Consider the following 57,671-nt stretch of genomic DNA (forward strand, 5'->3'; position numbering starts at 1 on the left):
CACCATCCGCGCTGCAGAACCCACGGTGGTGGTCGAATTCTCGCGCCTTGCCGCGCTCAAGCTGCTGGCCACTGCGCCCTCGGCCAACCGTGCGGTCAACCGCATCTCGATCGAGCGGCAGGTGCTGCAGATCTTCGGTGCTGGCCTGACCCCGGCCGACATCGCCGAACTGGTCGAGGCCGCCGAAGTGGTCTCGGTCCCCGCGGGCGAAGTGGTGGTGGAAGAAGGCGCCGACGACAAGGACATCTATATCGTCCGCGTCGGATCGATGGTGGTGGAGAAGGACCTCGGCGGCAAGCCGGTCTTCCTCTCCTACCTTCCTGCCGGCTCCTATTTCGGCGAAATGGCAGTAATCGACGGGTCGAAACGCTCCGCCAGCGTCCGCGCGGCGATCAAGAGCGAGGTGATCCGCTTCCCGGGCGAGATGTTCAACGCATTGCTCGACGCCAAGCCCGATATCCGCACCCGTGCGCTCAAGGACATGGCGGCGCGGCGCGAGATCAACGACTTCGTCGAAAGCCGCAAGGCGAGCTTCGGCGGCGCGGTCGACATGTATTCGCAGACCGCGCAATTCCTCGTCGAGAACGGGCTTGGCGAGGCAACCGACGTGCTGCTGATCGACGAGAAGCTGTGCGTCGGCTGCGACAATTGCGAGAAGGCCTGCGCCGACAGCCATGACGGCCTCAGCCGGCTCGACCGCGAGGCGGGGCGGACCTATGCGCATCTGCACGTGCCGACCTCGTGCCGGCATTGCGAGCATCCGCACTGCATGGCCGACTGCCCGCCCAATGCGATCAAGCGCGGTTCCGATGGCGAGGTGGTGATCGACGAGACCTGCATCGGCTGCGGCAATTGCCAGCGCAACTGCCCCTATGGCGTGATCCGGATGGATGCCAAGCCGCCGCCCAAGCCCGGCCTGCTCAGCTGGCTGCTGTTCGGCGCGGGGCCCGGCCCCGGCGAAGCCAGCTATGCATGGCGCACGCGCAAGGCCGCCGAAGTGGGCGAGACCGCCAAGCTGGCGATCAAATGCGACATGTGCAGCGGGATCGAGGGCGGTCCCGCCTGCGTGCGCGCCTGCCCGACCGGCGCGGCGATCCGCGTGAGCCCCGAACGCTTCCTCACCGTCGCACGGCTCGAAGAAGGGGCCGACTGATGGCAACCGTCTCCTCCAGCGACGATGCCACGGGCCATGCCGAGATCGAGCAGCGCCGCTCGGCCAATCACGAAAGCTTCCTCGCCCACCGCGCCTATTACTGGGCCCGGGTGGCGGCCTTCCTCGGGCTCTTCGTGGTGCTCACCTATGTCCTGATCGACGTCGATCCGCGGCACAATGGCGGGAGCTGGTACGGATATACGCTGGGCACACTGGGCGCGGGGCTGATCATCTGGCTGGCGTGGCTGGGCATTCGCAAGCGCCGCCCGACGCCGGGCAGCTGGAGCCTCAAGGCGTGGACCAGCGCGCATGTCTATCTCGGCCTGTCGCTGGTGATCATCGGAACGCTGCACACCGGCTTCCAGCTTGGGTGGAACGTCCATACGCTGGCCTGGGTGCTGATGATGCTGGTGATCATCTCGGGTGCCTATGGCATCGCGGTCTATGCCTCACTGCCGCAGGCCCTGTCCGAAAACCGCCGCGAGATGACGCGCGAGCAGATGATCGAAAGCCTCGCGGCGATCGATAAGCAGCTCGAGGCCGCTGCTCAGCCGCTGTCGCGCGACGATGCCGACCGGGTGATCGCCGCACTCGAACAGGATGTCTTCTCTTCCGGGATCGCCGCACGGTTCCGCGGATCCAGCCGCCGCGATGCGACCCGCGCGGCGCTGCAGCATATCTCGACCGGGCGCGCCTATGATGACGACCTGCATGACCTCGCGCAGCAGAAGGTCCGCTCGCTGCTCGGCAAGCGCGCCGCACAGATCGACCAGATCCGCCGCCAGATGCAGACCAAGGCGCTGCTCCAGATCTGGCTCTATGTGCATGTGCCGCTGACCATCGCGCTGCTCGCGGCCCTGACGGCGCATGTCGTCAGCGTGTTCTATTATTGGTGACGGGCGGATCATGACATTCCTCATCCGCACCATCGACCTCACCGCCACCGGGCGTGAAATCGTGCGCGACCGCGTTGTCGAAGGCGACACGCTGGCAATCGGCCGCGCAACGACCAACGATGTCGTGGTGGCCGACCTTGCGGTCGAACAGCACCATGTCTCGGTCACCCGCACCGACCGCGGCCATTTGGCGATCGAGGCCGCGGGCAGCCGCGATTTCACTTTCGACGGGCACAAGCGCAAATCGGTGAGCATCGACCCGGCGGCGGGCGGTGCGCTGACGCTCGGCCTCTATACGCTGACCTTCGGGCTAGAGGCGGACGGGCGCACGCTGGTCACGGTGACGCAGGAAGAGCGCGAGTTCGGGAATCGCGATGCGGTGCGCGGCTTCGATCTTGCCAGCGTCATGCCGAGCAAGCGCGCGGCTGCGTGGATCGGCGTGCTGGTGATCCTCATCGCCTTCCTCGCCGTGCCGATCTGGACCAATCTCGCACGCGCGGACAAGCAGCCCGGCGCGCATGGCGTGGACCAGGTGGCATGGGACGACAGCTGGAGCACGGGCAAGCTGAGCCTCGCGCACCATTCGCTCGAGAACAATTGCGAGGCCTGCCACGTCGAACCCTTCGTCTCGGTCCGCGACGAGACCTGCCTGTCGTGCCACGAAAATATCGGCGGCCATGCCGAGATGGACCGGCTCGCTGCCTCACGCGGGCCGATGGGTACGGGCGAAGCGCTGCTATGGGACGTCGCCGGGGTCTTCGGCAAGGAAGGCCCCGAAGCCTGCACCACTTGCCATACCGAGCATGAAGGCGCCGGGCGGATGGAGCCTGCGGCGCAGCAATTCTGCTCGAGCTGCCACGAGGCGATGGACACGCGGCTAAGCGACACCGCGCTCGGCAATGCGCATGATTTCGGCACGGACCACCCCGAACTGCAGGCGCTGGTGTTCACCGAGGCCGGCAGCGATCGCACCGCGCGCGTAACGCTCGACGGCAAGGCGCGCGAAAACAGCGGGCTGCGCTTCCCGCATGACATGCATCTCTCGGAGACCAATGGCGTCGCGCGGATGGCGGGGACGCTGCCCGATTATGGCGAAGCGCTGGTCTGTGCCGATTGCCACCGCCCGACCGCCGACCGCATCGGCTTCCTGCCGGTGGAAATGGAAAGCGATTGCGAAAGCTGCCACAGCCTCGTTTACGACAAGGTCGGCACGACCTTCCGGTCCCTGCGCCATGGCGATGTGGCGCAGATGCGCGCCGACCTGGTCGCGATGGACCGCGCCCCGCGCGAACCGATCACCAGCGGGCTGAGGCGCCCGGGCGAGTTCAAGCGCGGCGGCCGCTATTTCCAGGATTTCGGTGCGCCTGCGCGCAACTATCTCGGCGTCGCCCGGGCGCTGTCCGAGGATGGCGTCTGCGGCGAATGTCACATCCCCACCACGGTCGACGGGCAGCCGAGCGTGGTGCCGGTGTTCCAGCGCAGCCATTATTTCCTCAATGGCCGGTTCGATCACAAGGCGCATGAGCAGGAGGAATGCAGCAGCTGCCACGCCGCCGACACCTCCGCCAGCGCTACCGACCTGCTGCTGCCGACGCTGAACAGTTGCCGCGAATGCCACCAGGGGGCCGACGCGGTGACGGCGGATGTGCCGTCGACCTGCGCCATGTGCCACAGCTATCACCCGCCGACCTTCCAGCGCCGCGAGGACGGCCCGCAAAGCCCGGTGCCCGATCGGGTGGCCCGCCTGTCGCGGCAGCGCGAGGGCAGCGAATGAGGGTCGGTGTGGCATCAGGGGGAGAGACGCTTTGCTGATCGCTCAGATGACCGATGTCCATATCGGTTTCGATCCGGACGCGCGTCCGGAAGAGCTCAACCGCATCCGCTTCGGCGCGGTGCTCGAACGGTTGGCAAAGACCCCGCACACGCTCGATTTCCTCGTTCTGTCGGGCGATCTCACCGACCATGGCGACCGCGACAGCTTTTCCAAGATCGCTGCGATGCTGGCCGATATTCCCTGCCCCATGCTGCCGCTGGTGGGCAATCACGACGACCGCGAGGAGCTGCTCCGCGCGTTTCCCGACACGCCCTGCGAAGGCGAATTCCTGCAGTATGTGGTCGAGCAGGACGGGTTGCGGATCATCTGTCTCGATACGTTCGAGCCGGGCCGTCATGGCGGCGCCTTCTGCGAAAAGCGGCGCGACTGGCTACGCGCGGCGCTGGCGAGCGGCGGCGGCAAGCCCTGCGTCATCTTCATGCACCACCCGCCGATCGTCGCCGGCATCGACTGGATGGACCCTGCGCCGGACGAGCCATGGATTGCCAACTTCGCCGCTGCCGTGGACGGGCACCAGGATACGATCCAGGCAATTCATTGCGGGCATCTGCATCGCCGCGTCGCAGCGCGGTTCAAGGGCATCCCGCTCGGTATCACGCCTTCGGTCGCGCCGCTGGTGGCGCTCGACCTGCGCCCGATCGACGAGCATGCAGCGGACAATCGCGCGCTGATCACCACCGAGCCGGCCAGCTACGCGCTGCATTACTGGGACGGCACGGACCTGGTGACGCATTACGAAAGCTGCGGTGAATGGGAAGTGCTCGCGCATTATGGCGAGCATCTCAAACCCATGGTGCGCGAGATGAAGGCCGAACGCCGGTAGTCTGGCCAAGCCCCCTGATGGGGCAACGCCCAGCGATGTGGCTTCCTGATCGGGGGAATATTCCGGGGCGCTCAGTCGCCCGGCGCCGCCCGGTCCGGGTCCAGCCACGGTCCGCGCCCGCCGACCCATGCGCCCATGTCGGGCTCGTCCGAAACCTTCCACGGCACGCCGGCGCGGGTGAGGAACAGCTTTTCCATCTCCTCGCGGTTGAACGGGCGTGATCCGAGCCGCCCGAAGACCGCCATCTGACCGCCGGTCTCATCGACCCCGCGGTCGCGGTCGATCCCCTTGCTGAGCGCGCGCGCGGCCCCCTTGGTGCGCGCCCAGGCGATCAATTCGGGCTTGGGCGCGGGGCTGAAGCCATAGAAATTCGGCTGGCTGTCGGGCGTGGTCAGCTGCAGCACCTTCAACCCGTTGCGCCCGTCGGCGACATAGGCGAACAGCGTGGCATTGGTCGAACCGACGATGACGTCCTCGGCATCATTGAGCGTCCCGCCCAGCGTGACCTTCTGGTAGATGCGGGGCGATAGCGGGCGCGTCACATCGAGGATCACCAGCCCGTCCTGCTTGGCCGCGACATAGGCATAGGTACGCGCGACATAGACCCGCTGCGCATCGGCCAGCGGCACACTCGCCTGCGGCATGGCGACCGGATTGCGCATGTCGGTGACGTCGAACAGCTTCACCCCCTCGGCATCGGTCACCCAGAGATAGCGGAACTGGATGGTCGAGGCGCGGGCATCGGTAAGCGCGCGCACGGCCATCAGCTGTGGGTCTGTCGGGGTTGCCAGATCGACCACCACCAGCCCGGCATCGGCGGTGATGAAGGCGATGTCGCCGGCGAGCGTCACATGCCGCGCACCCGCGAGCACGCCATCGGGGTTCCACGCCGTGCTGCCATCGGCAAACCGCGTGCGGTCGAGCTGGTTGTTGCGAAATTCGCCATCGGCCATCGTCACGATATCGACCAGCACCAGCCCTTCGACCGCGTCGGTGACCACCGCATAGTCGTAGATCGGCCTCATCGGCTGTTCTTCATTGACCTGCAGCAGCGTCATCGGCGTACCGTCGGCATTGAGCACCGGATTGCCCGCGGCATCGTTGACGGGGGTTGCCGCCATCGCCCGGTTGCGGTCGGGCCGGACCGGCTGGGTGGTCGCCAGCGCCATGCAGGTGGCATTCTTGGTCTTCACATGCGTGTCGTGCCCCATCGCGCTGAACGGCGCGGTGAGGATGCGTTCGGAGACGCCCTTATTGGCGATCGAGGCGACATCGTAGACGCGGAAGCCGCCCTTCCCTTCGGCGACGAACATGTATTCGCCGCGCAGCTGCAGACAGCCGACGCCATCGCGCGTGCCTTCGTGGACATTGGCGAATTGCTCGAATGGCTTGGTCTCGCCGCTGGCATCGCCATCGAAGGTCTGGCCGCGAACCCAGTCCTTCAATTCGCGATCATTGTCCTCGACATGCATGCGCCAGTAATCGGGATAGGCGTATTTGTGCAGATAGCTGCCCAGGACGGTCTGCGGTTCGTCCCATTCGGTCACACGCACCGCCTCGAAGCCGGTATCGAGCCCGACCCAGGCGTTGAGTCCGACGAAATTGACGAAATTGGTGCCGAGCAACAGCAGCTGGCTCATGATCGCATTGTTATCGTCCGCCGCCGACAGATGGCAGTCGGTGCAGGTCTTGGTCTCGGTCAGGCGCACCGTATGCGGGAAATGCGGCGCGAAGGCCTGGCTCGAATAGCCCGAGGCCGCGACCGGGGGCTGCTGCACATAGATCCGCTCGCGGTTGATATTGGTCGAGGACAGCACCAGCGCGCTGGTCGAACGGATCGGCGCGACCTGGTTGCCCTTGGTGGTCTGGTGGCGGCCTAGCTGGAACATCTGGTCGCGCGCCACCTGCGGATTGTAGGTCGCGAAATTGCGCGTTTCCTCGGTCCCGTAATGGTGCGACTTGGTTTTCCAGTTCGCCTCGATCGGCAGATGGCACCCGCCACAGCTGGTGGTCCATGACAAATGGCAGGTGAAACAGGCCATTTCCTCGGTGCCATGCGCGCGGTCTTCGGGCGCGATGCCGGTGCCGAATTCGAACAATCCGGTTTCCGCGCCTTGCTTGCTCATCAGCTTGGCGCGCGCGGCCTTGGCGTTGAATTCGTGCGAGACGGGATCGACGCTGTCGCGCACGAGACTGACTTTCCATTCAAGCTCGGGATCGACGATCGAACGCTGGACGAGCACCCGCCGGCCATCGTCGCCATAGGTCCATTCGAACCGCCGCTTGCCATCCGGATTGCGCAGCAGCGAGAGATCGTTGCCCTTGGGCGGCGCAGCGGGGCCACTGGTCAGCAGCGTGGGATAGGCGTCGGGTGTGCCGTGGCAATCCTTGCAGCCGATCTCCACCGCATTGGCGACCTCGGCATAGATCAGCCCGTTACCGTGGCTGTCCTGCGCGAAATGGCAATCGGCGCATTGCAGGCCCTTTTCGGCATGGATGTCCATCATGTGGACGGTCTTGCCCGGATTGATGCCCGGTTCGACGAACTTGCCTTCGCCTTCGCGCCGCCACTTCTCCGGATCGTCGGGCGGGACAATATTGTCGTCCTTGTCGAGCAGATTGCCTTCGCGATCGCGTTTCAGGATCGCGCGAAAATTCCACCCGTGCCCGTGATAATCGGCGAACTGGGTGTCCTTGAGCTCGGGATTGAGGTCGTAGACATTGCGCAGGAAGTCGAGATCGGCCCACTTGCCCTTGGGGGCGGCGGCTTCGGGGTTGCGATCGAGCACCGCGTGCACTTCTTCGGCGGTGGGGTATTTCTGCTCCTTGGGCCACATATGCGGCGCATCGCTCTCGTAATCCCACATCGTGTAGCCGAGGTAGGAATTCAGGAAGATGTTCGGCTGGTGCATGTGGCAATTCATGCATTGCGCGGTCGGGATCGACCGGGTGAAGGTATGCCGGATCGGATGGCCGCGTTCCTTGTCCGGGCCATCGCCGGGCCGATCCACCGCGTGATCGTCATGCCCGGGCTGCTTGACCGCACCATGGCCCGCGTCGTCGCCTGCGCCGTGACCCCCGCCATGCGCGTCCCCGCGCGCGCCTTCGTAAAGCCCGGCGATGGTTGGATCGACAGTCGCGCTCTGCCCGTCGCGGCCATATTGCGCATAGGTCAGCGAATGACGCGGCTCGCGGTCGTTGGCATAGACCACGTGGCAGCTCGCGCAGCCCGAATGGCGGTAATCGCCCGGCTGGTCGTTGGTCCCCATGAACCACATGAAGGGATCGTTGAGGCGCGTCTTGTGAATGTTGAGCACGGGAATCGCAACGCGCAGGCCCGTGCCCGCACCGCGGTTGGACTGCTTGAGATCGGGCCGCCCGGGCTCCTCGAGCCGCTGGATCAGCCCGGTGGGATTGGGAATGCCAACCTCGGGAAATTGGCTGGCGACATTGCGCCCGCCGCGTTCGAACACGCGGAACACGTCACCCGGCGGGATCACATGCCAGGTCGGCAGCGGGTAGAGCGCCGCCAGCGCGCCGCGCGCCTCCTGATTGTCGGTCACACTGGCTACCGGCGCACCGGGGCTTTCGATCTTCGCGGGCTCGCCCTCGCGCGTGTACGCTTCGCCGAGGATGTAGCGTTTGAAGGGCAGGATGCCGTTATTGTAGGACGCGCCGCCCCACAGCATCGCGCCGGTCGCCATGATCGAGCGTTCGGAGGCCTCGATCGTCTCGATATGGCAGGCGCCGCAGGCTTCGCGCACCACGCGATAGTCGCTCGGGTTGACGAAGCGGATGAAGACCGGGTCTTCCTTATTGAGCAGGCCATAGCTGCGCTTGGGATTGGCCGACGAGGGCCAGTGCCAGCTTTCGGGATATTTGGGCAGCACATGCGCCGCATCGCGCGCGGCAGTATAGGCGGGGTCGTCATGCGGCAGGTCGCTGTCGCCGAAGACTTCTGCATTGCCGCCGTGGCAATCGATGCAGCCCAGCCGCACGGCGGGCGTTTCGTGCATCGTCGATTGGTCGGTGCGGACATGGCAGGAAACGCAGCCCGCCGATTTCGCCGCCATCTGCGCCTCGGTCTGGACCCGCGGCGCAGGCGCGGCGGTGACGAGGCTGTAGTCGCGCTTGACGGGGTTTTCCTTCTCCGCCGCGCGCAGGCCCACGGCCCCGGCGAGAAGCATGACCGCAATAGCCAGCAGGAGGCGGGAAAGACTGCGCATCAGTAGGTCAGCACTGCGTTGGCGAGCACCGAATAATAGGCACGCGGATTGCCGAGCGAGGTGAACAGGTCGTCGAAACCGTCACCGGAAATCAGCGTCGCCGCGGACAGGCGAAAAACAATGTTCTGCGTCGCCTTGGGCCGCCAGATCGCGGCGGCGGACAGGTCCCAGCCGATCGCCTTGGGGATCGAGCCTTCGTTGCGCAGCGCCTGCAGCGTGGCCGTGTTCTCGAACCACAGGTGGTTGGCATTGGCGGAAAGGCGAAACTCGGGCGTAATATCGAAATCGGCGCCGGCGCCCAGCAGCATCAGCCCGGGATTGTTGAAATTGGACTGCCCCTGTTCCTTCGAACTGCGCAGCGAATTGAGGATGCCATTGCGCCCGTTGACGCTGATCGCGCGGCCGCCGCCGGCAAAGGGGATCGTCTGGCGGATCCAATAGGACGTATCGGCCCCGGCAAAGACGGGATTTTCGAAGATCGCGTCATAACCGGTCTCGACATCGTCATAGGGATCGTCGTCGCCGCTGCCATAAGCGGCGGACAGGCGGAAGCGGATCCAGTCGCGGTCGTAGCTCGCCTCGAGCGCGGCGAAATAGGCGCTGATGTCGGCGGGCCGGTCGGTGAAGAAGGAATTGCGGTCCTCGCCGAAGACATAATAGGCGCTGCCCGTCAGATTGATGCGCCCGATCCGGCCGTCGGCATTGTAGCCGAGGTAGAAGACATCGTAATCGCGCCCGCGCAGCGACCCCAGCAAGGCGGGGCGCACCGGGAAGCCATTGTCGTCGATCTGGACGTCTTCGGCTTCGCGATTGGCATTCCACACGAAGGTCAGCTGGCTTGTCAGCGCGGGGATCAGGAAATCCTGCCGGTACGCGTTGACGTAGAACACATAATCATCGCGCGGCGTCTGCAGCACCGCGTTGAGCCCGCTATTGGTGTCTTTCTCGAGCCGCCAGAAACCGCCGAAATTGTACTGGAAGCGGTTGTTGTCGCGCGTTCCGAAAAACCGCACGCCGAGCTGGTTGTCGTTGAACAGGAAGCCGCGGAAGTCGGCCTGGAAGGGCTGGATGCCGATCCGCACGCTATCGAAATCGTAGCGGTCGGAGACATTGCGGAAGTGATAGTCGAAGAAGGCTTCCTGCACGCCGACGAAGTGGTCGAAACGATGCGAGGGCTTGCTCGGTTCGACGAACAGCACGCGCCGCTCGGGCACATCGACATAGTTGAGATTGGCCGCCAGCGTGACGCGGTATTCGACATCGGGCGGCTTGTAGGCGGTGCTGCCCTTGAGCAGCGCGGCGCCGACGATAAAGCTCTGCGACAGGACATAGCTGGTGTCCTTCCCGAAAACGTCGATGCTGTCGGGCCGCTCGGTCGTCTGCACTCCCACCGGGATTGGGAAGGTGCGCGGTTCGAACACCGTGTCGCTTATCGCATTGACGATGAAGAACCAGTCGTCGCCGGTGATCGGCAGCCACGGCATCTTGTCCGGATTGATCGGCCGGTCGCCCTTGTAGGTGTTCTGGTTATAGGGGTCCCACCAGCGTTCGGTCACCAGGCCGAGACTTTCGACCAGCCGCCAGCGGTCGGGGATCGGGACCTGGTCGATCGGAAACGCCTCGGGCGGCGGCGCGCGCACCGCGCCCTCATTTGTCTGCGACACCGGATCGGGCAGCGGCCCGGTATAATCGGGACGGCGGCGACCATCGATGATCGCCGGGTCGACCGCGGCGGGTTCGCCCGGTTCGGGATTGACCGCCGGCGGCGCTTCGGCAGGCGCGGGCTCGGGCGGCAGTTCCGCCTGGGCAGCGAGCAACAAAGCCAGCGGGGTAAGCGCGACTGCTGTCATCACAGCCCCTCGCAGACATTCTGGCGGGGATCGTCGAGAAACGGCGCGAAGGGGCAATTGACGTAGCGCAGCCGCACATTGCGTCCGTTGACGTTGACCACGATCCGGTCGGCGCGGATCTCGAAGCGCGCATTGCCGATACCGCCCGTGCGCTGCCCGCCATTATGCAGGCCGAGGAAGCTGACCATGTCGTCCTGGTCGATTCCGTCACCCGAAACCCCGATACCGCCGACGAGCTGGTCCCCGCGATAGATCGGTACAGAACCGGGGAAGATCTGGATGCCATTGGCCAGCCGCTTCCCGCCGCCCGGCGCATCGGGTACCTGTGTGCAGGTGCGCGGCGTATCGGGACTGGCCCCGCCCGAAATCACGAAGCCGAGATGCTGGACGAGATTGGGGACGATCAGCTCGGTCTGCAGCCCGGTCATGAACGGGCTGAACTGGCCCGGCAGTTCGACCGATAGCGGGCCGGCCACATCGCCCACCTCGCCATCGGGGAAATAGGGCCGCGACAGATTGCCGCCCGACCGATCGGCAAAGGCAAAGGTCCCGGTCAGCGCGTTGGCATCGCCGAGGAAGCTGCGCACCCGCTGGACATAGCGAGCGGCTGCTGCCCCGGCGGCCTGCAACTGCGCCGCCGCAACGCGGTTCGAGAAGAAGGCCGCGGTGCGCGCCTTCTGCAGCGATACGTCGGTGCCGAAGATCGGCCCGTCGGGCGAACGCACAATGCCGAGCACCGCGCCATGCGTATCGACGACGCTGATGGTCGCCTGCATCCGGCTGTCGAGCGGGCGGCGGATCTGCGCACGCGCGCGGCTGAGGACGGTGAACGCCTCCTCCATCATCGCGCGCACTTCGGCGGCGCTCAGCGGATCGGCAATGCTTGCGGCGTCGGTCCCCGCGCGGATCGGGAAGCGCGGCGTCCCCGCCGCGTCGACCAGCACATAGGCATCGCGATTGGCAAACTCGCCCGCGGTGCTGCGGCGGATGCCCGAGGCATTGGTGCCATAGGCGGTCCCCGCGCGGATCGAGCCGTCATTGTAGCCGAACACCGGCACAAGCGTACCCGAGGGGCCGTTGACCGCGCCGAAACTGCGCTGCAGCGGTCCCAGCTCGCTGGCCGGGATATCGCTATAGCGCAGGCTGGTGCCGTCGACCGGGATGCGGTCCGCCTCGATTTCTCGCGGCGGGGTGAATCCCTGCGTGCCCGCAAGTGCCGCGAATTCCTCGGCGGCGCGATCCACATCGATCGTATCGGGATCGAAGCCGTAATCGCCGTCGCCCGCAACGCCGATGCCGCCGACCACAACGCCGTCCTTGTACAGCGGGAAACCGCCCGGATCTGCGGCCAGCCCCAGCGGCGAGCGCTGCGGGCCGATCATCCCGTCGCTCATCCGCGTGGAAAGGTCCGAACAGGGCAGCTGGCTGAACTGCACGCCGAACAGCGGCCCGCTTTCAAGCCCCACGGTCGAGGCGGCGGGCGGGAAATGCTCCTGCACGATCTGGCTGGCAGTGCGGGTCGAAAAGGCATTGCCCCCGCTCGAGAGATAGGCCCCGGTGATCGCCTTGGCGATGGCGGCGGTGGCGGTGGGCACCTGGACGCCCTGCAGCCCGACCTCGTCACCCGGCGCGGCGCGCCCGGCGATCGTGCGCCGGCTGATGCGGGTGTTGCCGGGCGTGCCGGTCATGGCGAAGACGCCGAGGACATTGCCCACCCGGTCGACCACCGCCACGGTGGCGGGGAGGCCGCGTGCCTGCGCCTCGCCCACGGCTTGCGCGATGATCTGCTGGACATCGCCGACCGACAGCGCGCGCTGCGCCGGATCGGTGAACAGCCGCCCCCCGGTGGTCGGCGTAGGACTGGGTGTCGGAGACGCCGTGCCGCCTCCGCCGCCGCCCGTCGATCCGCCATCGCCGCCGCAGGATGCCAGGACCAGAGCAAGGGCCCCCGTCAGGCAGCCAAGCGCGCGCCGCCGCATTATCGCAGGCTCCCGATCGCGGATGTCGCGCTGGCCAGCGCGCTGCGGAATGCGGCGGGACGATAGGTCTCCGGCGCGGCCACTGCGGCATAGGCACGGTTGATATTGGCGCGGATCGCAGCCGCCGCGCCGACCGTCACGCGGCCTTCGCGGACCAGCGCATTGAGCAGCGTATCGACCGCCATCACCGCCTGGACCGACCCGGCGTAATCGGTAAAGCGCGGCGCGGTCGCCTGCGAGGCGATCGCCGCGATCACCTGATAGGCATCATTGCTGCCGAACGAGCGCGCGGCCAGCGCATTGGACAGCGCCTGCGCCCGCTCTCGCAAAGCAATCGCGGCCTGTTGCGCGCTGCCCCGGTCGCGGGCCATCGCGCGGTGGAATTCCACGCTCGCGTCACCGAAAGCCTCGCCAGCGCCGGGCGCCAGCGCCCGGCCCACTGCGGACAGCATGATGATGTTTTCATCGTTGAACGGCGCATTGCCGAAGGGGATCGGGCGGCCGGGATTGGTCTCGAAAGTCAGCCGCCGGGCGGGCCCGTCAGTGATCGCGCGGTGGCAGCTGTGGCAGTCGTAGAAATAGAATTCGGGGAACATCCCGCGCATGCCGAAGCCGGGCCGCGCGAACAGATCGGTCGCCCGCGCAACCGCTTCCGCCTGGCCCACCGCCCATAGCCGTACGCTGTCGCTGCGCCCCTTGCGGCGGGCATAGTCGGCATCTTCGGTGTGATGCTGCTGCAGCGAGGAGAAAAGATCGAGCTCGAACGAAATCCGCGGGTGGCCCGCAGCCATCATCGAATGGGTGACGAACTGGCCCGTATCAGTGCTGCCGTAATGGCAATCGAGACAGATTTTCGCGCGCACCTGCGGATCCTCGAGCGGCACCAGTCCCGCGCGCACATTGGAAGCATGGCTGGCGGCCTTCTCGTAATGGACCTGCAGCCAGCCCTCTGCCGCGCCATGGCAGCTTTCGCAGCCCACCCCGTCGCTGGTGTGGAAACGCGCGCCGCGGCGCGATTGCGGGACATAGGTTGCATGGCAGCCGAGGCAGGCGGGCGCGGAGGTCGCCGCCCCCAGCCCCAATGTCTGCGCGATCTGGCGCCCGCGGCGGCTGGCGAGCACCGAATAGGCGCGGCTGTGCGCCCCGCTGGCCGAAGACGGGGCCTGCCAGGTCGCGATCTCGTCCTGCCGGACGACCGCACCATTGCCTTCGGAGCGGCCATGGCAGGTCGAGCCGGCACAGGTCGCCACGCCTTCGAAGTTTGCAGTCGAGGACTGGGCGTTGGCGGCGGAGGAATCGGGGCTCGCGGGCGCAACAGCGGCCAGCGCAAGCAGCAGCGCGAGCGCAAACGCCCGCACGGCTCCGCCCCGTCCCCCTTGCCAGCGTGCTGCCCGGCGTTTCATCGGCCCTCCCCGATTGCCCTAGTCTGCTGCTGCCGCCCCCCGCAGCAGCCGCCATGCCCCGTACCGCGGGGCCACCGGTAGATACCTAGCTCGCCAGTTTCTCGCTCAAGAGGTCAAGCTGGCCCATGCAGCCGAGATTGGCCAGCGCGACGGCCAGATCTTCGGGATCTTGCGGCGTTTCGTCCAGCGCAATGAATTCGAGGCGCTGCTTCGCCCCGCCCGCCGGACCCGACAGGTCATAGAGCCGGTTCTGCGCCAGCGGCAGTTCGTCGGCGCTGAGCGAAGCGGTGGCGGAGCCGTCCTCGAAGGTGAAATGGAGGTGGAAATCCGAAATCGCCGAACCCAGCACCCAGGTTTCCCCGCCTTCGATCGAGGGACGCCAGAAGGTAATGGCATCGCCTGCCGGGAGGCAGACCTTGCCCGGACGGCTGATGTCGATGTTCCACAGATTCGAATTGGTGGACGATCCGGTAGCCCCGCCGCGCACCGCCCCCGTCCGGACGCGGGCGCCCGACTGCTGGCGGGTCAGCATGGCAAAGGCGGTCCGCTTGCTCGCGCCGCGTGCCCCCACCCGGTGCGTGCCCGGACCCGAGATGACGCGTGTCCCGCTGCCGGTCAGCACAGTGATGCTGTCGCCGGTGCGGAGCGTAACGCTCGCCGCATCGTCGAGCTTCTTGCCTACCGGATAGGTTTCGGCAGACGGCCCGCTGGACTTGACCACCACCCCGGCCTGCGCGGGTGTCGATCCAAGAAAACCGAGCGCTGCAAACGAGAGCGCGGCCCCTGCGAGTATGTTCTTAACCGAGGACATAAGCCCCTCCATCATCCAGGTTCTGAATTCGATATAACAGGTTTTCCAGCGCCGTGTCAGCCGGATGACGGCTGACGACATCGGCGATGATCTCCGCTGCCCTAGCATCGTCCGTCCCGACCAGCTTGTATGCATCCGCCAGCAATGCCCGATCGGCAGCGGGGAAATCGGGTACCGGCTCCATCAGCTCGACGGCGCGCGCGCGTCCGCGCAGGACCACGCGGCCCATCGGACGCCACCAGTCGAGCCCCGCCCGGTCGGCGAATTCGCGGCTGGCCATGACGCTGGATGCCAGCGCCTTGTTGGCCGCCTCGAGCCGTGCGGCAGTGTTCATGCTGTCCCCCAGCGCGGTATACTGGATGCGGTTCTCGCCGCCGAAATTGCCGACCACCGCCTCGCCAAAATGCAGCCCCACGCGGGTTTTGCCGATCTTGGGTAGCCCGGCGTCCATTGCCGCGACTTCTTCGCGAAACGCCTCGCCCGCCTGCCAAAGCGCATAACCGGCGCGGGCGGCGCGCTCGCCATCGTCGGGCCGCGCGATCGGCGCGCCCCAGAAGGCGACCACCGCATCGCCGACGAATTTGTCGATCACGCCGCCATGATCGAGCACCACGTCCGACAGCATGTCGAGATAGCGGTTGAGCAGCTTGGCGACCATTTCCGGCTCGATCGCATGGCTCATCTTGGTGAAGCCCTCGAGGTCCGAGAACAGCACGAAGAGTTCCTTCTTCTCGCCATGGAGCGAGAGCAGCTGCGGGTTTTCGAGGATTTCCTGCGCCATTTCGCGCGGGAGGTATTTGCCCAGCGCGCCTTGCGCGAAATTCCGCTGCACCGCGCCGCTCGCGCGCGCGGCCGACACCACCGCGGTAAAGGCAATGATCCAGCCGAGCAGCCAGCCGGCAGCGGGCACGCCGAGCGTATCGACCCCCTGCCATTCCATCACGAAAGGCACGCCGATAAAGGTGCCGAACTGCGCCGCGAGCAGCAGGTAGATGCGCCAGCTACCCCATTCGAGCAGACCGGTGAGCACGGCAGTGGCGACCACCAGTATCGCCATCAACCATAGGGTGAGCCCCCCCACCTGCCCGCGCCGGTCGCCGTCGAGCATTTGCGCGATCATATCCGCATGGACGCGCAGCCCGGCGGGATTTTCGCCGATGACGCTGGAGAGGGTGGTCTGGACGCGGTCGTAATCGATGATGTCGCCGCCGACGAGGATATAGCGCCCCTCGATCTGTTCGCGCAGCATGGCGCGCACCTCGGGAATTTCCATCAGCACTGGGTCGAGGAAATTGTCGATCTGGAGACGTCCGTACATCGGCTCGTTCTCGAACGCGGGATGGCGATAGCGGAGCGCCCCTTCGTAGCCTGGCAGCGCCAGCTCGCCCTCGCCCGCGGCACGGAGCATGGCGCGGCCCAGCACCGGCGGCAGGTCGGGTTCGATGCTCGGCCATTTGCGCGTCACGCCATTGGTGTTGTCGAGCCGGATGCTGGCGGGGGTCGCATTCGACCCTTCGAGCTGGGCGAGGAACTCCTCGAGATAGACCTGCTGGTCGTAGACGATATCGGCTTCGTTGGTCGCGAAATTGGCATAGCCGACGAGCGTCGGGGTCTGCATGCCGCGCAAGGTGGCGAGCAGCTCGGCATCCTCGTCCTGCGGCTGGTCGAACAGAATATCGAGCCCGATCGCCTTGGGCTCCATCCCGTCGATGATCTGCAGCGCGCGCGACAGCATCCCGCGATCGAGCGGCGAGCGTTTGCGCGCAGCGATCAGCGTCTGGTCGTCATAGACCACCATCGTAATGCGATCGTCCTGCTCGATCTTGTCCGCCAGGATGGAGCTGCGCCAGTCATAGAGCGCGCGTTCGGCGTCGCCCGTACCCGGCGTGGTGATGTCGACATTCTCGGCGCCTTCGATACGCCATTCGTCGGGGACCACCTCGTGCGGGATGTTCCAGCTGTAGCGCGCGATCAGCAGCGCCATGAGCACCAGCACCGCGGTCAACACCAGACGACGCGGGCCGGCCTCGCGCACATTGCGCCAGCCACGGATCAGCAGATTGTCGTCCCTGTCCTCGCTCAACCCCCGCCTCCCCGCGGTCCATCGAACGACCCATTTTTATTGTGTTATCCGGCGGTTGTAGAGCAGTAACGCAATGCCGCAACCCCCGTTAGCGTCATGCCATATCGGGATCGTTCCACGCCAGCACCGGCTTGCGCGCGGCCTGCGTTTCGTCGAGCCGGCGGCGCGGGGCGTAATGCGGCGCGGTCTTGAGCGTTTCGTCACCCGCCTTGGCCTGCTCGGCTACGCTGCGCAGTGCCATGATGAACTGGTCGAGCGCCGCCTTGCTCTCGGTCTCGGTCGGTTCGACCAGCATCGCGCCGTGCACCACCAGCGGGAAGTACATCGTCATCGGGTGATAGCCCTCGTCGATCAGCGCCTTGGCCAGGTCGAGCGTCGAGACGTCGTCGGCGAAGCCTTTGTCGCTGAACAGCGCTTCATGCATGCACGGCCCGCTGTGGCCGAAGGGTGCATCGAGCACGTCTTCGAGGCTGCGCAGGATGTAATTGGCATTGAGCACGGCGTCTTCGGACACTTGCTTGAGACCATCGGCACCGTGGCTGAGGATATAGGCCAGCGCGCGGGTGAACATGCCCATCTGACCGTGGAACGCGGTCATGCGGCCGAAGTGTTGCAGCGGGCCGCCGAAGTGCTCCTGAGCGAATTCCTCTGCATCCTCTTCCTCGACAAGATGGACAACGCCGTCCTTAGTGCGCGCAGTGTAAGGCAGCGGGCCAAAGGGCGCGAGCGCTTCAGATAGTACCACGGGGCCCGAACCCGGGCCCCCGCCGCCGTGCGGTGTCGAGAAGGTCTTGTGCAAATTGATATGCATCGCATCAACGCCGAGATCGCCAGGGCGAACCTTGCCGACGATCGCGTTGAAGTTCGCCCCGTCGCAATAGACGAAACCGCCGGCCTCATGGACCGCGTCGGAAATCGCCTTCATGTCGCGCTCGAACAGCCCGCAGGTGTTGGGGTTCGTGATCATCACGCCCGCGACATCGGGGCCGAGCCGCGCCTTCAGCGCCTCCAGATCCACGCGGCCTTCGGGCGTGGCGGGGATGTCCTCGACCTTGTAGCCCGCGAAGGCGGCAGTGGCGGGGTTGGTGCCATGCGCGCTCTCGGGCACGAGGATGACCTCGCGCGCATCGCCCCGCGCCTCGAGCGCGGCGCGGATGCACAGGATGCCGCACAATTCGCCATGCGCGCCCGCCTTGGGGCTCATCGCGACGCCGTGCATGCCGGTAAGCTTGACCAACCAATATGCGAGTTCGTTGACGACTTCGAGTGCACCGCGAACAGTGTCGACCGGCTGCAGCGGATGGACGTCGGCAAATCCGGGCATCCGCGCAATCTTCTCGTTCAGTCTGGGGTTGTGCTTCATGGTGCACGAACCCAGCGGGAAGAGACCGAGATCGATCGCATAGTTCTGACGCGACAGGCGCGTATAGTGGCGCACGGTTTCGGGTTCGGAGAGACCAGGCAACCCAATGCGCTCGGTTCGCTCGAGACCTCCGAGACGCGACGGCGGGGCGGGGCTCGGCGGCGTCGGCTGCTCCACACCGGCAAGGCCTAGTTTGGTCGCGAATTCGAAATCTACGCCGGTTGTTTCAATATGACCGATTTCGAACAGCAGCGGTTCTTCGAGCATCAGCGCGCGATTGCCGGTGGCAGTGTCGGGACCGCTCATCGCATTGTGACCTTCGACGGGCGTGCCGGGCTTCCAGCCCGATGCATTGGGCGCGTTCATGTCTGCACCTCCTCGAGTGCGGAGGCCAGTGTTTCGATGTCCTCCTCGGTGGTGGTTTCGGTAACCGCGACGAGCAGGCCGTTCGACAGGCTTCCGATGTCGGGGAAAAGGCGGCCCAGCGAAACGCCTGCCAAGATGTCCTGCCTAGTCAATTCGCGAACTATGCTGCGTGCATCGCCATCGAGCAGGATCGTGAACTCGTTGAAAAATGCATCGTTCAACACTTCGACGCCCGGCACCTTGGCCAGGCGTTCGGCGGCGATGCAGGCGAGGCGATGGTTTTCCATAGCGAGGCGCCTCAAACCCTTCTCGCCGAGCAGCGTCATGTGGACATTGAACGCCAGCGCGCACAGCCCCGAATTGGTGCAGATGTTCGAGGTCGCTTTTTCGCGGCGGATGTGCTGTTCGCGGGTCGAGAGCGTCAGCACGAAGCCGCGCTTGCCCTCCGCATCGACCGTCTCGCCGCACAGGCGCCCGGGCATCATGCGGACATGCTTTTCATCGCGCACCGCGAACAGGCCGAGATAGGGCCCGCCGAACTGCAGGCCCACGCCGATCGACTGGCCCTCGCCCACCACGATATCGGCGCCCAGCTCGCCGGGCGACTTGATCGCTCCCAGCGCCACCGGCTCGGTGTTGACCGCGATCAGCAGCGCGCCCTTCTCATGCGCCGCCTCGGCAATACGCGCGAGGTCGGGCAGGCGACCGAGGATGTCGGGGTATTGCACCACAACACAGCTCGTGTCCTCGTCGATCCGGGCGATCAGGCCGTCGTCGTCGGGCTTCGGCGTCAGGCTCGGAGGGGCACCGGCGATCTCGTCATCGGTGAACTTGGCCATCGTCCGCACAACTTCGGCGTAGTGCGGATGGAGAGCGCCCGAGAGCACGACCTTGCGCTTCTTGCCGCGCGCCACACGGCCCGCCATCGCCACCGCTTCCCAGCAGGCGGTCGAGCCGTCGTACATCGAGGCGTTCGCCACCGCGCAGCCGTAGAGCCGCGCAACCTGCGTCTGGAATTCGAACAGCATCTGCAGCGTGCCCTGCGCGATTTCAGGCTGGTAGGGCGTGTAGGCGGTCAGGAACTCGCCGCGCTGGATGATGTGGTCGACGCTGGCCGGGATGTGATGCTTGTAGGCCCCTGCCCCGAGGAAGAACGCCGCATCGGCTGCGGCAAGGTTCTTCTTGCTCAGCCGCCGCATATGCTTTTCGACCGCCATTTCGCTGGCGTGCATCGGCAGGCCTTCGATCGGGCCGGAGAGCCGCGCCGCCTCGGGCACATCGGCAAACAGCGCATCGATATCGGGCGCTCCGATCGTGTCGAGCATGGCCGAACGGTCGGTATCGGTCAGGGGTAGGTAGCGCATCGTGGTTCCTTCACGCCCCGCGGGGCATCAGCGGATCAAAGCCCGTCGCAGAAGCTCTTGTAGGCGGCCAGGTCCATCAGACCGTCGAACTCCGACTTGTCGCCGATGGTCATCTTGAAGAACCAGCCGTCTTCTTCCGGAGCGGTGTTGACCAGCGCGGGGTCGTCTTCGAGCGCGTCGTTGGTTTCCATGACCTCGCCGCTGATCGGCGCGTAGACATCGCTCGCCGCCTTGACGCTTTCGACCACGGCGGCATCCTTGCCCTTCTCGATCACGCTGCCGACATCGGGCAGTTCGACGAAGACGATGTCGCCCAGCTGGCCTTGTGCGTAATCGGTGATCCCGACGGTGGCGGTGTCGCCCTCGACGTCGATCCATTCATGTTCATCGGTAAAATAGCGGGCCATTTCGATCATTTCCCTCTGTGGTAGCGATGGGGGACGAAGGGGAGCGAGGCGACCGTGGCGGGGAGCCTCTTCTTCCGCACCTCGACTTCGAGTTCGGTGCCTTCGGCGGCAAGCGCGGTCTCGACATAACCCATGGCGATGGGCCGTTCGAGCGTGGGGGAGAAGCCGCCGCTGGTGATGCGGCCGACCTGCGTATCGCCCGAATAGACGAGCGCGCCTTCGCGGGCGGGCATCCGGCCGTCGATGGCGAGGCCGACGCGTTTCTGAGCGGGTCCCTCGGCGAACGCCTTCATCACGGGTTCGTGACCCATCCAGCCGCCTTCCTCGCGCCGGCGCTTGGTCAGCGCGAAACCGAGATCGGCTGAGACGGGGTCGGTTTCGGTGGTGATATCGTGGCCGTAGAGCGGCAGGCCCGCCTCGAGCCGCAGGCTGTCGCGTGCGCCCAGACCGATCGGGCGCACTTCGATTTCGGCGCACAGGCGATCGGCGAGGCTTTCGGCGAATTCGGCGGGGACCGAGATTTCGAACCCGTCCTCACCGGTATAGCCCGAACGCGTGATCCGCAGCGGCCATTCGCCGAAGTCGTGGACCACGCTTTCCATGAAGACCATGTCGTCGATGACATTGCGCATCACGCGGTTGAGCGCGGTCGCGGCATTGGGCCCCTGCAGCGCGATCAGCGCGTGCTCGTCCATATGGGTGAGCGTGACATCGTCATCGAGATGTTCGCGCAGATGGGCGATGTCGTCCCATTTCATCGCGCCATTGACCACGAGGTAATAGGCCGGTTCGCCCCAGCGTCCCTCGGTGCCCGCTTCCTCGTCGCCTTCGATCCACGGCGTCGCATTGGTGACCATGAGGTCGTCGAGGATGCCGCCGTTCTCGCCGATCAGCAGCGAATAGCGCACCTTGCCAGGCTTGAGCGATGCGATCGCCCCGGGGAGCAGTTTTTCGAGTTCCGCGGCGGCCTTGTCGCCGGTGACCATCAGCTGGCCCATATGGCTGACGTCGAACAGGCCCGCCTGGCTGCGGGTCCAGCCGTGTTCGATAACGATGCCTTCGTACTGGATCGGCATATGGTAGCCCGCAAAGGGCACCATCCGCGCGCCCTTGCGGCGATGCCACGCATCGAGCGGCAGCGTTTCGGTTTCGGCGATCATGTCTTCGGTGTCGTCGCTCAAGTCCCGTCCCTCACAAGCATGGGGCGCGCCCTCGCGGTGCGCCGAAAACCATGCCCCCTCTGTCGGGAAACCTGAGAGACTGGCGCACATATGGGTGCGCTTACCCCTTCGGTGGCCACGCGCAGGCGCGCGGCGCTTTCCAGAGTGCCGATGGAGCGCACGGTCCGTTTAGCCTGAGAGTTTCCGGGGCGGTTGCTCCTTCGGCGCCGGATGGACGTCGCCATCCGGGCTCTCCCGTGCGCGCCTGCCGCAGAATCGCTCCTGCCGCCGACCTGTGCTGCACTGCGATATTACCGCAGCGCGGTCAATCCAGGTTTGGCCGCAACCAGCGTTCCGCCGTGGCGATATCCACATTGCGGCGGGCGGCATAGTCTTCCAGCTGGTCGCGCCCGACGCGGGCCACGCCGAAATATTGCGCTTCGGGATGGCCGAAATAGAACCCGCTGACCGCGGCGGTGGGATACATGGCGAAGTTCTCGGTCAGGCTGATGCCGGTATTCGCCTCGGCATCGAGCAGTTCGAACAGGATCGGCTTGAGGCTGTGATCGGGACAAGCGGGATAGCCCGGCGCGGGGCGGATCCCGCGATATTGCTCCTTGATCAGCGCTTCATTGGTCAGCTGCTCCTGCGGGGCATAGCCCCACAGATCGGTGCGCGCATGCTGGTGCAGCCGTTCGGCAAATGCCTCGGCGAACCGGTCCGCCAGCGCCTTGAGCAGGATGTCGGAATAATCGTCCTTGTCGGCGAGGAAGCGTTTCGAATGCTCCTCGATCCCGTGGATGCCGACCGCGAAGCCGCCCAGCCAGTCCCCCGCCGGGTCGATGAAATCTGCGAGGCACATATTGGCGCGGTCGCGCGATTTCTTCACCTGCTGGCGCAGGAAGGGCAGCGTCACATGCCGCTCTTCCTCGGCCAGGTGCAGAGTGACATCGTCGCCATCGCGCGCGCAAGGCCAGAAGCCCGCGACCCCGCGCGGGGTAAACCATTTCTCGGTCACGATGCGGTCGAGCATCGCCTCGGCATCGGCCTTGAGACTGCGCGCGCTTTCGCCGACCACCGGATCATCGAGAATCTTGGGATAGGTGCCGTGCAATTCCCACGCGCGGAAGAACGGCGTCCAGTCGATATAGCTGCGCAGTTCGGCAAGGTCCCAATCATCGAACACATGCACGCCCGGGTGCAGCGGAGGGGCGGCCTTGTCGGACAGGAACGCGTCGTAGAAATTCGCCCGCGCATCCGCGAGACTGAGCAATTCGCTCTGCCCCTTGCCCGCACGCGTATCGCGGACATGGGTATAGTCGGCAGCGGTGGTGTCGACGAATTCATCGCGCTGCGTGTCGGACAGCAGCCGGCTGACCACGCCGACTGCGCGGCTGGCGTCGAGCACGTGGATGACCGGCCCGGGATAGGCGGGATCGATGCGCAGCGCGGTGTGCACCTTGCTGGTGGTCGCCCCGCCGATCAGCAGCGGCATGGTCATTTCCGCGGTCTTCATTTCCTCGGCGACGGTGACCATTTCGTCGAGCGAAGGAGTGATGAGACCCGACAGGCCGATCATGTCGGCATCGTGTTCCTTCGCCGCGGCGAGGATCTGCGACCAGGGCACCATCACGCCCAGGTCGATCACTTCATAGCCATTGCACTGCAGCACCACGCCGACGATGTTCTTGCCGATGTCGTGCACATCGCCCTTCACCGTCGCCATGATGATGATGCCCTTGGCGCGGGCGCCTTCTTCCTTCCCCGCTTCGATGAAGGGGATCAGATGCGCGACCGCCTTTTTCATGACGCGCGCCGATTTGACCACTTGCGGCAGGAACATCTTGCCGCTGCCGAACAGGTCGCCGACGACATTCATGCCGTCCATCAGCGGGCCTTCGATCACTTCGATCGGGCGGTCGAACCGCTGGCGCGCCTCTTCGGTGTCGGCCACCACATGCGCGTCGATGCCCTTGACCAGCGCGTGTTCGAGCCGGCGTTCGACCGGCCAGCCGCGCCATTCCTCGGCGGCCTTTTCCTCGGCCGCGGTCTTGCCCTTGTAGCTTTCGGCAAGGTCGATCAGCCGCTCGGTCGCATCGGGGCGGCGCATCAGGATCACATCCTCGCACGCTTCGCGCAGCTGCGGATCGATCTGGTCGTAGACGTCGAGCTGGCCCGCATTGACGATCGCCATGTCGAGCCCGGCGGGGATCGCATGGTAGAGGAAGACCGAATGCATCGCGCGGCGCACCGTCTCGTTACCGCGGAAGCTGAAGCTCAGATTGGACAGCCCGCCGCTGGTGCGCACATGCGGGAGCTGCGCCTTGATCTCGGCGAGCGCCTCGATAACGTCGAGCCCGTAGCGGTCGTGCTCCTCGATCCCGGTCGCGACTGCGAAAATGTTCGGATCGAAGATGATGTCCTCGGGCGGGAAGCCGATCCAGGTGAGCAGGTCGTAGGCGCGCGCGCAGATGGCGACCTTGCGCTCCTTGGTGTCCGCCTGACCGGTCTCGTCGAACGCCATGACGACCACTGCCGCACCGTAGTCCATGCATTTGCGGGCTTGCTCGAGGAACTGCGCCTCGCCCTCTTTCATGCTGATCGAATTGACGATCGGCTTGCCCGAAACACATTTAAGCCCGGCCTCGATCACGTCCCATTTGGAACTGTCGATCATCACCGGCACGCGTGCGATGTCGGGTTCGGCGGCGATCAGCTTGAGGAAGGTGGTCATGGCATGCTCGGCATCGAGCAGGCCTTCGTCCATATTGACGTCGATTACCTGCGCACCGTTTTCGACCTGCTGGCGCGCGACTTCCACCGCGGTATCGTAATCGTCCGCCATGATCAGTTTCTTGAACCGCGCAGAGCCGGTCACATTGGTGCGTTCGCCGATATTGACGAAGCGGGCGGTGGATTGGTCGGTCATCGCTCAGTCCCGGTCGAGTTCGCGTGCGAGCACGACATCATCGTAAAGTGTGCCGCCGACATCGAAGCGGCGCGTCGCGATCTTCCTGAACCCCTGTTTGGTATAGAAGGCGATGGCGCGGCGGTTGTCGTCCTTTACGCCGAGCAGCAGACGCTGATGCCCCCGCGCACCGGCCTTGGCCGCATCGAACAGGTCGCGCGCGATGCCGCTGCCGTGGAACCGCGACAGAAGGTAGATCTTCTTCAGCTCGATATCGCCGTCGCGCGCGGCATCGAGTTCGGGCCGGTTGAGCAGGGCGTAGCCGACCGGGGCATCGTCGACTTCCGCCAGCCAGGCCCGCGCGCCTGTGTCCAGGAGCCGGGCGATATAGGCGGGTGCATGCTGCGTCTCGCAATGCGCCACCAGCGCATCGCCCGCGATCATTCCGGCGAAGGTTTCGAGGAAGGTGGCATTGGCGATCAACGACAGCCGCCCAGCATCAGCGACGCCTGCGGTGCGGATGACCGCGCGGTTCGCAAGCGGATCGCTCATGCCGCCACCGTAAACGGCTCGAGCCCCGCGAGACGCATGTCTGGCTTCGTGCTCGGCGGGACACGCGGTGCCAGCCCTTCGACCGCTGCCGCCATCGCGGCGATATGCGCCGGGGTCGAGCCACAGCAGCCGCCCAGCGCGTTGATGCGGCCGTTCTCTGCCCAGACCCGGGTCAGCGCGGCGGTGGTTTCGGGCAGTTCGTCATATTCGCCCAGATCATTGGGCAGGCCGGCATTGGGATAGGTCATCAGATAGGTGTCGGCGATATCGGACAGCAGCTGGACATGCGGGCGCAGCTGTTCGGCGCCGAAGCTGCAATTGAGCCCGATGGTCAGCGGCTTGGCATGCCGCACCGTGTACCAGAACGCCTCGACCGTATGGCCCGACAGATTGCGCCCCGACAAGTCGGTCAGCGTCAGCGAGATCATCAGCGGGAGATCGCGGCCAAGCTCGCGCTCGAGCTGTTTCACCGCCATGATCGCGGCCTTGCAATTGAGCGTGTCGAACACGGTTTCGATAAGGATGAAATCGGCCCCGCCCTCGACCAGCGCGCGGCACTGGTCGACATAGACCGCGACGATTTCGTCGAAGGTAACTTCGCGAAAACCCGGGTCCTCGACATCGGGCGACAGCGACAGCGTCTTGTTGGTCGGCCCCACCGCCCCCGCGACAAAGCGCGGTATGCCATCGGTGCGCGCGTCGATCGCCTCGCGGATGATACGCGCTGCGGCGACATTGATCTCATGGACCAGGTCCTCTGCCCCGTAATCCGCCTGGCTGATCCGGTTGGCGTTGAAGGTGTTGGTGGCGAGGATATGCGCGCCTGCATCGATATAGCTGTCGCAGATCGCCCGGATCACCTGCGGCTGGGTCAGGTTGACGAGGTCGTTATTGCCCTTCTGGTCCTGCTCCAGCGCGGTGCCCGCAGCATAGTCTTCCGGCCTTAGCCCGGCCTGCTGGATTGCGGTGCCATAGGGACCGTCCTTGATCAGGATCCGCTGCGCCGCGGCAGCCTCGAATTGCTCGCGCTTGGTCATGGCTTCGCTTTCGGACGCAGGCCGAGCATGTGGCAGATCGCATAACTCAGCTCGGCGCGGTTGAGAGTGTAGAAATGGAACTGGCGCACCCCGCCCGCATAGAGGCGGCGGCACATTTCGGCGGCGATGGTCGCGCTGACCAGCTGGCGCGCGGCGGGCTGGTCGTCGAGCCCTTCGAACAGCCCTTCCATCCAGTGCGGGATCGCGGTGCCGCATAGCCCCGACATCCGCTGGACCGCGGCGAAGCTCATCACCGGCATGATCCCGGGCACGATCTCGCCCTCGATCCCGGCGGCGGCGGCCTTGTCGCGAAACTCGAAGAAGCATTGCGGATCGAAAAAGAACTGCGTGATCGCGCGGGTCGCGCCGGCATCGAACTTGGCCTTGAGATTGGCGATGTCGGCCTGCGCATCGGGGGAATCGGGATGAACCTCGGGATAGGCGGCGACCGAAATCTCGAAATCGGCGATCTGCTTCAGTCCGGCGATCAGCTCGACCGCATTGGCATAGCCGCCCGGGTGCGGCGTGTAGCGCGAATGGCCGTCGGGCGCGTCACCGCGCAGCGCGACGATGTGGCGGATGCCTTCCTCCCAATAGTGCCGCGCGACCGCATCGACCTGTTCGCGCGTTGCATCGACACAGGTCAGATGCGCAGCGGCGGGGATATGCGCTTCGTTCTGGATGCGCACGACCTGTTCATGCGTGCGTTCGCGCGTCGAACCGCCTGCTCCATAGGTGACGCTGGCGAAGCGCGGTCCAAGCGGGGCGAGCGTTTCGACGCTGTGCCACAGCGTTTCGTTCATCTTGTCGTTCTTGGGCGGGAAGAATTCGAAGCTCACCTCGACGTCGCCGGGCAGGCCGGAGAACAGCGGGGCGTCGAGCGCGCGCTGGGCTTCGCGCATCTGGTCCATCGTCGGGCTCATGATGCGGCCTTCCTGTTTGCGGCGCGCCGCTGCGCAATCCAGATCTTCACCACCAGTTCTCCATCCTCCAGCGCCATCGGGGCCGCTGGCTCGAACCCTGCTTCGTCGAGCAGGCTGGCCATCTGGCCATCTTCGAAGCCCAGCCGCGCATGCGCATGGCGATCGCGCAACTCCTCGCGCTGGTGCGCGGCGAAATCGACGATCGCGATCCGTCCTTCGGGGCGCGTCACACGCGCCGCCTCGGCCAGCGCCGCGCCCGGGTTCTGCGCGAAATGCAGGACCTGATGGAACAGCACCGTGTCGAAACTTTCCGCGGCAAACGAAAGCGAAGCGAAATCGCCCTGCACCAGTTCGACCCGTTCGGTCGGCAGGTGCTGCAGTTTGGCGCGCGCCACCCGCAGCATCGCGAGGCTCTTGTCGAGCGCTACGATCCGCTCGGCGCGTTCGGCGAAAAGTTCGGCCATACGGCCCGTGCCGGTCCCGATATCGAGCAGGCGTCCGAGCGACCTCGTGCCCAGAGCTTTGCCCAGCGCTGCCTCCACCGCCTCGTCAGAGGAATGCAGGCGGCGCAGTTCGTCCCAATCGTGCGCGTGGTCGGAAAAATACACCTGCGCTTCGCTTTCGCGATGCTGGCGGATCGCTGCAAGCTTGCGGCGGTCCTGCTCGCATTGCTCGGCAAATGGCGCGTCGGTCGCTTCGGCTTCGACCAGCAGATCGGCAACTGCCGCGCATAGCGGAGGCGCCTCGCTGGCATTCGCACAAGCGCGCAGGAAGACCCAGCTGCCTTCGCGGCGGCGTTCGGCCAGACCCGCGTCGCACAGGATGCCGATATGCCGCGATACGCGGGGCTGGCTCTGCCCCAGCACCTGCGCCACTTCGCCCACAGCCAGTTCCATCGAACCCAGCAGGCGCATGATCCTGAGACGGGTAGGGTCGGCCAAGGCCCGGAAGAGAGTATCGGTGCGCATTGCAGGATGGATATAAAGATATTTTTATATCTGTAAATCACCTCCCTTCACAAGTGGCTTGCGGCGCGACCCACAAGGCGAAGAACCTACCAAAACAAGATGTTTACCTATTTGTGGGACACGGGCCTGCCATGGCACGCCGCCCCACCGATTACGCCGCCGAACGCGAGCGTTTCGTCGAAGACCTGCTCGCCATCATGTCGGTGGAGGAGAAGGTCGGGCAATTGGCGCTCGAACGCGCGCCCGATCCAGCCGATACCGACGCAATCGATCGCGTGCGCGACCAGCTCCGCCGGGGCCAGTTGAGCGGTCTCGTGGGTCCCGGCTCGCCCGCCGAGTTTGCCACTCTCCAGAGTATGGCCATCGAAGAAACCCGCTTGGGCATTCCCCTGCTCTACGCCGCCACCCCCGGTCGCGGCGAAGCGGTCATCATGCCCAGCCCCTTCGCGCTGGCCGCAAGCTGGGCGCCCGAGGTGGTCGAGCGCGCCGCGCGCATCGTTGCCGCCGAGGCGCGGGATAGAGGCAAGAACTGGCTGCTCGGGCCCTCCGTCGCGCTGAGCACATCGCATACCGACGAGGATCTTTCCGCGAGCTGGGGCGCATCGGGGCTGCTGGCCCGGTGCCTGGCATCGGCCAGCGTGCGCGGGCTGCAGTTCGAGGATCAGGACGGCGGCAGCATGCTCGCCTGCCTGCGCGTGGATAACCCCTCGTGGACGGGTCGCCGCGGCGCGCACTTGCCCGCGGACCAGCTGCGCCTCGTCGCAGGTGTGCTGCGCGAATCGCCCCCGGCCAGTATCGCGCTTGGCCGGATTGCCTCTTCGCTCGACAACGGCGACCAGTCGACCAGTGCGACCTTTGCCATTGGCGGGCCTGGCGGTTTCGAAGGGATCGACCTCGCCGAATGGACGGAAATCGCCAAGGCGGCGGGACAGGATCTGACCGGCGCACCCTATGCCGACATCTCTGTCGCCGCAGTGGTGGCAGCGGTTGCAGACGGGCGCGTGACGCCGCTGCAGCTCGACGATGCCGTGCGCAAGGTGCTGGGCGCGAAATACGACCTTGGCCTGTTCCGCAGCGCGGGACCGGAAGAAACCGAAACGCCGAAGCGGTCGGCGGCGGGAGCGCGAACCGTTGCGCTCGATGCCGCGCGCCACGCGATCATCCTGCTCCGCAACGACCCTGCGCTGCTTCCGCTGAGCATCGATTCGGGCGAAATCCTCGTCGTCGGCCAAGCTGCCGGTGACCGGTCGCTGCCCACCGGCGGATTGCCGCAGGAAGGGGCGAGCCTGATCGACGGGTTCGACACCCGTGAACTGGCGCACAATTTCGTACCCGGGCTGGCCTTGCGCCGGGATCAGGCAGGATCGTCATCGGGTGATCTGATCGATGCGGACCATATGGCGATCGGCATGGCCAGCGAAGCCGCCCGCCGTGCGGGGACGGTCATTGTCACGCTCGGCGAAACCAGCACACTGACCGCAGCGCAGCAGACGCTGCTCGAGGCGCTCTATGCGGTCAATCGGAGCATCGTGCTGATCACGCTCGGAGCGCGCCCGCTCGATCCCGATATCAGCGGCGCGAAACTGCCCTGCATTATCCACGCGGGTCAGCTGGGCAGTATGTCGGGCCATGCCATCACCGATGTCCTGACCGGCGAATTCGCGCCCTGCGGCCGCCTGCCGATACCGCTGGTCGACCGCGGGCGGGTGGGCCTGACCTTCGGGCACGGGCTCAATTATTCCGAATTCGGGCTCGGCCAGACCACGACCGAACTGGGGCACGACCGGCTCATTGTGAGTACCCTTCTGCACAATGTCGGGGGCCATGAGGGCACCGAAACCGTCCAGCTTTACCTGCGCCGCCCCGGCGGACGCGGTCAGGGGCGAACCGAACTGGCCGATTTCCAGCGAGTCTCGCTCGGCGGCGGGGAAACCCGCCAGATACTGTTCGAAATCGGCGGCAACCAACTTGGCCGGTTCGAACGCGACGGACGCTTCGTGATCGATCCGGGCACCTATGAAGTCTCGGTCGGGCTGAGCGAGGACCGCGCCCACGCGATCGAGATCGCAGTTCCCCAAGCGGTCGCCGATGCGATGGGCAAGGCGCGCGCCTCCGAACCGTTGCCGGCCCTGTTCGGCAAACTGCGCAGCGTCGGTTAGCCGCCTTCCCCAAAGCGCCAAGAATTCCGTTTCGGCTTCGCCCGCCAGCGTGTAGGGCACCGCCATGCGCGACGCTTTCGGCCGCCAGATCGACTATATTCGCCTGTCGGTGACCGACCGCTGCAATCTGCGTTGCACCTATTGCATGGCGGAAGACATGCAGTTCCTCCCCCGCCGCGACCTGCTGACATTCGAGGAAATCGAGGCGCTTGCGCGGCATCTGGTCGCGCGCGGCGTCCGCCGCATCAGGCTGACCGGCGGCGAACCCCTGGTGCGCAAGGGCATCATGGATCTGGTCGGCAGACTGGCGCGGCTGCGCGGGGACGGTCTCCAGGAACTCACTCTCACCACCAATGGCACCCGCCTGCCCGACATGGCGCAGGATTTGTACGATGCGGGCTTGCGGCGGATCAATGTCAGCTTGGACACACTCGACCGTGAACGCTTCGCCCAGCTGACGCGGCGCGACGAGTTCGACCGGGTTATTAGCGGGATCGAGGCGGCCCGCGCAGCGGGTCTCGGGATCCGCATCAATGCCGTGGCGATGCGCGGTCTTAACGATGACGAACTGCCCGCGCTGCTCGGCTGGTGCAGCGAGCGCGGGTTGGACCTAGGCCTGATCGAGGCGATGCCGCTGGGCGAAGTGTCGCTCGACCGGCAATCGACGCATTTGCCGCTCGACGACGTCCGCGCCGAGATCGAACGCAGTTTCACGCTCGTCCCCTCGCTCCACCGCACGGGCGGACCGGCACGCTATTTCGATGTCGCGGATACCGGCACCCGGCTGGGCCTCATTACGCCACTGAGCGACAATTTCTGCGCGGGCTGCAATCGCATCAGGATCGGCGCAACGGGGACGGTCTATGGCTGCCTCGGGCACGACCAGAAGGTCGAACTGCGCGATATTATCCGCGCCGGCGGCGAAGAGGCGCTCGACGCGGCGCTCGACCGGCTGCTCGCGGGCAAGCCGCTGCGCCATGCCTTCGACGTTGACCAGCGCGAACCCGCGCTCGCCCGCCATATGAGCGTGACTGGCGGATAGGTGAGGCCCGCGGTCCGGACCCCCGCGATTCCCGCGTAGGCAAAATCGCTTCGCCGCGTTAGGAACCCTGCAATGACACGATCGCCCTGGTACAGCCGCCTCGCCCTTGTCCTAGCGCTTCTGCTGCCGGTCTATTTCGCGGTCGCCGCGCTGGGCACCAAGTTCGGGCTGTGGAGCTGGCAGACGGGGCTGCTGACGATGACGATCAAGGCGGGACCAATCCTGCTCGGCATCGTCGCACTGGTGGCGTTGGTGGCGCTGGTCGCCACGCTGCTGCGCAAACCGCGCCGCGGCTGGCTGCTTGCGTTGATCGCGCTGCTTGTGCCGCTCGGGATTTTTGCTGCGCTGGGCTATGTTCGCGGCCAGGCCGCGGATATTCCGCCGATCCACGACATCGCCACCGATGTCGCCAATCCGCCCGCCTTCTCGCAAGCGGCAGTCGATCGCCGCAATGCGAGCAATGCCAATCCGCTCAACGACTACACCACCCCGCTCGGCGAACTGGATATGTGGGCGCAAACCGAAGCGCCGCTCGCGAACCAGTCGCATGCGCAGGTCATCACGCAAGCCTATCCCGATCTCGTATCGCTCCCCATCGGCACGGCCGACCGCGCGGCAGCTGTCGCGGCCGTAGCGGAGGCAATGGAGGAACTGGGCTTCGCGGATGTCACGGCCAATGCTGCAGCCGGGCGCGTCGAAGGCGTCGCGGAGACCTTCTGGTTCGGGTTCAAGGACGACATGGTGGTGCGCGTTGCCGATGGCGAGATCGATTTCCGTTCGGTCTCGCGCGTCGGAATGAGCGATCTGGGCGCCAATGCGGCGCGGATCGCGAAGTTGCGCGACGCGGTCACCGCGCGCCTCAATCCCTGAATTGCATCACCGCCAATGCGCTGCGCTGGAACACGGTCAGCACGCATAGTCCGGCGTAGCCATAGGCAATCGGCACGAACCATGCCGGGAACAGCGCAAAGGCGATGAACACCGCGATCGTTTCCGCGCCTTCGGCAAGTCCGGTGGAATAGAAGAAGCTCTTGCGGCCATGCGCGCGGGTTTCTTCGCCGCGCTCAGCCGCGACAACCGCAAAGGCCAGGAAGCTGACCCCGGTCAGCACGAACGCAGCGACCAGCACCAAGGCGGCTTGCGTGTTGGCGGGATCGAAAAACCCAAAGGCCATCGGAACCGACACGTAGAAGGCGAAATCCGCGACGATATCGAAATAGCCGCCCAGCGCGGTGGGTCCGTGGGCGCGCGCGACGGCACCGTCGAGCCCATCGAGCAGCCGGTTGGCGATGATCAACACCAGCCCGATTGGAAGCTGACCAAGGGCAATCGCGCCAGCGCCCGCCAACCCGAGCACGAGACCGAGGAACGTCAGCATGTTTGCCGTCACGCCGCCCGTCGCCAGCGCACGTCCGATGCGATTCAGCGGCGGGTCGATCAGCGGGCGCAGCTTGGCGTCGAACATCGGTCGGCCTCCTTCCAGCTCATACCCAGGTGATCAGCCCGATCCAGGCACCGGTCATCGCCGTCGCCATATTCCCCGCGATCCAACTGCGGACGCCCAGTCCCGCCACTTCGCCGCGCCGCTCGGGGCATAACGTGCCGATCGTCGAAACCAGCAGCCCGATGCTGGCGAGATTGGCGACGCCGCACAGCGCATAGGTCACGATCAGCAGGCTGCGCGGTGCGAAAGTGCCGCCCGGCAAAGCGGCGAGTTCGAGATAAGCGACATATTCGTTGAGGATCGCCTTGGTGCCCATCAGGCTGCCCGCGGCCTGTGCCTCGCCCCACGGCACACCGATCAGCCACATCAGCGGGGCGAACAGCCACCCGAACCCGCGCTTGAGCGTCAGCGGATCGCCGTCGACCAACGGCAAGAGCGCGAGCACTTGGTCGGCCAGCGAAACCAGCGCAAAAACCACGATGATCACCGCGATTACCGCGAGGAACAGCTGCATCCCGTCCATCGTCCCCTTGATAATCGCATCGATGCTGGATTCGTAGCGCAACCCGGGCACCTTGAGCGCGGCCTCCCCCTCGTTCTCTCCGTCGACCGCAGCCTCACCCGGCACCATCAGCTTCGCGATCAGCAGTGCTGCTGGAAGCGAGATGAGCGAGGCCGAGATCATATGCCCCACCGCATCGGGCACGGTCCGCGAGAGCGTGGTGGCATAAAGGATCAGGATCGCCCCGCTGATCGTCGCCATCGCAAGCACCATAACCTGGAACAGGTCCGCGCGGCTCATCCGGGCGAAATAGGCGCGCACCACCAGCGGGCTCTCGACCACGCCGAGAAACATGTTCGCACCGCCCGACAGACCCACGACGCCGCTGACCCGGAGCGTTCGGCGCAGGAGGAAGGACAGGCCATTCACCAGCCAGCGCAATACGCCCCAGTGCCACAGCAAGGCGGCAAGCGCGGAGAAGACGATCACCAGCGGCAGGATCTGGAAGGCGATCACGACCGGGGCGGCTACGCCTTCCTTGAGCGCGAAAGGCAGCGGGGCACCGCCGAGATAACCGAACATGTAGGACGAGCCGTCGAGCGTCGCGCGCTCGATCGCAGCCACGACCTCATTGGCGAGCGTGACCGCATCCCAGACGATCGGCACACGCACGATCAGCAGAGCGAGGAACGCCTGCAAGGCAACCGCGCCTGCGATCCACCCCCATGACGGGCGGCCCCGGCGGTCTTCGGACAGGCACCAGGCAAGCAGGATCAGCAAGGCGATGCCGATCAGGCCGCGAAACTGGTCGAAAATCTCCACTGCCGCCCCTCGCTGGCCGTTCAGCCCTTTCGCTTGACCAGACTGTCCAGCGCCAGCGTGTCATGTTCGCGAAACGCGATCAGCGCAAGCGCGGCGCCCGCCACGGTGATCGATGGGAAGAACAGCAGGTTTGCTTCCTCGGGACTGGCGAACAAATACCGTCCGAAGGGATCGAGAAAGTGGCGCCAGATCGGGAAGGCGCCGCCAACGAGGATGATGGCAGCACCGACCAGCGCCACGCGCCGGAACAGGCCGAGGACGACCAATGCGCCGATCACCACCTCGGCGCTGGCGAAGGCGAGCTGGATATTGCTCGCCGCGCCGACCCCGCCGTAATACTTCTCTGCAAGCTTGGTGCCCATGCCGTCGCCGAACAGCCTGACGCTGCCCCACAGGACCAGCAGCATGCCGGTTCCGACACGCATGATGAGCAGGGATATCTTGCCGAGCATGGTATTCTCCAGTCCGCTTGGACGCGCTTAACCGCGGCGCCAATTGTGATACTTCTCGACCAGCGCGAGCAGTGGCTCGGGCTTGTGCGCCTTCTTCCATTCGCCCGCGGCGAATTTGTTCGCCTCCGCCATGGTCGGATAGGAATGGATCGTGCCAAGGATCTTGTTGAGCCCCAGTCCGTGCTTCATCGCGAGCACATATTCGGCCAGCAATTCGCCCGCATGCGCGCCGACGATAGTCGCACCGAGGATGGTATCCTTGCCGGGCGGGGTGAGCACCTTCACGAAGCCGCGCGTTTCGCTTTCGGCAATGGCGCGGTCGAGATCGTCGAGATCGTAGCGGGTGACTTCGTAAGCGATGCCCTGCTCTTCCGCCTCGGTCTCGTTGATGCCGACCCGCGCGATCTCCGGATCGAGGAAGGTGACCGCGGGGATGACGCGGTAGTCCGCCTTGAACCGCTTGAACTGACCGAACAGCGCGTTGACGCTGGCGAACCAAGCCTGGTGGCTGGCCGTATGCGTGAACTGGAACGGACCCGCCACATCGCCGGCGGCGTAGATATTGGGAAACTTGGTTGCGAGGAATTCGTCTGTGACCACCGTCTTGGCCGTGTCGATGCCTGTGACCACCGTCTTGGCCGTGTCGATGCCGATGTCTTCAAGACCGTAGCCGGTAAGCCGGGCGGCGCGCCCGACGGCAACGATCAGGCAGTCGAAATCGATACCGACTTGCACCCCCTGGCCATCGGCAAAAAGGGTCCCGTCCGCGACCCTGATCGCACGGTGATCAGTCAGTACAGACACGCCCGACGCCTCCAGCGAGATCTTCGCGGCAGCGGACACCTCGGGATCTTCGCGGCCCAGCACACGGTCTGCCATTTCGACCTGTGTCACGCTTGATCCCAGCCGGGCCAGCGCCTGTGACAGCTCGCAGCCGATCGGCCCACCGCCCAGCACTGCGATGCGGGCAGGCACGCGGTCCATCTGCACGAAGGCATCCCACATGGTGTCGCTGGTCAGATACCCGCTTCCCTCCAGCCCCGCGATCTGGGGGACGAAGGGTTCGGCGCCCGCGGCAATCACGATGGCGCGCGTGGTCAGGCGCTGCGTCGCCCCGTCCTTGCGTGCAATCTCCACCGTCCACGGATCGACGACCTTGGCATAGCCTTCGACCACATCGACCCCGAGGCCGGTATAGCGTTCAACGCTGTCATGCGGCTCGATGGTCTTTATCGCACGCATCACCCTGGCGATGGTTTGCCGGAAAGGAACCTCGGGTTCGGATGGCTCGAGGCCGTAACGATCCGCGTGGCGCATCTGTTCGGCGACCTTGGCGCTCTTGATCAGCGCCTTGGACGGCACGCAGCCGGTGTTGAGACAGTCGCCCCCCATCCTGTTCGCTTCGACCAGGGTCACCTTCGCCTTGACCGTCGCGGCGATCAACGAGGACACAAGGCCGGCCGACCCGGCACCGATCACCACCAGATTGCGGTCGAAGCTCTTCGGCCTGGCAAAGCCGGCATAGACCTTGCGGCGCTTGATCCAGCCGATGATCGCCTTGGCAATCCAGGGGGCGATACCGAGCAGGGCGAAGGAGGCCAGCACGGCGGGCGAAGCGATGCCTGCCAGACTGTCGATCTGCGCCAGCTGCGTGCCCGCATTCACATAAACGATCGTGCCCAGCAGCATGCCTACCTGGCTCACCCAGGCGTATGTGCGAGCCCTGATCCGCGTCAGCCCCATGACCAGGTTGACGACGAAGAACGGAAACAGCGGGATCATGCGGATGGTGAAGAGATAGAATGCGCCGTCGCGTTCGAGTCCCTGGTTCACTGTCTTGAGCCGCGCGCCGAAACGCTGTTCGATCGTATCGCGCAGGACATAGCGCGAAGCGAGAAAGGCCAGTACGGCGCCCAATGTCGAGGCGAAGGAGACCACGATAGTGCCGACCACGACCCCGAACAGCGCGCCTGCCGCCAGCGTCATCACCGCTGCACCGGGCAAGGAGGCCGCGGCCACTGCGACATAGGTCAGGAAGAACAGCGCGATGACCTGCAGCGGATTGCGCTCGTAATAGCCGCCGACCTCGCCTGCGACCTGCTTGATGCCGTCGACGGTAAGATAGTCGCCTAGCCCGAAGAAGAAGTAGGCCGCGACCAACACGGCAAGGGCCAGAATGATGAGAATCTTTTTCATGGGTTCTTTCTGTCGCTCGCCTGTTCGTCGCCGTGGGCGAGCGGGTTACACCGGATCGGTCGGTTTGGCGAAAGATGTCACCCAGCGCCGGTCGATCCAGCGCTTCAACGCGGCTGCCCAGCGCCCCTGCACAGCAAACGGGCCATAGCTTGCGATCGCTTTTCCCGATCCGGTCGAGAGAAGATAGAGGCTGGCGGGCCGGGGGCGGTAGCTGCGCAGTCCCCCCTTACCGGCGACGAGGCAGCGCAAATTGGCAGCGAGGACCGGGCCCGTATGGACGGCATGGACGCCCGAACGCGGCACCCGGCGGTCCTGTCTCGCCGCGACATCGCCCGCCGCAAGGATATGCGGATGCGACAGCGAGCGCTGGTAGCGGTCGACCGCGATGTATCCGTCGTTGTCGACTGCGAGCCCGCTCTCTTTCGGCCATCGCGGGGCCGCCGCGCCCAGCGAGGCGACGATGAGGTCGACCGGCTCAATGCTGCGCCCCCCGGCGGTGAGCGCGCCGGCCTCGATCCGCGCATCCTCTTCGATCGAAAGGATATCCTGTCGCGCCAGCTCACGCCGCGCCAGCACGGTGGTCCGGCGTCCGAGATTATCAAGCAGGCCAGCCCGCCCGGCTACCAGCGTGATACGCGCGTTCCCACCGGCGAAACGCCGGCGCAGGGCGAAGGCCAGTTCCACCCCGCCCGCACCGCCGCCAGCCACCACTATGTGCCTGGGTATATCGCGCGTAATGCTCTGCCACTCGGTCAACCGCGCAAGGAAGCTGCCGATCGGCCGGACGTCGACGATCCGTGGATCCATGCCGAGAACAGCCTTGGCTCGCCCCACGCCGCCGACATCGATCGAACAGATGTCGAAACCGACCGATCGGCCATTGCCCGTGGCGATCGTCCGCTGCTCCGGATCGATCGCGGCGCAGCGGTCGAGGATCAGTTCGACCCCCGCCCGCCTGGTAAGCGCCACGAGATCGATGCGTCCATGTTCATCATCATATTCGCCCGCAACCGTTCCCGGGACCATACCCGAATACCGCGTGTAGCGATGTGGCGAAATCAATGTTGTGCGCGCCTCGGGACCGCCGCGGCGCACCCAATCGGCCAACACCCCGAGATGCGCATGCCCGCCACCGATGAGCATGAGTTTGGGTCCGGCCGTCCGCATCCCCTCCGTGGGTGTGGCGGCTCGGTATAGAAGTCAATCGGATTGGGAACCGTGGCCTTCACCTATGCGCCGAGGATGCTCGTCACCGATCCGATCAAGTAGTTTCCTGCGGCTTAACCACAAGACACCTCCTGAGCGCGTCGTTGACAACGCAAGACAATCGGGCCACGGAATTGCCGATGGCCCGCGGAGCAAAGCGATCGACGATCGTCGATGTCGCCAAATTGGCGGAAGTGTCGCCGAAAAGCGTGTCGCGCGTTTTCAACGACGAACCGCATATCACGCCCGCGCTGCGCAAGAAGGTGCTGCGCGCGGCCAAGGAACTCAACTACCACCCCAATGTGATGGCGCAGGGCCTCGTGCGCCAGCAATCCTATCTCATTGGACTCGTCTATGAAAAGCCGAGCCCCAGCTATGTCGTCGAATTGCAGCGCGGCGCGCTCGAGCGGCTGCATGGGGAGCGGTATCGGCTGATCGTGCTGCCGGTCGAATCCGTCGCCGACCATCCGCAGGACGTTGTCCGTACCATCCGCTCCGCCGCGCTGGACGGCGTCATCCTCGCGCCGCCCGCGTCCGACCATGCCGAGGTTCTCGACGGGCTCACGCAGGCGCGCATTCCGTTCGCGCGGATCACCCCGCAGTCGCACGAGGGCTTGGGACTGGCGACGACGATGGACGATATTGCCGCAGCCCGCGAGATTGCGGATCATGTGCTTGGCTACGGCCATCGCCGGATCGCGATCATCAAGGGCGATCCCGACCACCCGGTAAGCGCACAGCGGCTGATCGCCTATCGTGCGGCCTTCGATGCAGCGGGCGTGGACTACCTGCCCGAGCTCATCGAAACGGGCGATTGGAGTTTTGAGTCGGGTTATGAAGCGACCAAGCGGATCCTCTCGCGCAAGCTGCGCCCGACCGCCATTCTCGCCGAGAATGACGACATGGCGGTCGGCGCGATGTCGGCCGCGCGCGAGCTGGGGTTCGATGTCCCCGCCGATCTCAGTGTGGTTGGCTTCGATGATTCCGAGATTGCCCGCGTCGTCTGGCCGCGGCTAACGACAGTGCGGCAGCCGGTCGTCGAAATGGCGCATACCGCTGCGGACATGCTGCTGCGCCAACTGGCGGGCGAGGACCCGGGGCCCACCGTCATCCATACCCACCGGCTGATCGAACGGCTGACCGTCGGTCCTCCGCCGGCTTAGACGCGATCACAGTGCCCGTTGTAGGCCCGTCAGCCTCTAACGGTTGGCCCAGCCTGCTCCGGCACCGAAATTGGGGCGCCGCGTCTCCTTCGGATCGAGCAGTCGGTCGAGGATCGCATCATGCGTCGGCGCCGCTGCGCGAAAGGCGCCCATCGCGTCGCGCAATTGCACGATCACCTTTCGCACCTCCTCGAACGGCGCGACATCGACTAGCGGGTCGATCGCCGCCGGGCGCAAGCCCATACCGGCGGCGACATAGAACCAGCTGATATCGGAGAAGAGTTCGCGGTGCTTCGACATGATCCGCCCGGTGCGCTCGAACAGCGCGATCTTCTCTACCAGCGTATCGGGCAGCTCGATATTGCGGACATGGTCCCAGAAGGGCTCGCCCTCGCGCTGGTTGGGATAGTAATGCAGCAGCAGGAAATCGCGGATGTGCGCGTATTCGCGTTCGACATCGCGGTTGTAGCTGTCGATCAGCACCGGGTCGAAGCTGCGGTCGGGAAACAGGTCGAGCAGGCGATTGAGCCCGGTGTGGATGAGATGGATGCTGGTGGATTCGAGCGGTTCGAGAAACCCCGCCGACAGGCCGAGCGCGAGGCAGTTGCCGATCCACACGCGTTTGCGCAGCCCCGGGGTGAAACGCAACACGCGCGGATTGGCAATCGGCGGACCGCCCAGACCCTCGCGAAGTTCTTCGGCTGCGTCGTCATCCCTGATGAAGTCGCTGCAATAGACGAGGCCATTGCCCGTCCGGTGCTGGAGCGGAATACGCCACTGCCACCCCGCCGATCGCGCGGTGGCTACCGTATAGGGCGCGCGAACCGATTGCGCAGCGGTCGGTGCGGCGACCGCACGGTCGCAGGGTAGCCAGCGGCGCCAGTCATCGAAGCCCGCCTCCAGCGCCTCTTCGATCAGCAGCCCGCGAAAGCCCGAACAATCGATGTAGAAATCGGCCGAGAGCGATTCCCCATTGTCGAAATGGACCGCGGCAATGTGCTCGCCCTCGCCGCGTTCGGCACGCAGTATCCGGCGGTCGAGCCGCTCGACTCCCGCCGCCTCGGCATGTTCGCGCAAGAAGGCGGCCACCAGACCGGCATCGAAATGCAGCGCATAGGCCACTGCGCCGCCCGGCCAGTTGCCATCCGGCGAAGGGAAAGCGAACTTGTCGTCATCCGCCAGCGCGACCGATGGACAAAAATCCGCCAGTCCCTCGTCATGCCCCTCGGCGAGGTTCTTCCAGTAGTAGTGATGGAATGGTCGCTGGTTGATGGTGACACCCAGATTGCCAAACGGATGCCAGTAGCTGTGCCCGCGGTGCAGCCAGTCGCGAAACTGGATACCCAGCTTGAAAGTCGCTTGGCAGCGGCGGATGAAGGCAACCTCGTCCGCGCCGATATTGCGCAGGAAATCGAAGATCGGCGGGATCGTCGCCTCGCCCACCCCAACGGTCGGGATATCGGACGATTCGACCAGCGTGATGCGGCAGCCGCTGCCCTGCAGTACGCGCGAGAGCAATGCAGCGGCAGACCAGCCCGCGGTGCCGCCGCCGACGATGCAGATCGATCGCAGGGCCTGCGGCGAGGCCTCGCCCGTATGCGTGTGATTCATCACCCGGTCTCCCACATGCGTCGTCGGAAAATCGATGGCGGCCCGTACCGATCGGGGCCGCCATCAGTTCCGGGAGGGACCGAAATCAGAAGTTGAATTTCACCCCGCCATAGATCCGCCTTGAACCGGATTCGAAGCGGAAGGGCAATTCGGGAAATTGCAGGTACACGCTGGTATCCGCCTTGGTGATATTGATCGCCTCGGCAAAGACCTCGAAATTGTCGGTCAGCTGGTAGCTGATCTGCCCATCGAGCTGGCCGAAGGATTTCTGGTAGATCCCCAGCGTCCGCGTAACCGACCCGTCGGCGAAACCGAAATTGCCCAGGTACTGCTTCGAACGCCAGCTATAGGATGCGCGCGCGGCGAACCCGTAGCGTTCGAAATAGACCTGCCCGTTCGCCGAATGCTTCGACACGCCCGGCAGCGGGAGGTTGTCGGTGAAGTCGGTGCTGAAATCGGTTTCGGTGTCCGAGAAGGTGTAGTTCGCGGTGAAGCCCAGGCCGAAGTCGAAGGCATATTGCGCCGCCAGTTCGAAGCCCTTCACGCGGCCGCCCGAGCCATTGGCTGGCTGCGACACCGGTCCGAGCCGTCCGCCGGCCTGATCGTTGACGAAAACGGCAACCGTTTCGTTGACGATGAAGCTGTCGACCTCCTTCCAGAACAGGCCAGCCGAGAGCAGTCCCTGGCTGCCGAAATAGTGCTCGAAGCCGAGGTCGAACTGATACGCCCGGAACGGATCGAGTTCGGCATTGCCGCGCGCGCCATTGGTGAACTTGAACAGATCGTCGGCGGGATCGCGGGTGAAGTCGGTCGAGAAGCCCTGACCCAGCGAAACCAGCGGTTGGCGGGCGACCACGCGTGCTGCGGAGAAGCGAACCTTGCTGTTCTCGCTCACGTCGAACACCGCGTTCGCGCTCGGCAGGAAGTCGGTGTAGCTGCGCATCACCGTATTGGTGGTGAAATCGCGCAGCACGCCGTTCCAGCTATCGGTGCCCCAATAGCTCGGATCGGCATTGGCCGGCTGATTCTGGTCGATGGTCAGGTCGGTGTTGACGATGCGCAGGCCCACATTGACGTGGTACGGATCGTCGACCCCGCCCAGATCGGCCATGATGTAACCCGACTTGGTTTCTTCCTTCACCCGATAGGTCTGCAGCGGGTCTTCGAAGAAGCTGAACGGCGTGTCGGGATAGAGCGCCTGGATCCATTCGAGCGCATTGGTCATCCGCGACCGGTCGGCGACGAGCACCGTATCGCCTTCGATCCTGCCACCACCGGCAAAATTCGTGATCGCCTCGACGCGTTCGGGATTGCTCAGGAAGGTTTCATAAGGCGTGAACACTGCGGGCGAATCCCCGAAGCGGCTGCATCCGGCAAACGCCGCAGGCTTGTTGACCTCGGGCAGATCGCAGATCTTGAAGCCGATCGCCCCGTCCTGGAAGTAGCTATAGGGCGTCCAGTTGTAGGAGAAGCCGTCGACCCGTTCGGATTCGGGGATCGCGGTGGCGTCGAGTTCGCCCTTGCCGCTCAGATCGGCAAGATAGCGCCCCGATGCGAAGTCCACCGTGCGCTGGCCATAACGGAAGCCCGCGCTGATCGTGACGGTATTGGTATAATCGTTGTCGACATCATAGGCGAAGTCCGCGCGAAGCGAGTGACCTTCGATGTCGGAACGGTCGCCAAACGCCCAATGCGACTTGAAGAAGCCGAAATCGGGATTGTTGAACAGGTCCTGCGGGCCTCCCGGCGCGATGCCGAAACTGGGAAACTCGCCATTGCGATAGGTGAAGTCGAAAGTCGGCGGCGCAGCCGAATTGGGTGTGAAGCCAGGCTGCGGTCCCGAAGTGCCCGGCCCGCGCACGCCATAGGCGGTGTAGCGCACGTCGTTATTGGCGACCTCGCGCTTCATGCTCGACGAGGAGTAATTCGCCATCATCGAGACGCGGAAATTGGTATCGTTGTCCCAGTCGAGGCCGAATTGCACATTGTCCGACTTGATGTTCGACACATCGACGAAGGAGATCGCCTCGGCCGATTGCGCGCGTACCGTACCTTCGGTCAGCACGCCGTTGCCATCGATCGAATAGTCTCCGACGAGACCCTGCGATTCGCCCTGTCCGAAGGGGAATTTGACCGAGGCCTCGCGCGTGTCGATCTTCAGGTCCGAGTGGAAATATTGCGCGCTGACCTCGAGCTCGTCGGTCGCGCGGTAATTGATGCCGATCGAAGCACCCCACCGGCGGCGATACTGGTCGCGGTCGGTGACGTAGCGATATTCAGGTGCATAATAATTGGTCGGCACGGTCGCGGTGTCGCGGCGTCCTTCGTCAAAGGCCCAGTTGCCGCGATTGTCGCCGCCCAGCACGTTGACGTGATTGTTCGTCTTTTCGTAGCTGAAAGTGGCAATGACCCCGAGGCGGTCGTTGAAATTGTAGCCGAGGACTGCGGCGCCCGCCGGCTCCCAACCCGAAATCTCGCTGCCCTTGCTGCCCTTGACGTTGCCGGCCAGCGTGAAGCCTTGCTTGAGGTCGAGCGGATTGCGCGTCTTGAGGTTGACGATCCCGCCAAGCCCGCCTTCGAGCAGTGATGCATTGGGCGATTTGAAGACCTCGATCCCCCCGATCAGTTCCGAAGGCACGCCTTCGAGACTGTCGTTGCGGTTATAATTGCCTTCGCCGACCTTGTAGACCTCGAGGCCGCTGACGAAGAGCTCGCCGTTCAATAGCGTGACGTTCTGGTCGAGGCCGCGGATGCGGACTTTCGAACCCTGCCCGTTTTCACGGTCGATCTGGATACCCGGCAGGCGCTGGAGCGATTCCGCGACATTCTGGTCGGGGAATTTGCCGATGTCTTCCGCAGTGACCGATTCGATGATGAGATTCGAATCGCGCTTGGCATTCAGCGCGTTTTCGAGCGATGCGCGAAAGCCGGTGACGATGATGACGTTGTCCGTCTCGTCGGCGGCCTCGGGCCCGGTGTCGGTCACATCCTGCGCCAAGGCTGGCGCTGCGGTTGCTCCCATTGCAAATATCGACGCGGCGGCCATCAAGGCCGCACGGTTGCGCAAAATCCCGCTGTTCATCTCTCTCTATCCCTCCCAAGCCGCATCTTTGCGTGCGGACTTTCGTACGTATCGGCAGCTTGACCCACGACTCGCGGGGCAGCTTTCCGTTCGCGACTTACTGGTTGCATATTTCTGTCAACGTTGTCAAACATCGCCTCACATTTGGACTGAAGCCGGGCGTCTGTGTGACTTTTCTGTCAAGGTTGTCAGAGGCGACCCGGCCTCGAGTGTACCGGCCAGAGCCGGATGATGGGACGGGGTTTATGCTTTCGAAAACAATCTTTTCTGGCGCCGCCACGGCGGCGTTCGCAGTGTCGGCACTGTCGGCCCAAGCGGCGATCGACGAATCGATAACGGCTCCTGCATCGGAAGCCATCGTCCACCCGGAGCAATGGCCCGAAGTCGCCTTTCCCACGGTGCTGACCGAAGAAGGCGAAGCGCATGTTCAGGCGCTACTCGCGCAGATGACGCTGGAGCAGAAGGTCGGTCAGATCATCCAGGCCGATATCGCCAGCGTGACTCCTGAAGAGGTTCGCGAATACCGGCTCGGATCGGTGCTCAACGGCGGCAATTCGGGGCCCGGAGGCGATGACCTTGCCCCGGCGGAAGAATGGCTGGCGTTGGCGGACGCCTTCTACGCCGCTTCGATGGATACCGCACCGGGCGAACCCGCGATCCCGATCGTCTGGGGCACCGATGCAGTGCACGGCCATAGCAATATCGTCGGCGCGACGATCTTCCCGCACAATGTCGGGCTCGGCGCGGCGCGCGATCCCGATCTGATCGAGCGGATCGGGCAGGTTACTGCGGTCGAGATCCGCGTCACCGGGCAGGAATGGACCTTCGCCCCGACCGTCGCGGTGCCGCAGGATTACCGCTGGGGCCGCGCCTATGAAGGCTATTCCTCGGACCCCGCGCTGGTTGCCTCCTATGTCGGCAGCATGATCCGCGGCCTGCAGGGACCGCCATCGACCAAGCCGATCCTTTCGGGCCCGCACGTCGCGGCCAGCACCAAGCACTTCCTTGCCGATGGCGCCACCACCGACGGCAAGGACCAGGGCGATGCCGCCATTTCCGAAATCGAGCTGCGGCTGATCCATGGCGCGCCCTATCTGCCGGCGATGGAAAACGGGGTTGCCACCGTGATGACCAGCTTCTCGAGCTGGAACGGCGTCAAGCTTTCGGGGCACCGCGGGTTGGTGACCGACGTTCTCAAGGGGCGCATGAATTTCGGCGGCCTGGTGGTCACCGACTGGAATGCGCATGGTCAGGTGGCAGGCTGCAGCAACGCCAGTTGCCCCAAGGCCGTCGATGCCGGAATCGACATGTTCATGGCGCCCGACAGCTGGCGCAGCCTCTACAACAGTACGCTGGCCGAGGCGCGCGACGGGACGATCTCGATGGCGCGGCTCGACGACGCGGTTGCCCGCGTTCTCCGCGTCAAACAGCGCCTCGGACTGTTCGAGGCGGGCAAGCCTTCCGCGCGTGCGCTGTCGGGAAAGTACGAGCTGCTCGGTGCCGACGAACACCGCGCGGTGGCCCGCGAGGCGGTGCGCAAATCATTGGTGATGCTCAAGAACAACGGCGTGCTGCCGGCCAAGCCGGACGGGCACATCCTTGTTGCAGGTGATGGGGCCGACGATATCGCGCGCCAATCGGGCGGCTGGACGCTGAGCTGGCAGGGAACCGGCATGGACAACAGCCAGTTCCCCGGCGCGACTTCGCTGTGGCGCGGGATCGAACAGGCGGTGGAGGCCAGCGGCGGCAGCGCCGAACTGGCGCCCAATGGCGAGTACGAGCAGCGACCCGATGTCGCGATCGTCGTGTTCGGTGAAACGCCCTATGCCGAATTCCAGGGCGACATCGCCTCGCTCCAGCTGCGCCCCGAGCTGCGCCGTCCGATCGAGACCATGCGCAGGCTGAAGGCGGAAGGAATTCCAACCGTGGCGGTGATGATCACCGGTCGCCCGCTCTATGTGAACGAAGCACTGAACAGTGCCGACGCCTTCGTGGTTGCCTGGCTTCCGGGGTCGGAGGGCGCCGGGGTTGCCGATATGCTGTTCGCCGGGTTGGACGGCGAACCCGCTTTCGAATTCCAGGGACGGCTGCCGACCGCCTGGCCCGCGACCGCGCAGCACGGCGGGCCCACGCTGTTCCCCTTCGGCTACGGCCTCCGCTATGCCGAAGGCGCGCGGGCATGGACGACGCTGGCGGAAGACAATGGCGTCGATGACGATGGCAGCGGCGGCGGGGTCTTCTTCGACAAGGGCGTACCGGCTTCGTCGTGGTCGCTCACCGTCGCGCGCGCCGATGGCAGCGATTCGCTTCGCGTGACGACCGTCCCCGCGACCGCGCTGTCGGGGCGTGCGCGGATATCGGCCACCGACCATGACGTGCAGGAAGGCGCGCGCAGCTTCGCCATTGATGCGCATCCGGCAGGAGCCGCGGTCGAACTCGGGACTCATGACGCGGTCGACCTGTCGCGCGAGACCAATGGCGATGTGCTGCTGCTGACGACGGTCCGGCTCGACGCACCGCTTGCCGCGCCGCTGCGCATGTCGGTCCTCTGCGAAGGAGCATCGTGCGGCGCGGATGTCCCGATTGCCGAATTCGGTGCGCTGCCCGTAGGGCAGTGGCAGACGGTAGGCGTGCTGCTTAAATGCTTCCGGGCGGCGGGCGCGGATATGACGCGGATCACCGCGCCATTCCGTCTGACAACCAGCGACGCGGCGCAGTTCAGCCTCGCGCGGATCGCGCTCGGCAGCCTGTCCGAAGCCGATGTGATCGCGCAATGCCCGACCGAGTAAGGACGGCGGCAAGGTGCGCGCCTTGCTGCGCGGGGCACCAGCGCGATTAGTCGGCCGGGCTTGCGGGGCGCTCACGCACCGCCAGGATCATCACTGCCCCGGCAAGCGTCAGCACGGCAAAGGCGAGCATCACAAGCGTGAAGTCCTCGGGCGTGGCCAGCTGCCACACGATCAGCGTTCCGATCATCGAGGGCAGCGTGTTGGCCAGATTGACCAGCCCCAGATCGCGGCCCCGGCGATCGGGTTTGGGCAGCAATTGCATTGCGAAGGTCGCATGCAGGCTCAGAAAGACTGCCGTCCCCGCAGCGAAGACGCAGAAGGCTATCGCTCCCAGCCAGGCATCTGCCGCCGCGGCCATTCCGAGCAGGCCCATCGCCCCGACCGCTGCCGAGACAAACAGGAACGGGCGGCGCACACCCGAACGGTCGGACCACCGCCCGGCGATCACTGCTACCGGCAGGGGGATGATGTAGGAGACCATCAGCAGCGTCCCCACCCCCGCGGCAACATCGAGATCGTCCGTCACGAGCGTCTGGAAGTAATAGAGCAGATATAGTCCCAGCGTGGCGCAGGCCAGCTGGACCAGCAGGCGCGAGCCCGAGGCGATGAGGAGATCGCGCCGGTCCCAGCTTTGCACCGGTTCCGGCATAGGGTCGAAGCGGCGCGCGCGCAGCGCCAGCAGTGGTAGCAGCAGCCCCACCGCAGCCACCGGAACCAGCGCGAAGCGCGCCATATCGGACAGTGCGGGCACCGCCAGAAGCATGACCGCGAAGGTCGCCGCGACCGGATTGCCGAGCGAGAGAAGCCCGCCCGCCAAGCCCTTCTGGCTGCTCGGAACTTCCTCCGCGATGATCGCGAACAGCGGGGCGAGCACCGCATAGATCGCCGCCTGCGCCAGCGCAATGGCGATCAGCAATTGCGCCGGTGTTCGGGCCAGCGCCAGTGCTGGATAGGAAAGCGCCAGCGCGCACAGGCCGATCACGACCCACCGCCGCCGCCCGCCGCCCGCCTCGACCGATCGATCGCTCAGCCAGCCGAAGAGGATATTGGCCACGCTCGCGGCGACACCGCCGATCAGTACCGCAGCGGTGAGCAAGTCGATCTTCGCCGATTTGTCCAGCGCCTCGACCTGGAGCGGCAGCAGCAGCGTTACCAGCGGCATATAGGCCACCACACCGCCGGCATGCGCCAGCGCGACCGCGGCCAGCAGGGGATTGGTCCGTATCTTGGGCAAGGGCCGCTCCATCTCGCGGCAACCTGCCCCCCGCATCGGCGGAAGGCAATGCGCCCGGCGTTGCGCGGGTTAAGCGGTCGCAGGCCGCCGTGCGTAGAAGCCGAACACCGCGATTATCGCATAGCAGGATGCGGGCAACACAAGCGACAGCGCAAGGCTGCCCGTCAGGTCGGCGAGCGCGCCCGTGGCCAGCGGGACCACCGCCCCGCCGAAGATCGCCACATTGATGATCCCCGAACCGTCAGCCGCGCGGCTGCCCAACCGCTCGCAGGCAAGCGAGAAGATGGTCGGGAACATGATCGAATTCATCAACCCGATCGCCAGCAGGCTGTAGGCGGCCAGCGTGCCGCTGCTGTTGGTCGAGATCGCGATCAGCGTGATTGCGCCGATCGCCACCGCGGTCAGGATCAGGCCCGGGCTCACCATGCGCAGCAGCGCGGAGCCGATGAAGCGCCCGACCATCGCGCCGCCCCAATACAGGCTGACCATCCAGCCGACGATGTTTTCGGGTTGGCCGAGCACGTCGTCGAGCATCAGGTAATTGATGACGATCGAGCCGATCGCCACTTCGGCGCCGACATAGAGGAAGATCGACAGCGCGCCAAAGCCGAACCGCGGCCGCTTGAGCAGGTCGAAGCCCGCGAGCCCGCTCGAGGGTTCGTGCTTTTCGCCCTCCAGCCGGTTCCGGAACAGCCACACTGCGCCCGCCACCACGGTGATCGCGATCGCGATGCCGAGATAGGTCTTCACGATCATCGCCGATTCCGCGGTGCGATAGGCCGCCAGCGCGGCGCCTTCGAAATCTTCGGCGGAAACATCGGCCAGCGTGCCGAGGATCAGTCCCGCACCGACCAGCGGAAAGAGGAAGGTGCCGAAGGAATTGAATGCCTGCGCAAAAGTGAGGCGGCTGTGCGCGGTCTTCTGCGGGCCGAGCAGGCTGATCAGCGGATTGGCCACCACCTGCACGATCACCACCCCGCTGGCGAGAATGAACAGCGCCAGCAGGAACAATGGATAGGTCGCAGTGGTGCTGGCGGGGATGAACAGCAGACAGCCCAGTGTCATCGTCAGCAGTCCCGCCACCGCGCCGCGCATATAGCCGATCCGCTTGACCAGCTTCGCGCCGGGAATGCCGATCACCAGATAGGCGGCGAAGAAGCAGAACTGGACCAGCATCGCCTGCGTGTAATTGAGCGTGAACAGCTCTTTCAGCTTGGGGATCAGGACATCGTTGAGGCTGGTGATCCCGCCGAAGATGAAGAACAGCGCGAAGACGAAGGGCGGCAGGCTTGGCGCATGCACATGGCCCTCTGCCTCGTCACCCACGGGATCGCTTGAAGAATAATGCTTCGCGGCTTCCGCCGCGGCCCCCGTTGCCGTCACCACGTATCGTTCTCCCATTTCGCCGCCCGCATCCCACTGTAAGGTGCGGGCTAGCGCGGGCGGAAATTAGGAGCGCAGCGCTTTTCTGTCAACGTTGACAAAAAATAGGCCCGAGTTGGTGGCGAGGCGATTTGCGCAAGGGCCTGCCGCCGCGCAGCAAGGGTTGAAAACCGTTTGAGACAGGCCCCGCGAAGCAGGCAAGTGCACTTCGCGTATCGGAGCCTGTCCGAAGAACGATGGCCGAATAGATGGGCTGCGTGACGAACGTCCCGAATGGCGGCGATATTCAGCGCCGCAGCCGCGCCCGTTTCTTAACGGCGTTGTGCCGCATGCAAGAATAAGCGAGAACCCGAGCGATGTCGCTCTCGCTCAGAGGCTTGTTCATCGCGCTGCCGATCGTTGCGCTGGTCATCGGTGCCATGGCCTGGAGCATCTATGTCGGCAGCATCGACGACGATCGCGCCAATGCGCTGCGCGAACTCGACATCGCCAATGCCGCCGCTGCCGATACGCTCCGCCGCGAGATCTCGCTGATCGCCGAGACCGAGGAGAAGGCGGTCGCCACCATGGCGCGCAAGCTGGAGCAGCGCAGTCCGACCACCATCGGCGATATCTTCGTCCCTGCGGCAGACGGAGCCTTCCATAGCCGCGACGATTTGTGGGACGGCCGCGCCTCCGCAGGAGCGATCCAGCTGCGCGGCATTGGCGGCTTCCTCGCCCCGCCCGAACCGGACGACGACCGCCGCGCGACCGTCCTCGCCGCCTTCGACACGCTGCGGCAGATGACCAATGGCCTGCCGAGCGATGTCGAAAGCCTCTATTTCTTCTCGCCCGCCAACGACCTGCTGATCTACGCGCCGCAGCGCCCCGACGAATTGTCCTTCTATCGCACAGCCCCGGCCGATTTCGATTTCCAGGATGCTGAATTCAGCCGGATTACCTCGCCGGCAGAAAATCCCGCCGGGATGCTGCGCTGCACCAGCCTGCAACGCCCGCTGTATGACGAGACGGGCGACAATTGGACCACCGGGTGCATGCTGCCCATCCGCGTCGATGATCGGCATGTCGGCGCCTGGGGTATCAGCATCCCGCTGGACCAGTTTACCCGGCGGCTGACGCCCCCGCCCGAGGACGCCTTCACCATCATCGTCAGTCGGGACGGAAAGTTGATCCATCACTCGGGCGTAGCCGGGGACGACAGCCGGCGGCTCGAGGCGAATGTCGACCTCGCGACTTCGGAAGAGCCCCTCCTGCGCGCCATCTGGGATTATGTAAACGCGGGGATCGACGACCAGACGGTCTTCGCGCAGCCGCTCGATGCCTATGTCTCGGCGCGCGAGTTGCAGGCGCCCGACTGGTACGTGCTGACCGTGCTGCCAGAACAGGCGTTGAGCGCGCGCGCATGGTCGCTGGCGCAGCGGGTCATCCTTATCGCGCTGACCGGGGCGCTTGCGCTCGGCCTGGTGCTGTCGGCGATCTTCCACCGGACCGTCGCCTCGCGGATCGCCCGGCTCGCGACGCGGATCGACCGGGTCTCGGCCACCGAGGGTGTGGCGCTGGATGCGGGGACCAGGGACGAGATCCGCCAGCTCGAGCATGCCTTCGAAAAGATGGAAGATCGGCTGGCCACGGCGCGCTCGCGCGAGCAGCATTCGTTCGACGTGCTGGTCAATGCGGCGGAACGCTATGCGATGGTGCTGTTCGACGACCAGGGGCAGCTGATCCGGGCGAGCAAGGGCGCGCTCGACCTGTTCGGCGAAAAGGAACTGGTCAAGCTGCTCAGCGAATGGGGCCTGTCGGCCGAGTCCGCGCCTGCGACCGGCCATCCGGCGGGGCCGGGCCCGCAACCGCGGATCATCGCGCGCAAGCTGGCCGACGGGCGCGAAGTCTGGCTCGAGGAAATCCTGATCTCGCTCGAGGATCATCTCGGCGCGCCCTTCGGAACGGCGTATATCGGGCATGACATTACCGAAAAGCACACCGCACAGCGCGCGATAGAAGAAAACCTGCTCTATCTCGAGCTGGCGCACTCGAGCGCGCAGGCGGGGCATTTCGCACTCGATCCGCACACCATGGAACTGTCGCTTTCGGGCTGGCTGCGGGAAAAGCTGGGCGTTGAGACGCCAACCATCCCGCTGGCCGAGCTTGCCGCGCTGATCGATGAGAGCAAGCGCGACGAAACCATGGCGGAAATCGCCGCGGCGATCGAAGCACGAACCGAATTTTCCTTCGAAACGCTGGCGATCGGTGCCGAGGGAGACCGTTTGCCGATCGTCGTGCGCGGGACGGCGGTGTTCCAGGATGCCGACAATACCGAAGAGCTGGCTGGCTTCTACGGGATCGCACAGGATATCACCGAGCAGAAGAAAGCCGCCGAGGCGCTGTTGCGCGCGCGCGACGAGGCCCGCGCCGAAGCGCGATCCAAAACCGACATCCTCGCGGTCATCTCGCACGAAATCCGCACGCCGATTTCGGGTATTCTCGGATTGATCGACCAGATCCGCCGCGAACGGTCCGAAAGTGAGCGCAGCCGCGCGCTGACGCTGGTGGAGGATTCGTCCGAAGCGCTGCTCAAGACGCTCGATGCGACGCTCCAGCGGACCCGCTCCGAGCGCGAACAATCGGTCTCACAGGACGAGGAGTTCAGCCCCGCCGCGCTGGTCGAGCGCGTGGCCGAGTTGTTTCGCCCGCTGGCCCGCCGCAAGGGCCTCGCCATCGATGTGCTGGCGGGTTCCGAGGGCCGGGCGTGCGGCCAGCCGGCGCGTATCCAGCAGGTGCTCGCCAACTTCGTTTCCAATGCGATCAAGTTTACACCGATCGGCAAGGTGACCCTCTCGTTCAACGCGCCCGAACCCGGGTCCGATCTCTGGACATTCTGCGTCGAGGACACGGGCGGCGGGATCGATCCCGAGCGGATGAAGACGATCTTCGAGCCATTCTCCGGCAGCGCGCCCGACACGCTCGGCCGGTCCTCCGGCAGCGGGCTGGGCCTGTCGATCACGCGCGATCTCGCCCAGCAGATGGGCGGCACGGTTGCGGCCGAAAGTTCGGCAAGCGGCGGGACGCGGATGACGCTGACGCTGCCCCTGCAGACCGTCGGGCCTGGCAAGGAACAAGCCCCCGCCCGCGGCACTATCGCGATCAGGCTGGCGCGCGCTTCGCTCGCCGTGCGCGTCGAAGTCATCGCGCATGCGGAGGGCTTCGCCGTTCTCGACCCGGCTTCGGACGATCCCGGGGCTACCGCCGATATCGTGGTCAGCGACGATGCGGAATTCGTCGCGCAATGCGGTGCCGAATGGAGCATCCAGCTCGTCGAAGCGGCGGAGAGCGCGCGCGACGGCAAGCATATGGTGGCCAGCGAAGCGGATCTGCTCGACATGCTCCCCCGCATCCTCGACGAGGTCGCCGATGGATAAGATGGACGACATCCCCGCCGAGCGCCGCGCCGAGATCCTGGCCACGCGGCTGGAGCGTAGCGAACGCGCGCTAAGGGGTGCCGAAGCCGCGCTCGAAAAGCGGATGAAGGAGCTGTTTCGCGCCAATCAGGACCTCAGCCTGCGTCAGAGCGAACTGGCGCGAAAGCTCGAGATCGAAAGCGCGCTCCTGCTTGGCGCCCTGTCGACCATCCGGATGGCCACGCTGTATGGCGAACGCGAGCGCGGGTTCACCATGTCCGAAAGTGCCGGGCCGATCCTAGGGCTGGCCGATGGCGAGGAACCCACGATCGAGAAGCTCGCCGCGACGCTCCATCCGCTCGATCGCGACCGGATCATGCGTGTGGGGCTTGCGTTCTTCAGCGAGGCCGAGCCGGGGGTGGCGCATGCCTATGAACATCGCATCGTCCGGCAGGACACGGGGGAGACCCGCTGGCTCAGATGGTCGATCACGCGCGAGACCGGCACCGAGGATCGTCCCGGCCATCTGATGGCGACGATGCGCGACATCACCGAGGAACGTCAGAACGAGCGCGGTGTGCGGGCGCTGCAATTGCGAGCCGAGCGAAGGGTGCGCGAGCTTGCGCACCTCCAGCTGGAGCTAGCCGGTGCGAAGGATCGGGTGGAAGAGGCGCTCAGCGCGCGCAACCGGTTCATTTCCGAAATGGCGCATGCCATTCGCACCCCGCTTGCGGCGTTGAGCGGCGGGCTCGAATTGCTGCGCTCGAAGGTCCGCGAGGGCGGCGAGAAAGATCTGTCGGTCGCGCGCGAGGCAGCGGAGCAGCTCGGCGAACTCGCCTCCCGGCTGATCGAGGAAGCGGCCTCGGATGGCGAGGCGGAACCGGTCGCCTATGCCAGCGGGGTCGGCACGCCCACACCGGAAACCGCATCGGCGCTGCCCGACCAGCCGCGCATCCTGCTGGCCGAGGATACCGAGAGCAATCGCTATGTCGCCGAGCGCATGCTCGCCGATCTGGGCTGCCTCGTCACCTCGGTAGAAAACGGCGCCGCCGCAGTCGAGGCGATCAGGCGCCAGAGTTTCGATCTCGTCCTGATGGATGTGATGATGCCGATCATGAATGGCGAGCAGGCCACGCAGGCGATCCGCGGGCTCAGCGGGCCGGCCGCACGCACCCCGATCATCGGAGTGACCGCGCATAGCCTGCAGTCGGAGCGCGAGCGTCTGCTGTCGGCCGGGATGACCGCCTGCATGGCGAAGCCGGTCAAGAAGGAAGCGCTTGAAACCGCGATCCGCACCGCGCTGATCTCGGGCCGCGACGTTCGCCAGAACCAGGCGCGGTTCGATCACGACCTCTTCCGCCGGACCTTCACCGATCTGCCCGACGCCTATCGCGATCGGATGCGCGATGCCGCGAAGAAGGACATCACCAAATATGCGGGCGAAGTGCTCACCGCGGTCGAGGCCGATGACGAGGAGGACCTGTCCCGCGCGGCGCATGCGCTGACCGGGGTATCGCTCAATATCGGGGCGGTCGGGATCGTCGAAGAGCTTACGCATTACCGCGAGGCGCGCGCGCTAGGCGAGGCGTCGATCGAAGCCTTCCGCGAAGCGGTCGCCGCCTGCCTCCTGGCCGTCGACGACCTCTACGAAGCGCTGATCGCGGGGGATAAGTAGGCCCCACGTCCACCGGTCATTGCGGGCACGGAGGAATACTCCGAGGAATTTATTGTCCCCGGAGCGGCGAACGCCATGCAAGGATGCTCCATCCATCTGAATTGAAGATGTTTTTCCGGCGCGGAAGACGGTGACGCTTGTCGATCATGGCGTTTCGCAATTTGCGGCAGTAGTCATGCAATTTGCAAGTCGCATCCTCGCAAATTGCGAAACGCTACTTGAGCGAAGCTCCAGAACCGCGGAACTGCGTCGTTTTTAGGTTTGGCACGGACCTTGAATACGTCTTGGTAACCATATGCCGAGGCCCCCATCCCTTCTTTTCGCCATTCCCTTCACCCGTTCGCCGCCTCGCAGACCAGCCACGGCGTCTCCGCGCGCAATCCGTGCGTATCGAAGTCACGCGGCGATCTGCTGCGCGGCATTCGGGAAACGCTCGCCGGGTACCTGCTGAGCGCAGCCGTCGCCGCACTCGCGGCCAGCGCCGTCCGGGCGCGCGCGCCCGGCGCGATTGTCGCCTGATCCAACACCAAGGAAACCAGCCATGACCTCCCCCCGCATGTCTGTCGTGATGCCCGTCTCCAATGTCGAGGCCTATATCGCAGAAGCCATTGAGTCGGTCCTCGGCCAGACCTTCGAGGACTTCGAACTGATCGTCGTCGGCGACGGTGGGCAGGACGGGTCGATGGATCTGGCGCGCAGCTTCGACGATCCGCGTATCCGCATCGTTTCGCAGGAAAATCGCGGCCTCGCCGGCGCGCGCAATACCGGCATCGCCGAAACGCAGGCGCCCTATATCGCGCTGCTGGATCCCGATGACCGCTGGCACGAGGACAAGCTGAAGCTGCACTTCGACCACCTGCAAGCAAACCCGCATATCGGGGTGAGCTATGCCGGCTCGCGGATGATCGACGAGCGCGGCGCGGTCATCTCGGCTGCGATGCGGCCCAAGCTGACCGATGTCGCCGCCGGCGACATTCTGTGCCGCAATCCGATCGGCAATTGCAGCGCGCCGGTCCTGCGCCGGACAGCGCTCGACCGCGCGGCATTTCCCCACCCGCAGGAGCGGAACCGGGCCTGCTGGTTCGACGAAAGCTTCCGCCAGTCGGAAGATATCGAACTGTGGGTGCGTCTCGCTTCGCTGCATGGCGTCAGCTTCGAAGGCATCGAAGGGCTGCTGACCGATTGCCGGATCATCGGCGGCGCGCTTTCCGCCAATGTCGTCAAGCAGTACCTCAGCTGGTCGCGCATGATCGATATCGCGCGTGACAATGACCCCGAGCTGGTCGCCAGGCACGGCGATGCGGCACGCGCCTACCAGCTGCGCTACCTTGCGCGTCGGTCGGTCCAGCTCGGCAATGCGGATCTGGCCAACGATCTGATCAGCCGCGCCGCCAGCCTCGCCCCGCGAATCTTTCTCGAGGAACCGGTCAAGTCGACGGTGACCTGGGGCGCTATCAAGCTCGCCCGGCTGACCGGCCCCGAACGCTTCCGCCGCCTCGCGCGCCCCTATCTCAAGGCGACGGCATGATCCGGATTACCCATCTCCTCGACGATGTCGGCACGGGCGGGGTCGCCCGCGCGCTATCGCTGTTCGACGACCCGCGCATGATGCGCGAGGCCGAGTCGCGAACCATCCGCATGGGCCGCGGACCGGCCGGCGCCGTGCGGCTCGATAGCGAGCTCATCGTCATCCATGTGCCGCCCTCATGGGGCCGGCTGCCCTATCTGGCGGCGCTCAGGCTCAAGAACCCGCATGCCCGGATTATTCAGGTCGAATATTCCTACACTCGCGCTTTCGAAGCGGAGGCGGTGTCCTCCCCGGGGCGGTTCCGCACGCTGCTGCAGACTGCCGCACGGCCGGTCGATGAAGTGATTGCCATGTCGGGCGCGCAGCGCCGGTGGCTTGCCGAGGCAGGCGTTCCTTCTAGAAAGCTGCACACGATCCATCCGTGGAGCGGCCGCGAAGATCTGTACAAGGTTCCCGATCTCGAGCCGCCCGGCGGCCCGCTTCGCCTGCTCGCCTATGGGCGGCTGGCCCCGGAGAAGAACTTCGCCGCACTGATCGAAGCCATGGGCTCTTTCCGTGCCGACGAGGTCACGCTGACGCTGGCCGGTTTGGGCCCCGAAGTGAAACGGCTGGTGGAACTCGCCAGTGAGCGTGACAACGTCCGGCTGCTACCTGCCACCAATGCGATCGACGCTCGGCTTGCGGCCTGTTCCGCGGTGGTCGTTCCGTCGCGCTACGAAGCCTCTGGCCTGGTCGCAACCGAAGCCCGCATGGCGGCCCGCCCGGTGCTGGTCGCCGATATCGACGGCCTGCCCGAACAGGTTCGCAGCGGCGGCGGGGTTGCCGCACCAATGCGCAATGCCGCCGAGATCGCCTGCGCAATCATCCGGCTTAAAGGTGCGGACTTGCCTACGATGGGCCGGGCCGCACGCGCCGGGGTCATGCAGCAGCACGATGAGATCATCACGGGTTGGCAGGCGGTTTTACGCCGTGCCGAACCCCTTCGAAAGAAAGCCGGTGTGCAACCGGCCATGGCTGCCAGCGCCTGAATTGCGACCCCAGGCGCCGCAGGGCCGCCTCGTTCCCTCCGCTATGCGGATGGGGGCGGGGCGGTTTCCCTTTGGGGGCGACGCAAAAGGCCATGCGCGGCGCGCAGCCGGCTGAGATGGGCGCGGGGCTCGTCGAACAAGGGTGGCCTGGAACCGGCACCCCGCGCCGGTCACGGCAAGATACTGATAATCTGACAGCTTCTCCGACGGGCTACAGTTTCGGCGGTTGGCACGATGCGCGTTTCGCAATCTGCAGTGCGTGCCTGCCGCATTTTGCGAAGCTGGAGGTGCGGAATGCAGTCGGCCGCCGAGGCGCTGCCATTAAACCGTTGTTTCTGAATCTTTTTAGATTTTGGCACGGGTCGTGAAAAGCAGAGTCCCGAACACTTCGAATGGGGACAACACATGCTACTTCTAGTTCTCGCAAACGCAGCAGCTCTGGCAGGCGAGCAGCCATCCGACACCGGCCGCCCGCAGAGCGCGCCGATGTCCTTCGAGCGCGATGCCAACCACAACCGCGTCATCATCTCGGGCTCCGCTTCACAGGGCAGCAGGCTGATGGCCAATCCCGCTCGGCGGCACCGCCAGGATAGCCGTGCGATTGCGATCGCCAACATGGTCAACGTCACGGTTCACGGCAGTAACAACACGGTTGTCGTGAACGCGCGTCAAGCCAGCTCGGGCAATCAGAAGGCCGTTGTCGCGGCCAGCCCTTCCTCGCTCGGACAGGGAGGGTAAGGTTATGATCGGGGGAAAGAAACTCGTTCATCGGGCTATCGCTCTGGCAGCGACCGGCCTGACCCTGGGGGGATGCGCAAGCTTTGCCGACACGCCGCCCCAGCGGATCACGCCCC

40 protein-coding genes and 1 riboswitch (2 of these 41 running past the window's edge) are annotated in these 57,671 nt (G+C 65.3%); of the genes, 15 read left to right on the plus strand and 25 right to left on the minus strand.

From position 1 onward, the window contains the following. The 4 genes in view from J2S32_RS07285 to J2S32_RS07300 are tightly spaced (at most 31 nt apart) and all read left to right on the plus strand, a layout consistent with a single transcriptional unit that may run on beyond the window. Nucleotides 1-1,153, plus strand: the 3' end of a protein-coding gene (locus J2S32_RS07285) for a cyclic nucleotide-binding domain-containing protein (RefSeq protein ID WP_253519527.1). The gene continues 1,298 nt to the left of window position 1, outside the view; 1,153 of the gene's 2,451 nt are visible here — the last part of the coding sequence; its start codon lies off the left edge, out of view; it ends in the stop codon at nucleotides 1,151-1,153. Then, on the plus strand, nucleotides 1,153-2,049 hold the full coding sequence (locus J2S32_RS07290) for a hypothetical protein (protein WP_253519532.1): 897 nt from the start codon (nucleotides 1,153-1,155) through the stop codon (nucleotides 2,047-2,049). The genes J2S32_RS07285 and J2S32_RS07290 overlap by 1 nt, the downstream gene beginning before the upstream one ends. Nucleotides 2,050-2,059: 10 nt before the next feature. Then, the gene (locus J2S32_RS07295; RefSeq protein WP_253519535.1) at nucleotides 2,060-3,823 is read left to right on the plus strand and encodes a cytochrome c3 family protein; all 1,764 of its coding nucleotides are present in this window, start codon (nucleotides 2,060-2,062) and stop codon (nucleotides 3,821-3,823) included. 31 nt (nucleotides 3,824-3,854) lie between these two features. Then, entirely contained in the window at nucleotides 3,855-4,706 is an 852-nt protein-coding gene (locus tag J2S32_RS07300) for a metallophosphoesterase (RefSeq protein WP_253519539.1), read from the plus strand. Between the two features lie 71 nt (nucleotides 4,707-4,777). On the opposite strand, the gene J2S32_RS07305 is transcribed toward J2S32_RS07300, so the two are convergent. The 15 genes from J2S32_RS07305 to J2S32_RS07375 all read right to left on the minus strand — a co-directional run bounded on the left by J2S32_RS07305 (nucleotide 4,778) and on the right by J2S32_RS07375 (nucleotide 28,106). Next, nucleotides 4,778-8,932 (minus strand): multiheme c-type cytochrome, encoded by a 4,155-nt coding sequence (locus tag J2S32_RS07305; protein ID WP_253519542.1) that lies wholly within the window; start codon nucleotides 8,930-8,932, stop codon nucleotides 4,778-4,780. Continuing rightward, nucleotides 8,932-10,782, minus strand: a complete 1,851-nt coding sequence (locus J2S32_RS07310) for a hypothetical protein (RefSeq protein WP_253519546.1) — start codon at nucleotides 10,780-10,782, stop codon at nucleotides 8,932-8,934. Before J2S32_RS07310 ends, J2S32_RS07305 begins: the two co-directional genes overlap by 1 nt. Further along, nucleotides 10,782-12,761: a heme-binding protein gene (locus J2S32_RS07315; protein ID WP_253519550.1), complete on the minus strand. Its 1,980-nt coding sequence runs from the start codon at nucleotides 12,759-12,761 to the stop codon at nucleotides 10,782-10,784. Before J2S32_RS07315 ends, J2S32_RS07310 begins: the two co-directional genes overlap by 1 nt. Next, nucleotides 12,761-14,164 (minus strand): cytochrome c family protein, encoded by a 1,404-nt coding sequence (locus J2S32_RS07320; RefSeq protein WP_253519555.1) that lies wholly within the window; start codon nucleotides 14,162-14,164, stop codon nucleotides 12,761-12,763. Before J2S32_RS07320 ends, J2S32_RS07315 begins: the two co-directional genes overlap by 1 nt. Nucleotides 14,165-14,249: 85 nt before the next feature. Next, nucleotides 14,250-14,975 (minus strand): hypothetical protein, encoded by a 726-nt coding sequence (locus J2S32_RS07325; protein WP_253519574.1) that lies wholly within the window; start codon nucleotides 14,973-14,975, stop codon nucleotides 14,250-14,252. Further along, entirely contained in the window at nucleotides 14,962-17,058 is a 2,097-nt protein-coding gene (locus J2S32_RS07330; protein WP_253519577.1) for an adenylate/guanylate cyclase domain-containing protein, read from the minus strand. Before J2S32_RS07330 ends, J2S32_RS07325 begins: the two co-directional genes overlap by 14 nt. A gap of 94 nt (nucleotides 17,059-17,152) precedes the next feature. Continuing rightward, nucleotides 17,153-18,727 carry an aminomethyl-transferring glycine dehydrogenase subunit GcvPB gene (gene gcvPB, locus J2S32_RS07335; protein WP_437181932.1) on the minus strand — a complete coding sequence of 525 codons (1,575 nt, stop codon included), beginning with the start codon at nucleotides 18,725-18,727 and terminating at the stop codon, nucleotides 17,153-17,155. Between the two features lie 56 nt (nucleotides 18,728-18,783). Further along, nucleotides 18,784-20,151, minus strand: a complete 1,368-nt coding sequence (gene gcvPA / locus J2S32_RS07340; protein ID WP_253519584.1) for an aminomethyl-transferring glycine dehydrogenase subunit GcvPA — start codon at nucleotides 20,149-20,151, stop codon at nucleotides 18,784-18,786. A gap of 35 nt (nucleotides 20,152-20,186) precedes the next feature. Then, nucleotides 20,187-20,558 carry a glycine cleavage system protein GcvH gene (gene gcvH, locus J2S32_RS07345; RefSeq protein WP_253519588.1) on the minus strand — a complete coding sequence of 124 codons (372 nt, stop codon included), beginning with the start codon at nucleotides 20,556-20,558 and terminating at the stop codon, nucleotides 20,187-20,189. Between the two features lie 5 nt (nucleotides 20,559-20,563). After that, a complete protein-coding gene (gene gcvT / locus J2S32_RS07350) occupies nucleotides 20,564-21,718 on the minus strand; it encodes a glycine cleavage system aminomethyltransferase GcvT (protein ID WP_437181933.1) in 1,155 nt (384 codons plus the stop codon). Nucleotides 21,719-21,889: 171 nt separating this feature from the next. Continuing rightward, nucleotides 21,890-21,986, minus strand: a riboswitch (glycine riboswitch). Nucleotides 21,987-22,043: 57 nt separating this feature from the next. Further along, nucleotides 22,044-24,647, minus strand: a complete 2,604-nt coding sequence (metH, locus tag J2S32_RS07355; protein WP_253519595.1) for a methionine synthase — start codon at nucleotides 24,645-24,647, stop codon at nucleotides 22,044-22,046. A 3-nt stretch (nucleotides 24,648-24,650) separates the two neighbouring features. Then, nucleotides 24,651-25,178, minus strand: a complete 528-nt coding sequence (locus J2S32_RS07360; protein ID WP_253519598.1) for a GNAT family N-acetyltransferase — start codon at nucleotides 25,176-25,178, stop codon at nucleotides 24,651-24,653. Further along, a complete protein-coding gene (locus tag J2S32_RS07365) occupies nucleotides 25,175-26,215 on the minus strand; it encodes a homocysteine S-methyltransferase family protein (RefSeq protein WP_253519617.1) in 1,041 nt (346 codons plus the stop codon). Before J2S32_RS07365 ends, J2S32_RS07360 begins: the two co-directional genes overlap by 4 nt. Next, a complete protein-coding gene (metF, locus tag J2S32_RS07370; protein ID WP_253519620.1) occupies nucleotides 26,212-27,138 on the minus strand; it encodes a methylenetetrahydrofolate reductase in 927 nt (308 codons plus the stop codon). The genes J2S32_RS07365 and metF overlap by 4 nt, the downstream gene beginning before the upstream one ends. Continuing rightward, nucleotides 27,135-28,106, minus strand: a complete 972-nt coding sequence (locus tag J2S32_RS07375; RefSeq protein WP_253519624.1) for an ArsR/SmtB family transcription factor — start codon at nucleotides 28,104-28,106, stop codon at nucleotides 27,135-27,137. The genes metF and J2S32_RS07375 overlap by 4 nt, the downstream gene beginning before the upstream one ends. Before the next feature lie 131 nt (nucleotides 28,107-28,237). Here J2S32_RS07375 and J2S32_RS07380 point away from each other — a divergent pair, with 131 nt between their 5' ends. From J2S32_RS07380 to J2S32_RS07390, 3 genes are all read left to right on the plus strand, one after another. Further along, nucleotides 28,238-30,265 carry a glycoside hydrolase family 3 C-terminal domain-containing protein gene (locus J2S32_RS07380; protein ID WP_253519627.1) on the plus strand — a complete coding sequence of 676 codons (2,028 nt, stop codon included), beginning with the start codon at nucleotides 28,238-28,240 and terminating at the stop codon, nucleotides 30,263-30,265. Between the two features lie 64 nt (nucleotides 30,266-30,329). Next, nucleotides 30,330-31,307: a GTP 3',8-cyclase MoaA gene (gene moaA / locus J2S32_RS07385; RefSeq protein WP_253519630.1), complete on the plus strand. Its 978-nt coding sequence runs from the start codon at nucleotides 30,330-30,332 to the stop codon at nucleotides 31,305-31,307. 72 nt (nucleotides 31,308-31,379) lie between these two features. After that, nucleotides 31,380-32,177: a DUF1499 domain-containing protein gene (locus J2S32_RS07390; RefSeq protein WP_253519633.1), complete on the plus strand. Its 798-nt coding sequence runs from the start codon at nucleotides 31,380-31,382 to the stop codon at nucleotides 32,175-32,177. Here J2S32_RS07390 and J2S32_RS07395 read toward each other — a convergent pair. Genes J2S32_RS07395 through J2S32_RS07415 form a run of 5 tightly spaced genes read right to left on the minus strand, consistent with a single transcriptional unit; the run spans nucleotide 32,167 to nucleotide 37,890 of the window. Then, nucleotides 32,167-32,772 (minus strand): CDP-alcohol phosphatidyltransferase family protein, encoded by a 606-nt coding sequence (locus J2S32_RS07395; RefSeq protein ID WP_253519635.1) that lies wholly within the window; start codon nucleotides 32,770-32,772, stop codon nucleotides 32,167-32,169. The two genes, J2S32_RS07390 and J2S32_RS07395, sit on opposite strands and share 11 nt — an antisense overlap. Nucleotides 32,773-32,791: 19 nt before the next feature. Then, nucleotides 32,792-34,075, minus strand: coding sequence for a NupC/NupG family nucleoside CNT transporter (locus J2S32_RS07400; RefSeq protein ID WP_253519638.1), 1,284 nt, complete (start codon nucleotides 34,073-34,075; stop codon nucleotides 32,792-32,794). 20 nt (nucleotides 34,076-34,095) lie between these two features. Beyond that, the gene (locus tag J2S32_RS07405; protein ID WP_253519641.1) at nucleotides 34,096-34,527 is read right to left on the minus strand and encodes a DoxX family membrane protein; all 432 of its coding nucleotides are present in this window, start codon (nucleotides 34,525-34,527) and stop codon (nucleotides 34,096-34,098) included. A 27-nt stretch (nucleotides 34,528-34,554) separates the two neighbouring features. Next, nucleotides 34,555-36,723: an FAD-dependent oxidoreductase gene (locus J2S32_RS07410; protein WP_253519644.1), complete on the minus strand. Its 2,169-nt coding sequence runs from the start codon at nucleotides 36,721-36,723 to the stop codon at nucleotides 34,555-34,557. A gap of 45 nt (nucleotides 36,724-36,768) precedes the next feature. Then, nucleotides 36,769-37,890, minus strand: a complete 1,122-nt coding sequence (locus J2S32_RS07415) for an FAD-dependent oxidoreductase (protein ID WP_253519648.1) — start codon at nucleotides 37,888-37,890, stop codon at nucleotides 36,769-36,771. A gap of 179 nt (nucleotides 37,891-38,069) precedes the next feature. Between J2S32_RS07415 and J2S32_RS07420 the strand changes: the two genes are divergently transcribed. Next, entirely contained in the window at nucleotides 38,070-39,092 is a 1,023-nt protein-coding gene (locus tag J2S32_RS07420) for a LacI family DNA-binding transcriptional regulator (protein ID WP_253519681.1), read from the plus strand. Nucleotides 39,093-39,128: 36 nt separating this feature from the next. Here J2S32_RS07420 and J2S32_RS07425 read toward each other — a convergent pair whose 3' ends face one another. Next, the gene (locus tag J2S32_RS07425; protein WP_253519685.1) at nucleotides 39,129-40,703 is read right to left on the minus strand and encodes a tryptophan halogenase family protein; all 1,575 of its coding nucleotides are present in this window, start codon (nucleotides 40,701-40,703) and stop codon (nucleotides 39,129-39,131) included. Nucleotides 40,704-40,788: 85 nt separating this feature from the next. Beyond that, nucleotides 40,789-43,725, minus strand: coding sequence for a TonB-dependent receptor (locus J2S32_RS07430; RefSeq protein WP_253519688.1), 2,937 nt, complete (start codon nucleotides 43,723-43,725; stop codon nucleotides 40,789-40,791). A 305-nt stretch (nucleotides 43,726-44,030) separates the two neighbouring features. Between J2S32_RS07430 and J2S32_RS07435 the strand changes: the two genes are divergently transcribed. After that, on the plus strand, nucleotides 44,031-46,574 hold the full coding sequence (locus J2S32_RS07435) for a glycoside hydrolase family 3 protein (protein ID WP_253519691.1): 2,544 nt from the start codon (nucleotides 44,031-44,033) through the stop codon (nucleotides 46,572-46,574). 46 nt (nucleotides 46,575-46,620) lie between these two features. On the opposite strand, the gene J2S32_RS07440 is transcribed toward J2S32_RS07435, so the two are convergent. Both J2S32_RS07440 and J2S32_RS07445 read right to left on the minus strand, forming a co-directional pair. Continuing rightward, a complete protein-coding gene (locus J2S32_RS07440; RefSeq protein ID WP_253519694.1) occupies nucleotides 46,621-47,808 on the minus strand; it encodes an MFS transporter in 1,188 nt (395 codons plus the stop codon). Nucleotides 47,809-47,877: 69 nt separating this feature from the next. After that, on the minus strand, nucleotides 47,878-49,209 hold the full coding sequence (locus tag J2S32_RS07445; RefSeq protein ID WP_253519697.1) for a sugar MFS transporter: 1,332 nt from the start codon (nucleotides 49,207-49,209) through the stop codon (nucleotides 47,878-47,880). 338 nt (nucleotides 49,210-49,547) lie between these two features. Between J2S32_RS07445 and J2S32_RS07450 the strand changes: the two genes are divergently transcribed. After that, a complete protein-coding gene (locus J2S32_RS07450) occupies nucleotides 49,548-52,607 on the plus strand; it encodes an ATP-binding protein (RefSeq protein ID WP_253519700.1) in 3,060 nt (1,019 codons plus the stop codon). Then, nucleotides 52,600-54,261: a response regulator gene (locus J2S32_RS07455; protein WP_253519704.1), complete on the plus strand. Its 1,662-nt coding sequence runs from the start codon at nucleotides 52,600-52,602 to the stop codon at nucleotides 54,259-54,261. Before J2S32_RS07450 ends, J2S32_RS07455 begins: the two co-directional genes overlap by 8 nt. Before the next feature lie 396 nt (nucleotides 54,262-54,657). Here J2S32_RS07455 and J2S32_RS07460 read toward each other — a convergent pair whose 3' ends face one another. Beyond that, on the minus strand, nucleotides 54,658-54,804 hold the full coding sequence (locus J2S32_RS07460; protein ID WP_253519720.1) for a hypothetical protein: 147 nt from the start codon (nucleotides 54,802-54,804) through the stop codon (nucleotides 54,658-54,660). Between J2S32_RS07460 and J2S32_RS07465 the strand changes: the two genes are divergently transcribed. The 4 genes from J2S32_RS07465 to J2S32_RS07480 form a co-directional block, all read left to right on the plus strand. Further along, entirely contained in the window at nucleotides 54,803-55,789 is a 987-nt protein-coding gene (locus J2S32_RS07465; RefSeq protein ID WP_253519723.1) for a glycosyltransferase family 2 protein, read from the plus strand. The two genes, J2S32_RS07460 and J2S32_RS07465, sit on opposite strands and share 2 nt — an antisense overlap. Next, nucleotides 55,786-56,817, plus strand: a complete 1,032-nt coding sequence (locus J2S32_RS07470; protein ID WP_253519726.1) for a glycosyltransferase family 4 protein — start codon at nucleotides 55,786-55,788, stop codon at nucleotides 56,815-56,817. Before J2S32_RS07465 ends, J2S32_RS07470 begins: the two co-directional genes overlap by 4 nt. Nucleotides 56,818-57,222: 405 nt before the next feature. Next, nucleotides 57,223-57,555 carry a hypothetical protein gene (locus J2S32_RS07475; protein WP_253519729.1) on the plus strand — a complete coding sequence of 111 codons (333 nt, stop codon included), beginning with the start codon at nucleotides 57,223-57,225 and terminating at the stop codon, nucleotides 57,553-57,555. Nucleotides 57,556-57,559: 4 nt separating this feature from the next. Continuing rightward, nucleotides 57,560-57,671, plus strand: partial view of a CsgG/HfaB family protein gene (locus J2S32_RS07480; RefSeq protein WP_253519732.1) — the 5' portion only. It continues 770 nt past the right edge of the window; the window shows 112 of its 882 coding nt (coding positions 1-112); the start codon lies at nucleotides 57,560-57,562; its stop codon lies beyond the right edge, outside the window.

It is taken from the genome of Qipengyuania citrea, from assembly GCF_024171405.1.
Lineage (GTDB): Bacteria > Pseudomonadota > Alphaproteobacteria > Sphingomonadales > Sphingomonadaceae > Qipengyuania > Qipengyuania profunda.

Coding starts and splice junctions, on each gene's coding strand:
- J2S32_RS07430 (WP_253519688.1), bottom strand. CDS start 43,725: ATGGGAGCAACCGCAGCGCCAGCCTTGGCGCAGGATGTGACCGACACC.
- J2S32_RS07395 (WP_253519635.1), bottom strand. CDS start 32,772: ATGTTCGACGCCAAGCTGCGCCCGCTGATCGACCCGCCGCTGAATCGC.
- J2S32_RS07405 (WP_253519641.1), bottom strand. CDS start 34,527: ATGCTCGGCAAGATATCCCTGCTCATCATGCGTGTCGGAACCGGCATG.
- J2S32_RS07310 (WP_253519546.1), bottom strand. CDS start 10,782: ATGACAGCAGTCGCGCTTACCCCGCTGGCTTTGTTGCTCGCTGCCCAG.
- J2S32_RS07425 (WP_253519685.1), bottom strand. CDS start 40,703: ATGAATCACACGCATACGGGCGAGGCCTCGCCGCAGGCCCTGCGATCG.
- metH (WP_253519595.1), bottom strand. CDS start 24,647: ATGACCGACCAATCCACCGCCCGCTTCGTCAATATCGGCGAACGCACC.
- J2S32_RS07290 (WP_253519532.1), top strand. CDS start 1,153: ATGGCAACCGTCTCCTCCAGCGACGATGCCACGGGCCATGCCGAGATC.
- J2S32_RS07450 (WP_253519700.1), top strand. CDS start 49,548: ATGTCGCTCTCGCTCAGAGGCTTGTTCATCGCGCTGCCGATCGTTGCG.
- J2S32_RS07390 (WP_253519633.1), top strand. CDS start 31,380: ATGACACGATCGCCCTGGTACAGCCGCCTCGCCCTTGTCCTAGCGCTT.
- J2S32_RS07305 (WP_253519542.1), bottom strand. CDS start 8,932: ATGCGCAGTCTTTCCCGCCTCCTGCTGGCTATTGCGGTCATGCTTCTC.
- J2S32_RS07360 (WP_253519598.1), bottom strand. CDS start 25,178: ATGAGCGATCCGCTTGCGAACCGCGCGGTCATCCGCACCGCAGGCGTC.
- moaA (WP_253519630.1), top strand. CDS start 30,330: ATGCGCGACGCTTTCGGCCGCCAGATCGACTATATTCGCCTGTCGGTG.
- J2S32_RS07415 (WP_253519648.1), bottom strand. CDS start 37,890: ATGCGGACGGCCGGACCCAAACTCATGCTCATCGGTGGCGGGCATGCG.
- gcvH (WP_253519588.1), bottom strand. CDS start 20,558: ATGGCCCGCTATTTTACCGATGAACATGAATGGATCGACGTCGAGGGC.
- J2S32_RS07365 (WP_253519617.1), bottom strand. CDS start 26,215: ATGACCAAGCGCGAGCAATTCGAGGCTGCCGCGGCGCAGCGGATCCTG.
- J2S32_RS07455 (WP_253519704.1), top strand. CDS start 52,600: ATGGATAAGATGGACGACATCCCCGCCGAGCGCCGCGCCGAGATCCTG.
- gcvT (WP_437181933.1), bottom strand. CDS start 21,718: ATGATCGCCGAAACCGAAACGCTGCCGCTCGATGCGTGGCATCGCCGC.
- J2S32_RS07380 (WP_253519627.1), top strand. CDS start 28,238: ATGGCACGCCGCCCCACCGATTACGCCGCCGAACGCGAGCGTTTCGTC.
- J2S32_RS07460 (WP_253519720.1), bottom strand. CDS start 54,804: ATGGCTGGTTTCCTTGGTGTTGGATCAGGCGACAATCGCGCCGGGCGC.
- J2S32_RS07470 (WP_253519726.1), top strand. CDS start 55,786: ATGATCCGGATTACCCATCTCCTCGACGATGTCGGCACGGGCGGGGTC.
- J2S32_RS07375 (WP_253519624.1), bottom strand. CDS start 28,106: ATGCGCACCGATACTCTCTTCCGGGCCTTGGCCGACCCTACCCGTCTC.
- metF (WP_253519620.1), bottom strand. CDS start 27,138: ATGAGCCCGACGATGGACCAGATGCGCGAAGCCCAGCGCGCGCTCGAC.
- gcvPA (WP_253519584.1), bottom strand. CDS start 20,151: ATGCGCTACCTACCCCTGACCGATACCGACCGTTCGGCCATGCTCGAC.
- J2S32_RS07325 (WP_253519574.1), bottom strand. CDS start 14,975: ATGTCCTCGGTTAAGAACATACTCGCAGGGGCCGCGCTCTCGTTTGCA.
- gcvPB (WP_437181932.1), bottom strand. CDS start 18,727: ATGAGCGGTCCCGACACTGCCACCGGCAATCGCGCGCTGATGCTCGAA.
- J2S32_RS07420 (WP_253519681.1), top strand. CDS start 38,070: ATGGCCCGCGGAGCAAAGCGATCGACGATCGTCGATGTCGCCAAATTG.
- J2S32_RS07435 (WP_253519691.1), top strand. CDS start 44,031: ATGCTTTCGAAAACAATCTTTTCTGGCGCCGCCACGGCGGCGTTCGCA.
- J2S32_RS07295 (WP_253519535.1), top strand. CDS start 2,060: ATGACATTCCTCATCCGCACCATCGACCTCACCGCCACCGGGCGTGAA.
- J2S32_RS07475 (WP_253519729.1), top strand. CDS start 57,223: ATGCTACTTCTAGTTCTCGCAAACGCAGCAGCTCTGGCAGGCGAGCAG.
- J2S32_RS07315 (WP_253519550.1), bottom strand. CDS start 12,761: ATGCGGCGGCGCGCGCTTGGCTGCCTGACGGGGGCCCTTGCTCTGGTC.
- J2S32_RS07410 (WP_253519644.1), bottom strand. CDS start 36,723: ATGAAAAAGATTCTCATCATTCTGGCCCTTGCCGTGTTGGTCGCGGCC.
- J2S32_RS07320 (WP_253519555.1), bottom strand. CDS start 14,164: ATGAAACGCCGGGCAGCACGCTGGCAAGGGGGACGGGGCGGAGCCGTG.
- J2S32_RS07465 (WP_253519723.1), top strand. CDS start 54,803: ATGACCTCCCCCCGCATGTCTGTCGTGATGCCCGTCTCCAATGTCGAG.
- J2S32_RS07445 (WP_253519697.1), bottom strand. CDS start 49,209: ATGGGAGAACGATACGTGGTGACGGCAACGGGGGCCGCGGCGGAAGCC.